Below are 57,671 nucleotides of genomic sequence, written 5' to 3'. Positions count from 1 at the left end.
TATTAGGTGTTTGTACAGAACAGTGGATTGAGGACATTCGCTTGCATGGTGAAAAAAAAATTAATAACAGATTCATAATGAGTGCTGAACACACTTATACCTTGAACATTTTAGATCTTTTTAAAGCAATGGCTGAAATATCATCTATGGCAGAAATTAGTCTTGGTGATGTAAATCTAAAAAAATTAGAAGGTATAAACAATATCGGCTTCTCTGAGTATCAACAGTTTTCTTTGAGGACTACACCTTCCTCTAGCGACAGAGAGGATGAAGAGACTTTAATTACCTCTTTTATTGAACATAGCCTTAAGGAGCAAGAATATCTTAAAGCTATGGGGGATGAAACAATAATCTTCGAGAATGCTTGTGAAATTTGTAAATATGATAAAAAAGCAATTGAAGAAGATATTGTACTAGATATAGCTAGACCCTATGGAGGGTTAGCTCAACAAGGTTTATTTCAATCTTTTGATTACAAATGTACTTCGTGTTTAAAGCTTAATACTCACGACGATGAATGCCAATTTGCAAATAACTTCAAGAAAGGAAAATAAATTGTGGATGATTTAATAAAAAGCTTGGGGTTATCAAACGGTATTAATTTTCAGGAATTACCAAATTGTAGAATTTGTAATTTAGATAAAGATAAGATTCTTATAATATGTTCAATAAACAAATTAAAAGATATTGACACAGTTATTAACCGTTTGCCAGGACTCCGAAAAAAATTAATGGAACAAATTAATAATAAAAGTAATAGAGATCTTGTACATAATGAAAAAATTCCAATGTCTAAGTTTCTTTGGGATTTGTATGTTATTGGCATACATAAGGTTGAATCAGAAGATAAAGTATTTAAATCTGCGAGTATTTCAGAATATGAAAGAGATAGATTTATTGCTAGGAAAATTATTATCCAATATGAACATCTTGATGAATTGAAAGATAAGTTTAATCACTTAATTTTTCCTGAAAGAATATTAAATACATTTACTACGATGGAAAACGAGGATGATGAAGAATCTCTTGACTACGAGTCTATTAAGGATTTAATAAAGGAAATTGATACTGTGATAAAGGAGGATTAGTATGTATCTTTCATGTGTTAAAATTAAAAATTTTAGAGGTTACGGAGAAAATACAGAAAGAGAAGATAGATGTTATGTCTATGATGGTTTAGATGCTCCATTGGTAATCTTTAAAGGGTACAATGGTTTTGGAAAGACTTCTTTTTATGAAGCCATTGAATGGTGTCTTACAGATAGTGTGTATAGGTTAAAAAAAATCTATAAAGATAAAACATATCAGGTAAATGAGCTCAAAAAAAGCCATTATTTAAAGTTTTATCATCCCATAGAAGGGAACTCTTCAGATAGAGAAATATATGTTGAATTAATTTTTAGCGATGGCTTGAAAATTATCAGAAGAAGCAGGAGTAATGTCTTACAAACTACAGATAAAGATACCTTATATAAATCTACTGTTACAATGGGACGCGATGAATTAAGTGAGGTTAATAATAAAAAGATATTGCAAGAATTTATATCTACAGCAAAAAACATAGGAGTTTTTTTTCATACCCATATGTTAGGTCAGGAAAGTATTTCTGACTTCTTAAGGCATAATTCTCCTTCCCAAAGAAGAGAAATTTTTATGCAATTATTACAAGAAGAGGAGTTAAATTCGCTATATCTTGATGTTCAAAAATATATCAATGGAAAAACCATTTCTAAAAAAAGTAATCAATTAAAAACTAAAATTGATGACTATATAGATACTCAAAATAATATTGAAAAATTCATCAGCAACCTTGGATTTAATAGCATTGAAGAGTATATAAACTCTCTACATCAACATTACATAATATTAAAAGAATTAATCGAAGGAAAAGATGAGTATAAGGAAGAATTAGAAATTGATTCACTTTTTTTTAATGACAAAATTAATATTCAAAATTGTGTAGCATTTATGCGAGAGGTTATTTTTTCACAAGCAAAGTTAACTACACTTAAGGAAAGTTTTGTTGTGCAAAAAGCTGACTTTAATCGTCTAAAGGGAAAATTAGAGACTTTTAAGTTATTAAATGCAGCTAAATTTAAAATAAAACAATATAATCATGCCAAGAAGCTTTTAGATAACAATGTCAATGATCTTCAAAAAAAAATGGAGGAAATAAAAGAGTCAAAACTACTATCTGAAAAAATCTTAAAAGAACACGAAGACATATTAATAAAACTACAAACCAAAAAAGATACCTTTTTATCTTTAAAGCACTATATAAAGGATTTAGACTTAGAAATAAAAGAAGAGTTTTGGATACAAATTCAAAAGGAAAAAGGCATTTTGGACGAATTTGTTTTAGAATACAAACATTTTTCACAAGAAAATGGACAAAACATTGAAATTAATACTAAATGGTTTGAAATTACTAGAAAAAAATATGATGAGCTCCAATTTAAAATCAAAAAGAATAAAGAAGATCTAGAAAAGATAAGAAAAATTAAGGAAGAAGTTTCATCCCTTAATAGGGAGTATCAAAAAGCACTATCACAGGTTAAGAAACTGATAAAAGAGAAACCTGATATCAAGAGTTGTCCAGTATGCCTAAATGATGATTTTTCAGATGGTAAGTATTTGGAGAAAAACATAAATAATTGGGAGTCTGATTCGAGTGTCTCCGATAAAATTGTTGCTATAATAGATACTACCTCTTCTTCAGGAAACGACGAAATTAAAGAATTAACAAATAAAGAAAATGAATGCATGGATGAAATTAAATCATTACAAGAGTCTTTAAAGCAAGAAGTAATACTTCAAATAACTAATCGGGTTGATAAAATTAGAAATAAATTCGTTGTATTGTTTCAATCTGTGAAAGATAAAATCAATGAGAAGATTGATGTATATGATAATCTAGTGGAAAATCAACAGAATGAATATGATAATGCCTTGAAAAAATATAACAAATTATTAGATTCAATTAATGCTTTGTTTGAATCTGAAGAAGAATTTAAGAAGTCAAAACTAGATGTTTTAAAACAATTTATTATAAGTAAAGAAGAATGGTTTAAAAAACACAGTTCAAAAATTGATTTGTTTAATGACTCAGTTGATTTATTAGATATAGAAAATGAAATAACAATCCTTAAGGAAGAAAAAGTTAATGAATATACTGAAGATGGTATAGCAGAAAAAATTAAAGAAGTTAATGAGAAGAATGATTTTTTGGAAGTTCTTCTATCGGAATTTAATAAAATAATTAAGTTTAGAATTCCTGTAGAATATGAATCCACTTTAGAAGAATATGATAATTTAGAAAATAAGATTAGTAAGCTTAATGAAAAGAAGAAAACAGTAGATGGGTATAGCGATAAAATAAACAATATACATGGTAAATTACTTGGCAAACAAAGACGTATAGTAAAAGAACGTTTAGAGAAGCACCCAATAATAAGTTGGGTGTATGAAACCATTAACCCTCATCCATTCCACAAAAAGTTACATATTACTAATACCGAACGCGGTACAAACTTTACTGGAGAAACACAATTGGACGATAAAATAGAACTTTATTTAGATCAAATGTTTAGTGCTGCACAGTTAAATATTCTGGCCTTGAGTATATTTTTGGGATTAGGACTTACACAGCGCTATAGTAACTTGCAACAATTGTTCTTAGATGATCCAATTCAAAGTATGGATGATGTGAATATTCTTGCTTTAATTGATGTTATTAGAGCTATAATGGATTCTCGTTATAGTGATAATCATATGATAATATCAACTCATAATGAAGATTTCGCACAATTAATAGCTATTAAAATGAGAAATAGAGGAATTGTACAATATAATATTACTGGTTACACTGAGGAAGGTCCTAAAATCAAAAAGATATTAAACTAAAGTGGCTATACACAGTGATAAGCTTTACTGAAGAAAAGAATTTAAGAAGCAAGTATGAGGAACGAAATTGGAAGCAAAAAATAGCTTTGATTGGTTTATCGTTGGAGAATAGTTAATATTGAAATGAATTAACTGTGAATACCATTAATAATACCGCCATTGTTCATTATTCACCAATACTTTAGTCAGCTACTCCCCTACTCCGCAAGGTAAGCGGTGGCTCATAAGGGGTTTAAGGAAAGTAATCCATCAATTTCTGCACGGCCATGCAGGAGGGGTTGCTTTTTTGTTTTGTATTAATTATGGATACATGCTTTAGATAAACGGGTTACTGGCTATGAAAAATCCCCTCCCCTTATTGCATTACCTCTTTGGGGAATATAGTTGATTGTTGCGTCTGCTGTATCATTTTCAAGGCTAGATCTTTATAAAAAATATTACTTCTTAGGGATTAGAACAAAATAAATAGGTTTATACCTTGGTCCATACAATTTATTAAAATCAAATAACCTTGCTTCCTTTTTTGCAATATCCATTACTTTTAAAGCTTCATCCCATTGCATACTTGGACAACCTTCTATAATATCTAATAATAAATCTTCACTAATAATTTGACTTAAAGAACTACCCATCTTCTCAATAATTTCGGAATTGGTTTTATCGATTAAAAAATATGTGTCACCCAATTCTTCACCATTAATATTAAATAAAACCATGCAGGCACTTTCTTCTAGTTCATCCAAACTAGAAATTAAAGGAGCTCCAGCAATACAAGGGATATTATGTTCGCTCAATACTTTTGATGTGATACTTAACGAATAATTTATCTTTATCTCAATATCTCTGGAAAATGGATTTTTAACTTTAGGTCTTCTTGGAAAAAACGCGAAAAGTTTGATTGATATAGAGTTGAAACTACTTTTCCCCGAGTTATTACCTTCATATTGTTTCCATGGATAGATAGGTACTACCTTATACTCATGTGAGAGCAGGGCCCTTAGCTTGGGTACTAATAAGTACTCTAACGTACGTTCGGATGCAAAACTTGTTCTAGGCAAAAATAGTATTTCCTCCTTCCTTAAAACTCTACATTACTTATTACTTTAATTAAACAGATCCAATAGAACATAATTCTATATCATTTAATTAATTCCTTCTATTTAAAGTTTGAAAATTAGTATCGCTAGAGGAGGGTATTATTTGATGGACATGTCAGTAAAGTGGTCGGTTTATAGGAGGATACGTCTCTATAATTGTTATGCCTGTTGAAATTGTATTTTGTGCAATCGAATAGAGTGCAATTAAATTGAATCGGAAATAGCGGTGTGATATGGTTTAGGCGTGAAGCATTATCGTATTCTTAAAGGAGTGAGGATTCTTGACTATTACGTTTACGGACGCTGCAATTGAACAGTTAAGTACAGAGGATTATGTAGCTTTTCAGCTGAATCCTAGTTTAGGTGGATGTAGTATTGGTGCGGATTGGATTACATTTAAAGCTTTGTCTTCGAAAGAAGCACAGACAGGTGAGAAGTTAATAGAGACTAATTATAAGCCTGTGGTTTTAGGGGTTAAGCACGAATCCTTTTTCAAAGAAGATATGATCATTGACTATTCTAGTAAAAGAAATGCTTATATGTTAAAAAGTAAAAGTGAAATTCTCAGTTCTCGTTTGCCATTAGAAAAATAATATAGATTTACGTGTGAAAATGCAGGAATTGAAAGACGCCGTAAAAAAACACCATCTCAAACGCTTAGAAGCGCATGAGATGGTGCTTTTTTGATTTATTAAGCGTTAGACGCCATCTTATCCTTACTCATCTTAAGATCAAAACGATCCGCGTTCATAATCTTCACCCATGCCGACACAAAGTCGCGCACGAATTTCTCTTTATTGTCCTCTTGTGCATACACTTCTGCATAAGCACGGAGGATGGAGTTTGAACCGAAGACGAGGTCAACGCGTGAAGCAGTGCGTACGAGTTCTCCTGTTTTGCGGTCGCGTCCTTCATATTCATTGAAGTTAGCTGGCTTCCATTCAATGCCCATGTCGAGTAGGTTTACAAAGAAGTCATTCGTAAGTGTACCGACACGGTCAGTGAAGACCCCATGCTTTGTACCCTTATGGTTTGTCCCGAGTACGCGCATACCGCCAATGAGTACAGTCATTTCAGGTGCAGTCAGACCAAGTAGCTGAGATTTGTCGACGAGTAGCTCTTCTGGGCTTAACGTGTACTCCTTCTTCTGATAGTTACGGAATCCGTCGGCCATTGGCTCTAACACGTCAAAGCTTTCCACATCTGTTTGTTCTTCCGTGGCATCGCCGCGTCCTGGTGCGAATGGAACAGTAACGTCAACACCAGCATCTTTTGCCGCTTTTTCGACAGCTGCACTACCTCCAAGAACAATCAAGTCAGCAAGGCTCACTTTTTTATCAAGTTTGCTTTGGATTTTCTCGTATACGGATAGTACTTTTAATAATTGTTCTGGTTCATTTACATCCCAGCTCTTTTGGGGTTCTAAGCGAATGCGCGCACCATTTGCACCACCGCGATAATCAGAGCCGCGGTACGTGCTTGCAGAAGCCCAGGCTGTTGTCACAAGTTCGCTGACGCTTAATCCGGAGTCGAGGATTTTAGCTTTCAGGTTTTCAATTTCAGCAGCAGTCAATTCATAATCCACATTCGGGATTGGATCTTGCCAGATCAAATCTTCCTGTGGTACTTCAGGACCAAGGTATCTTTCTTTCGGTCCCATGTCACGGTGAAGTAACTTGAACCATGCGCGTGCAAATGTATCAGCGAAATATTCAATATCCTCGTGGAAACGACGTGAAATCTTTTCATAAATTTCATCTTCACGAAGCGCCATATCTGCTGTTGTCATCATAGTGTTCACTTTGATGGAAGGATCTTCAGCATCAGGTGCAAGGTGCTCAGGTTTAGGATTCACAGGCTTCCATTGATGAGCTCCTGCAGGGCTTTTCGTTAATTCCCACTCATAGCCGAATAGTAAGTCATAGTATCCGTTGTCCCACTTCGTTGGATTAGCAGTCCATGCACCTTCTACACCACTTGTAATTGTGTCACGGCCTTTCCCACTTCCGTAAGAGTTCTTCCAACCGAGTCCTTGTTCTTCTATATCAGCGGCTTCCGGTGAAGCTCCAACATGAGCTTCAGCGTCTCCTGCTCCGTGCCCTTTACCAAACGTATGACCTCCGGCGATAAGGGCAACTGTTTCTTCATCATTCATTCCCATTCGAGCAAACGTTTCACGAATGTCGCGTGCACTTCCTAGTGGATCTGGTTCGCCATTTGGTCCTTCTGGATTCACATAAATAAGACCCATTTGAACGGCTGCTAGCGGGCTTTCAAGCTCGCGGTCGCCTGAATAGCGGTTGTCACCGAGCCACTCTTTCTCTGTACCCCAATAAACATCTTCTTCTGGATGCCACACGTCTTCGCGTCCTCCGGCAAAACCAAATGTGTTCAAGCCCATTGATTCAAGGGCAACGTTACCAGTGATGACGAGGAGGTCAGCCCAAGAAATTTTATTTCCGTACTTTTGCTTAATTGGCCAAAGGAGACGGCGTGCTTTATCAAGGCTCGCGTTATCTGGCCAGCTGTTTAGTGGTGCAAAACGCTGTGATCCAGTAGCGCCACCGCCACGTCCATCACCAGTACGATATGTACCAGCTGCGTGCCATGACATACGGATGAAGAGAGGGCCGTAATGGCCGTAATCAGCTGGCCACCAGTCCTGGCTGTCGGTCATTAAGTCACGAAGATCCTGCTTCAGTGCATAATAGTCCAGCTTTTTGAATTCTTCAGCATAGTCAAAGTCTTCTCCCATTGGGTTGCTTTTTCGATCGTGCTGTTGAAGAAGGTGCAAGTTTAATTGATTTGGCCACCAGTCTTTATTCGTTGTTCCGACTTTTGTCGTTGTAATCGCGCTATCTTCCTTCGTTTGGCCATGAGAGACGGGGCATTTCCCGGCTTGGCTGTTGTGCATTTCGTTATTATCCATATTTCAATCTCCTTTCGAATGTAAGAAAATTAATTGTAACTCCTATTAGATTATAATTATAATAAATTAATAATCATTTTGGAAGAGTTATGAACTAATTTTCACAAAATAATTTCAAAACACGACTAAATAGAGCGGTTACAACTAATTTGGAAATGAAGAAGGGCACTTGTGAACGGTGCTGCGTTCATAGTAAGTAGAGGAGAAAACCATCCGATTAACTAGGCAGCAGAAGAAGCTCTTTTCTACCAGTTTCAATCTCCTACTTACTATATACTTTCGATTTATTAACCGGTTTACCTCTTTCAAAATACAGTTACGAACATTTCGTTTAATAGAAAAAGAGAGGCAATGTTAAACCGCCTCTCTTTCTGGAAATCTATTTTGTTACGAGCTGATCTTTTAATAGAAACTTTTCAACTACTTTTGCGACACCGTCATTCTCGTTCGTATCCGCGATATAATCAGAAATCTTTTTAATATCATCTGGAGCATTCCCCATCGCAACACCAAGTCCTGCAAATTCGATCATTTCTTGGTCATTGTAACTGTCTCCAACAGCAATCACTTCTTCTCGTTTAATACCAAGCTTGCTAATCAGCTTCTCGATGCTTGTCCCTTTTGTAATCCCTTTATCAGTAAACTCGAGAAAATAAGGCTTAGATCGCATCACGCTAAATTCTTCTCCTAACTCCTCTTGAAGTTTCGTTTCCACTTTCTTAAGGTGTTCTGGTTCGCCAACCATCAGAACTTTAACAACTGGTTCCGTTACACGATCGATAAACGAATCGACGACAGTAATTGGTAGACCTGTTAGTTCAGACTCAATTGTAGTGTAGGGATTTTCTTCTGTGGTAATAATTTCATCTCCTACGTACGTGTGAATGTACACATTTTCTCTCAGGCTGATTTCATGGAGTCGTTGAACAGCTTCGACAGATAATGTTTTACTGAAGAAATCCTTTTTGGAATGACAGTTAATAATCTTTCCACCGTTAAAGGAAAGAATATAACTCTCGTAGTCTGCAAGGAGGAGCTCGTCAGCATATGAAACCATTCCGAACGTTGGTCTTCCAGAGGCAAGCACCACTTTTTTTCCTTCTTGCTGCGCTTGCATAAGCGCTTTTTTATTTCGAGTAGAAATCATTTGATCAGCACTAAGCAATGTATCGTCTAAATCTAATACAATCATTTTATAAGTCATAGGTGATTTTCCTCTCTTAGCTAGTTTCCTTACTATTCTACTAGAATTCAGGTGAAAAGGGGGAAGTGTTGATAAAATGGAAAAAAGTAATGAATTTGGTCTTCAGTTTCTCGTTAAACGTAAAAATTATTGTGGGGTGGAAAGCCTTTACAATGCAAATCAATTGATTAACTTTGGTTAGAGGAGTATCTTTGAACTCATCATTCCAATTTAAAAGCAATAAATTATATTTTGAAATGTTTAAACAAATCAAAGGAGTATACACAATGGAAAACTATCAAGAACTTACACTAAAACAAAAATCATTTTTCCGAAGTGGGAAAACAAAAGATGTAGCCTTTCGAATCGATGCGTTAACAAAATTGAAAGAGATCATGTCATCTCATGAACAAGACATTATTGCTGCTCTTAAAGCAGATTTAAATAAACCTGAAACAGAAACAAAGCGCGCGGAGATTGGTCTTGTTCTAGGGGAGATTAATTTCATGATTGAGAATTTATCTGCGTGGTCAACACCACATAAAGTGGAAACACCTACTACTCATGCTGGGGCTACAAGCTTCATTGTTCCTGAACCATACGGCTCAGCACTCGTTATTGCACCATGGAACTATCCGGTACAACTTGCCGTTGCACCGCTAGCTGGAGCGATTGCGGCTGGGAACTGTGCTGTCTTAAAACCTTCAGAATTAACACCTCATACTTCTAATCTTTTAGCTAAGATGATTAACGAGAATTTCCCTGAAGAATTTTTGCGCGTTGTTGAAGGAGAAGTGGAAACAAGCACTGCTCTTCTCAAAGAGAATTTTGATTATATTTTCTTTACTGGTAGTACCGGCGTTGGAAAAATTGTGGCAGGAGCGGCTGCTAAGCATTTAACACCCGTAACACTTGAGTTAGGTGGGAAAAGTCCAGCAATTGTACATGAAGATGCAGACATTGATGAAGCAGCGACACGCATTGCACGCGGTAAATTTGCGAATGCAGGTCAAACGTGCGTCGCTCCGGATTATCTTCTTGTTCATCGAAAAGTAAAAGATGAGTTAATTCGAAAGATAAAAGAAGTCATCACGAACACTTATGGTGAGAATGTTTCAGAAAACCATGACTTTCCACACGTGGTGAGTGAACGTCATTTTGATCGTTTGAATGAATTCTTGAGTAATGGAGAAGCAGTCGCTGGAGGTAACGCTGATAAATCACGCTTATTCATTGAACCAACAATATTAGATCATATTTCATGGGATGATCCTGTGATGCAAGATGAGATCTTTGGACCTATTTTACCTGTTCTTGTTTATGACGAAATTGCAGAAGCGATTGATGCAGTCGTTGAACGTCCAAAGCCACTGGCACTCTATCTTTTCTCTGATAATGAACAGGTACAAGATGACGTATTAAATACCATTTCATTTGGTGGCGGAGCAATCAACGATACGATCAATCACATGACTTCTCACTACCTTCCATTTGGGGGTGTAGGGAATAGCGGTATGGGAGCTTATCACGGGAAAGCTAGTTTTGATACGTTCTCACACTTCAAGAGCATTTTGAAACGCTCAAATAAATAAGAAACATTAACATATTCTCATGCTTTATGACGCTTCATAAAGGGTATATGAAGAAAGTAGACAGCATCGAAACTGAAGTTTTGTTTAATAGGAGAATATACGTAGAAAGGGTGTCTAGAATGAAAGTACTTATAGTTGGAGCAAATGGTCAGATTGGGAAGCATTTAACTTCCTTTATTAAAGAGCATAACGATCTAGAAGCGAAAGTAATGATTCGTAAGGAAGAGCAGGCTTCTTACTTTAAGGATTTAGGCGCAGAAACTGCTGTGGTTGATTTGGAGGAAGATGTTAACGCGATCGCAAAAGCTGCTGAAGGCGTGGATGCGATTGTCTTTACAGCAGGTTCCGGTCCAAATACCGGTGCTGATAAAACAATGCTAGTTGATTTAGATGGTGCTGTAAAAACAATTGAAGCAGCGAAAGTAGCTGGCGTAAAACGGTTTGTTATGATTAGTTCTTATGACACAACGCGTGAAGCGATTCAGTCTGCTCCATCTTCATTCTCACCTTATGTAGCAGCGAAGCACTATGCAGATGAATGGCTGCGAGCAACGGATTTAGATTATACGATTATCCATCCAGGTGCCTTAACGAATGATCAGGGAATCGGTAAGGTCAACGCTGCTACTAGAGTAGAAAGAAATGAAATACCTCGAGAAGATGTGGCGAGTGTGATCGTAGCGACGCTCGAAAATGATGCAACGATTGGCAAGGAATTTCAAGTCGTGACAGGAACGGAGCCAATCAAAGAAAGCATCGATTCACTTTAACTGAAACTCGATTTTTTATAAGAGAGATTCTATAAAACAAAGCCCCTTGTTCTCATACAAGGGGCTTTGTTTTAACTTTTCATTACAACTCGTTTTTCACACCAACGCTCTTCAGCGCTTCATTCACTTCATCTAAATCATAAAAAGAAAAGGATTGAGTTTAATTTGCAGATGGAATAAATGTATCAGAAATATGAGTCGTCACCGGACCATATACATCTTGTTTGTTTTCAGGGTATGTAATGATGAACCGATTGAAAACATTATCGCCGTAAAAAAATTTCTCATAAATAATCAATCCATTTTTTACGTAGGATAAGACGAACCAATGATCAGCCAATCGGTCATAAGCGATAGGGACTTCAATATTATTAATCGCTTGCTGATAAATCGATTCGATTGATTCGTCCATACTGTTATGTGATCCAAAAACGGTGATCTCCAACTCCTCATTATAAAAATTCAATCCATCACCATTAGCTGGAGGGGATCCTACGGTTAAATCAGTTGGATATTGAATAGAAAAGCCGAATCTCTCATTTGTGTAGGTATCATAGGTCCGAACTTCTTCAACTTCCACAGATTCTTCTTTTGGTTTAATAGGTTTTTCTTTAGACGAATTTGTATTGGGGGGAGTCTTAGCATTTTCTAGCTCATCTAAAGCATCATCTATTCTTCCGGTGAGGTTAGCTAATTCATTCTCATAATATGAAAGAGCTTCTTCTGATTCTACTTTAGCATTTAATATCTGAAGCTGCTCAAGAGCGCTGGTATATTCTTTGGCAGAAATGAGTTGATTGATCGTATCGATTTCTTCCTCTGTATCTGCCAGTTCTTCTTGCTCATCAAGAATCGTCTTTTTCCATTTTTCAGCTTCTGATTGAACAGTCACTAAACCTTCATCTAGATTTGTAACGGCCTCAAATGCATCTAATGCAGATATGTATTCTTCTTGTTCATAATAGTTAACGGCATCTTCCATTTGACTTGCTTGTTCGAAATAGATACGTGCTTCTTTATCATTTGTTTGTTCCGAGGAAGCGACTTCAAAATAAATAGCTGCTTGGTGGTAATCTTGCTCTCCTAAGCTATCAATTCCTTTGTCCATTGCATTCTGGTAGTCGCTGTTTGCACAAGAAGCGAGGCTCATAATACAAAGGGCGCCAGATAAAAAGGTGAACCGACTTTTCATAAAAGAACTCCTTTAAAATGGTAGTTACTAACAACTGTATTTTATCAGAAATAAATCGTTATGGAGGTTCTTTTTCCAATTATTTCTTAAGGGAATGTGAAAAGACAATACAAAACAACCACCAGGGAATTTCCCCGATGGTTTTGAAGAAGGATTAGCAATCCTTTCCATTAACGAAAGCAGCGCCAACGATGATAAGAAGAATGAACAATACAACGATTAGCGCAAAGCCATTCCCGTAACGAGCGCCACCAACTTGGTTTCCGCAACCGCCGTATCCAGCGCCACCAACTTGGTTTCCACATCCGTAACCGTAACTCATGAAATCATCTCCTTTCATAGTTTCTTCTTTAGTGTATGAAGGAGGAGAGGATAGTGCTTAGGTGTTGGACTAGTTAAAAAAAAGTTAGGTGCACTGCTGGCATCATCTTTAACTTTAAGAAAAATTCTGCTCGTGAAAACTGGTTTTTTCGTTCTATTTAAATGAAGCGTACCCTTCATCAGCCATGACGACACTCCCGTTAATCGCACTAGCTTCTTCTAATGAAAGAAGGTAAACCGCGTCGGCTAGCTGTTCGGGATCTGTGAGTTTATTGCCGATAACTTTTGCTTTCATACCATCGATTAAGCCCTTATCACGATATCCTTGGACGATTGGCGTATCGACAACGCCAGGTGCGACACCAACGACACGGATGCCGTATGGTGCTAAATCAAGTGCAGCTGATTTCGTCATCATATTCACCGCCCCTTTTGTAGCATGGTAAGCGAAAGTGGCTGGCGAAGCGAGAACGCCAAAAACAGAAGTTGTATTGATGATGACGCCTTTCACATTTAAAGTCTTCATCTTTTTAGCGGCAGCCATAATTCCATATGCGACGCCGTGCTGGTTAATGTCGATCACTTTATGATAATCTTCTAAATCAAATTCAGGAAGAGGTGTAGGACGTCCAATTCCCGCGTTATTAAACATCACGTCGATCGTCCCGAATTGTTCAACAGTTTTTTCGATAAGCGCTTCCACATCTTCATAGCGCGAAACATCTGTCTTCACAAAGAGTGCAACTCCACCTGCTGCTTCAATTAATTCAACGGTTTCAGTACCTTTCTTTTCATCAAAATCAGCAACTACGACTTGATCACCTTTCCGTGCGAACTTTAAGCATGTTTGTCTCCCAATTCCACTTGCTCCACCTGTAACTACTACTACTCTATTTGCAGTCATATCTAAGGGCCCCTTTATAAAAGTATTTCACGGCTTTAGTTTATCATCGTTCATATTTAATAAATATTTAAATATAGTTATACTTAATTAAGCATTGCTTAAGGAAGTGTGTAGAATGAATATCGAACAAATGGCGTATATCGTTACAGTGGCAAACACGGGATCCCTATCGAAGGCTGCGGAAGAACTCCACATTAGCTTATCGGCTATCAGCCAATCAATAAGTAAGTTAGAGAACGAATTAGGTTTGAAAATATTTGTGCGTAATCGAGCAGGCGCGGCTCTAACTTCCCAAGGTGAGCAAATTGTATCGAAGGCGAGAGAAGTTATAACAAAGATGGAAGAAGTAAGAGAAGAAGTAAACCGTCAACTAGACATGTTGAGTGGTGAATTAAAGATCGCTACGATTCCAGGACCGATTCATTTGTTAGTTGACGTTGTTTCACGTTTTAAAAGAGCGTATCCTACTGTGAAACTAGAGATTTATGAGAAAGGACCGATAAAAATAATGGAGGACCTGTATCAAAAGAAGTTGGATTTAGGTCTTATTTTAATATCGGATCGGCTTATTCAAAAACATAACATGCTTTTTTTTGAGAAAGTAAGGGAAGGAAAAATGGTCGTAGGGGTAAGAAAGGAATCACCTCTAGCTAGCAAAAAGACGATTAAGCCAGAGGATCTTATTCATGAGACGCTCGTTCTTTACGATGATGCTTATATCGAGCAATTTGTGGCAGAAACGTTATCGCAATTTGGTTCGCCTGATATTTTGTTTACTACGAACAATACAGATGCAATAAAAAATGCTGTTAAGAGAGGGATTGCAGTAACCCTTGGAATTGACTATTCGTTTGGGAACAGGCAATTAAGAGAGCGTGACATTGTTATGGTAGAGATTGAGGAAGGGGCGCATGAAAATGTGTTCCTTGCTCTTGTGAGTCATCGGGAAGGACAAGCGAATCGCGTTAGGCGAGAGTTCGTAGCGAGTATAAAAAAGTATTTTTAAAAAGGCTGGTTCATTATTTGAACCAGCCTTTTTCTTTAAAACGTGAGATCGCTTCGATTCGGTTTGTGACTTCTAATTTATCGAGAATGACCGAAATGTAATTACGAACAGTACCTGGAGTAATATAAAGTTCGCTTGAGATATCTTTCGTGTTTTTACCATCAGCCATCAGCTGGATTACCTGTTTTTCGCGTTCGGTTAGTGGGTTTTCATTTCCAAAAGCGAGATCGACTAGCTCTGGAGCAAAAATTCGCTGACCTTCCATGATTTTACGAATCGAGCTAGCTAATTCATCACTTGGACTATCTTTTAACAAATACCCACTAACCCCAGCTTTACGTGCTCTCTCAAAATAACCGGCGCGTGCAAAAGTGGTAAGAATAATGATTTTGCACGATACACTACTTAATTCTTCCGCAGCATCGAGTCCGCTTTTTAGTGGCATTTCAATGTCCATAATACATATATCGGGATTTAGTTCTTTCACTAAAGAGATCGCTTCTTCACCATTTGTGGCCTGGCCGACGACTTCCATTCCTTCTTCTAGATCGAGTAGAGAGCCAAGCGCTCCTAGGAGCATACGTTGGTCTTCTGCAAGTACGATGCGTATCACACCGATCCCTCCTGTTCAGTTTGTTGAATCACATTTGGTACTCGAATGTTTAAGGTAGTTCCGTGTGAGGAGTGAATTTCAAGAGTTCCGTTTACGAACTCTAATCGTTCTCTCATCCCCTGAAGTCCGTGCCCTTGAAATGACGTTGTTCCTTCAGGGATGCCATTACCGTTATCCTCAACTTGGATCAGGACTTCGGTTGGGGATTGTTCTACGAGAACCCTGCACCATGAAGCTTGGCTATGTTTGACGATATTTGTTACGGCTTCTTTCAGACACATGCTTAAAACATTTTCAGCAAGCAATGGCGTGTTTTCGAGCTGTGGACTCCCTTCAAGACGAAACTCCATTTCCGCCGCTTGTAGGATTTGTTGAACCCGAATCAATTCATCCTCTAACCTGGCTCCCCGCATATTTGAAACCATCTCGCGAACTTCTTTCAATGCGGTTCTTGCAGTCTGTCTTATGTCATGGATTTCATTAATGGCTGCATCAGGTTTTACTGGGATTAATTTTCGAGCTAAATCGCTTTTTAAACCGATCATTGAAAGCTTTTGACCGAGTGTATCATGTAAATCACGTGCGATTCGTTCTCTTTCTTCAATCACCATTAATTGTGAAATCTTTTCATTGGCGCTTTGTAATTGCTGTTCGAGGCGGTGCTGCTTATTACGGTACCGAATTGTGAATGGGAGGAGAGCAACGCCTAGCACACAGATGAAGATAAACGGAAGCTGTGGAAGCAAGGTATCATCATGTGTAAAGAAAATAATGACTGTCCCGGCAATCGTTGTTGTTAAATGAACAATATAGAGTGAGAGAAAACCAGCTTTATTTTCAATGCTACCAATGAAGAACGCTAAAAATAGAGCGAAGTATACGTACCCAAATAAAATTGTCATTACGATACTAATAGCCATTTCAATACTGACCCATAAATAGACCATTTTACTATTAGAGATGAAAGAGAGTCGATAGGATAAGAAAAATAAAAGGATGACAAAAATGCCGATTGTAATTTCAATAACCGATGATGATCTGAAAATAAAAAAGAAGGGGAGCAAACAAAAAATAATCCAAACATAAGAACTGATCCCGGTGTTCTTAGGGATGATATGATACCAGCTTTGCATGGGGATCTCCTTTCGAAACGCTATGGTTACAGGATATACCATCTGTATGTGCATGTCACTTATCTACCATTAGTATAATCTCTTTAAAGATATTGAAAAACCCATCCAAGCTGAATGGGTTTTTCAGTAGTGTTATTTTTCCTGGAAGCTTGGTCTTTTAGCATTCATCATCGCAAGTTTGCCAGGGTTTTTAAGAAGGGGTTTTACCTCTTTAAAGGTAACAAATGTTTTGTTCTTTGTATCATAGAGACGGAATCGAATTGATTCAAGACTTGATAACAACGTAATTGTCGTCGCCTTATGCAATGGTGGCGTAGATTCATGCGCTTTCTCAAGATGATAGTTAGGAACTCTTGGGCTTAAGTGATGTACATGGTGATACCCGATGCTCCCGGATACCCATTGAAGGATTTTTGGAAGCTTGTAATAAGAACTACCATCAACCGCAGCTTTTACAAAATCCCATTCTGTTTCATCTTCATAATAAGAGTCCTCAAATTGGTGTTGTACATAAAACAACCAAATTCCAAGTGACCCTGCAACATAAAGAATTGGTAGCTGAATAATGAGAAACGCTTCCCATCCAATCGCGAGAATCAAAAGAGAATAAATCGCTACAATGGATGCATTTGTAATATAGGTGCTCATACGTTCTTTACGTTTCGCATCTTTACGATTGAAACGATTAGCGATAAGGAACAAGTAAATTGGGCCAAGACCAAACATCACAATCGGGTTACGGTAGAGACGGTAAGCAAGTCTACCCCAAAAGGAAGCTTGGGCATACTCTTCAACCGTCATCACCCAGATGTCACCTGTTCCGCGCTTATCTAAGTTACCGCTCGTTGCATGGTGGATGTTATGCTCACGTTTCCATTTTTCAAAAGGAAAGAGTGTGATGACGCCAGAGATTGTCCCAACAATCCGGTTTGCTTTTTGACTTTTGAAGAAGGAACCGTGCGTACAGTCGTGAAAAATGATAAAGATTCGAACAACAAATCCTCCTGCAATCATTGCAAGTGGAACGGCTAGCCAGGCAGAAACGCTTAAGCTCTGGTAAGCGAGAAACCATAGCAATAAGAATGGAAGAAGGGTGTTCAAAAGCTGTCGTACCCCTACGACCGTGTCGGGTTTTGCGAAAGTTGATACACTTTTTTTCAATTCTTTTTGTTTTTGTTTTTGTTCATTCATATGGTTACCCCTTTGTTAGGCAGAGTTGAAATAACGTTAAGCCTAATGATAGAGGATCGAGTGTCATGGTGTAAGACACAAACGTCAGGACATAACCATGATAAATGTCATGGGTTTGTTGGGGATATTAGGAAAAATCGTTCTAAAAACTTGTGTCCACTTGTTGTTTTGCTCTTCGGCCTTGAACGATAGATTGATGGACTTTCACGGCAATCACTAAAATGATTGCTCCAAAAGCATAACCAGCTACAACATCTGTTGCATAGTGTTCTCCTGTAGCGATACGACTTATGCCAATGATTATAAGTAATAACGTACCTAAGATTAAGCTAATGGTTTTTAATAATGGATGAGGAGAGTGATGATAAATCAAATAGATAATCAAGCCATACATAATGAATCCGATCATTACATGCCCACTTGGAAAGCTATAGCCTTCCTCAACCCCATTCATTGCTGGTCGTTCCCTCTGTGTCCAATTCTTAATCAGCTTGTTCAAAACATTTCCAACCAATACAAAGACGAATACTGCAATGATGCCCGCATAATCTCTTGTTCGGAGCCACAAGATCACCATCGTTAGTAGGGAAATACTTATAATCGCTGGTTTAGATGCTGTGATAGAGAGTAGCTCAAGTCCATGTACCCAATCAGTTAAAAGAGTGCTTCTAAGAAACTCATAAATGGTTTGATCAAATGTGAATGAGACATTTTGTAGGATGCTTCCTGTTAGAAAGATGATAATTGCAAAACTTGCACTCAATAAAGCAAAGAGCAGGGTATTTAGTTTTTTCAATCATTCTACCTCGTTTCTCAAAAAATTCCTTTCTAATTATAATCGTGATAGCTTCAAAAGAAAAGGATACGAATAACACAAAAAAAGCCCCCAAAATCTCATTATAGAGATTTGGGGACTTAAAGAAATGCTACTCTAAATTCGCATGTTTCCCATACATTTTATTCGTATCTAAACCTTTCTTTTCCATGAATCGCAAAATAATTGCATCATAGAAAAGCAAAAGGGTTTGTTCGAATAACGATCCCATTGGTTGAATGGTTTCGTACTCACCAGACTGATCTTTGGGAGAGCCTGGTAATGTTACGATAATATCTGCTAATTCACCAATTGTAGAGTTAGGATTAATTGTAACACCCGCAATTTTTCCACCAATGTTCGCAGCTTTCTTCGCAATAGAGACGAGCTGCTTCGTTTCACCAGAACCTGATCCAATGATGATGAGATCACCTTCTTCAAAGGTAGGTGTGACTGTTTCGCCAACAACGTAAGCGTCAATGCCCATATGCATCATACGCATGGCAAAGGACTTTGCCATAAAGCCAGATCGGCCCCCGCCAGCAACGAATACTTTGTTGGCTCCTAGTATTTCATTGGCGAGCTGTTCAGCCTCTTCGTCAGCAATGAGATCTACTGAACGATTTAGCTCATCAATAATTTCAGCTAAATAGTGAGTAGTCTGCATAGTCGTATTATCCTTTAATGAGCTTTTGCATTTTTGATGCAACGGCTTTTTTATCGTCTTCACCAGTAATACCGCCACCTACGATGACAAGGTCTGGTTGTACTTTTACAACTTCTTCAAGAGAATCAAGCTTAATGCCACCAGCGATTGCTGTTTTCGCGTTCTTTACGACGCCTTTAATTGTTTCAAGGTCTTCGAAAGAATTCTGGCCTTTTGCTTGAAGATCGTATCCAGTGTGGACACAAATATAGTCAACGCCAAGTGCGTCTACTTCTTTCGCACGAGTTGCGAGATCTTTCACTGCCATCATATCGACAAGGATTTCCTTACCTTGTTTCTTCGCTTCTTCAACAGCACCTTTGATTGATTCATCTTCAGCAGCACCAAGAATTGTGATGATATCTGCGTTAGATTCAGATGCTTTCATAACTTCATAACCTGCAGCATCCATAATTTTAAGGTCTGCAAGAACTTCAAGGTTAGGGAATGCTGCTTTCATATCTTTGACAGCACGAAGACCTTCATTGATGACGATCGGCGTACCGATTTCAACGATATCAATATGCTCCTGAACTTCTTTCACTAGTTCAATACCTTCTTCTGTGTTTACCAAATCTAATGCTAGCTGTAATTTCATAATGCTTTCACTCCCAGTCCATATTTTTTCTTTCTCTCTCTTGTCCGACACCAATATAATCGATCTGTTGGTGTAGTAGCAAGTATACTGCTTACTACCTATTAATGTAAGTACGCACATTAAACTTACATAGTGTCAAAAAGTATACTATGAGTTATACTGGGCTTAAACGGAGGTGATGCGTATGTCACGTACCCAGGATAAAACATTTTACTGTGAAAAAGAATTAACGCTTGCGGTTATCGGAGGCAAATGGAAAATGCTTATCTTATGGCATTTAGGCAAGCAGGGAACGAAGCGATTTGGTGAGCTAAAGTCACTAATGCCGGGAATTACACAGCGAATGCTAGTGAACCAGCTACGAGAATTAGAAGACGACCAAATCGTACATCGAGAAGTATACCCTGTTGTCCCTCCGAAAGTAGAGTATTCCCTTACCGAGCAAGGTGAAACATTAATGCCTATACTCGACTCCATGTATGAGTGGGGGAAGAATTACAATCAGAACGTCCTTGGCAAACCGATTGAGACGAAAGAGTCTGTATAGAAATAAACGAAAAGCCGGGGCGCTCCCCGGCTTTTCGCTTATTTTAATATTCGACTAAAAGTGAAAGTTCTTCCTTAATTGTTTCCCATGCAAATGAATTCGTATCGGTCAGCACAAAGTGTTCTGCTGAGGGGAGTTCGATAAGTTTAACAAAATCGCCTTCGCCTTCAGCTTCGCGCTGGTAGTAATCACTAATCCCGATCGGAACATTAATGTCTAGCGCACCATGAACGAGAATTTGTTGAACACCAAGTGGAAGAAGTTCCACAGGAGAAGCATTTTTATAGCGCTCTGGATATTCTTTAGGCGAACCGCCTAATAGTTCTGCAGTAGGATTATTTGGTTCAAGAGAGAGGACTTGATCTCTGTACTCATGCACACCATGCATCATCTCAAGGTCGTTCACACCAGCAAGGCTAACCACTCCGTGAATAAGAAGAGGTGTGTCTGTAATGAATAACTCACTATTCTTATCTATACGGTGACGCGCAGCAATCCATGTAGCAAGATGGCCCCCAGCTGAATGTCCAATCGTAACCACTTTATTTAGATCGAGCGGATAGGATTCTGCAAGTGTCCTTATGTAGTCAGTTGCTTCTGCGGCATCTGTAAGTGTTCCTGGATAACCTCCGCCTTCTTGTCCTGTCCGACGGTATTCAATGTTCCACGTGGCAAACCCACTCGCTGTTAAATCTTCCGCCACTTCTCTCATGATCTCAAGTGTGAACGGTTTTCGCCAAAAGCCGCCGTGAATAACGATTGCTACCGGAAAAGGTCCATCTCCTTCTGGAAGTCGTAGTTCGCCAAATTGATTTTCGTTCTCTCCGTAGAAAAATTTCTTCATGTTACTTACCACCTCTCAGATTGGATTAGAGTCCTCTTCATTATCGCATATCTCCCGAAACTTTTATTAGGTAAGGAATTGAAAAAACCAATCGTTAATCGATTGGCTTTACTTCATAAAAAGGATAATGATACCTATTGTCCGAACTTTATTCCTTTTGCAACGCTATAGAAATTATTTACAATCATAAATGATCCTGTATTGCCCCCACCGGATCCGCTAACTGTATTACTTACGGATATTGGAGAAATCGTGTGTGCACACTGGACTACCGTTCCGCTGTTGTTTGTAATGATTACTGGCCCTCTAATAAAACAACCCATCTATTTCACTCCTAAAAAAGCCGTCTTCTGATAGTAGTATATGGACAAACTGAGTGAATGGTGTGGACATGTATTGAGAATCAGCGTCTATATTGAATGAATCATAAAAATAGGAGCCAGCTGCCTGACTCCTAAGAAACTCGTTAACTGATGAAAAGGGCTTGAACAAAGGTGATTCCCCCTGTGATGAGTAAAAAGACGAAGCTATATTTGAGAGTGAAACGGAAGAGATCTCCTTCACGTCCTACAAGGCCAACCGCACCTGTGGCCACAGCGATAGACTGAGGAGATAGCATTTTTGCCATCACGCCACCCGCGGTATTCGCAGCAACTAGCACCATCGGAAGAACAGCAATTTGTTGAGCAGTAATTTGTTGTAAGTTCCCGAATAAAGCATTGTTAGACGTAACAGAACCTGTTAAGAATACGCCAATCCATCCTAGAAGTGGAGAAAGGAATGGGAAGATACCTCCGCTTGCAGCAAGAGCTAGACCCAATGTAGAGCTCATGCCACTATAATTTGCAATGAAGGCAAATCCTAGCACCATCATAATTGTAAGTACGGGCTTTTGAAGTTCTTTTACTGTTTCAACAAAAGCTTCTAGCGCTGCTTTAGGACTCATTCTAAGAATGAAGATGGATAGGATCGCAGCGATGAAGATAGCCGTTCCTGTTGCTGAAAGAAGATCAAGTTTCAACATCGCCCCATATGGTGTTGGTTCACTGACAATTGGTGCTGTTTTAATAACGAGATTATGGAGTCCAGGTACAGGAATTTGAAGGATCGTTGCTTCAAGCAATCCGCCTTCTACAAATAAATTTTTGAAAGGTTTTAAACTCCAGATTGTGACCATTGCTGTTAAAGCAATGAATGGAGACCATGCTTTTAAAATTCGGCCAGCTGTTAGCTGAGCTTCAGGGTCAAGAGAAACAGCAAGCTGTGCTTCAACTTCAGGATCAATCGTAAGGTTTTGCTTGGTTTTTGGATGCCATATTTTCACGAATACAGCTACGGCTACTAAACTAACGATAGAAGACGTAATGTTAGGCAGTTCAGGTCCAATAAATGTGACTGTCGCCCATTGAGTAATAGCATATGTGCTACCGGCAACGAGAGCTGCTGGCCATACTTCTTTCAAGCCTTTCATACCATCCATAATGACGACGAGTAGGAATGGAATTGTGAAAGAGATAAAGGGAAGAGACGTGCCGAGAAATTGCCCAATTTCCATTGGAGCGAGTCCACTTACTTGACCAGCAACAATGACAGGGATGCCCATTGCGCCAAAAGCGCCGCTAGCTGTATTGGCGATTAAACATAGTCCAGCCGCTTTAAGTGGTTCGAATCCAAGTCCGACAAGAAGAGCGGCTGTAATCGCAATCGGTGCGCCAAAACCAGCTGCGCCTTCAAGAAACGCATTAAATGAAAAGGCGACGAGCAACATTTGGATTCGTTTGTCATCTGTAATGGATACAATGGAACTCCTGATAATATCGAATTGCCCACTTTTTACAGAAAGTTTATAAAGGTAGACAGCTCCAATTACGATGTAAGATATTGGCCATAAGCCAAATGCAAAACCGTAACCAGTTGTCGCAGCAACCATCGTAATCGGCATATCATAGAAGAGAATCGCAATCACGATAGCGAGCATCACTGTAACCGTAGCAGCGATATGCCCTTTCATTCGAAAAGCGGTAAGAGCAAGAAAGAAAAAGATAATCGGAATAAGAGCAATAAAAGCGGATAGCCAGATGTTCGTAAATGGATCATATACTTGTGTCCATGTTTCCATGGGGATCACCTCTTAAGCGTTATAGTAGGGTTTCATTTCACTGTCTCAAAACAGGGTTTCATTGCTTCTTGTAACGTCCTTGCAGAATGATGCAATTGCTCCATCTCTGTTTCTGTGAGGTCAAGCTCCACAACTTCTCGAATACCGTTTCTGTCGATAATGGCAGGGGCGCCAATATAGATGTCATCAAGACCATATTCACCTTGCATCAATGTAGAGATCGTTAGAATAGAGCTTTCGTTTCTTAGAATTGCTTTGGTCAGACGAACAAGTCCCATTGCAATACCGTAATAAGTTGCGCCTTTCCGATTAATGATGTGGTAAGCCGCGTCGCGGACGTTCGTAAAAATCTCGTCAAGTACTGGCAGCTCCTCTTCTGATAGCATTTGCGTTACTGGGCGACTACTAATGGTTGCGTGACTCCAAACGGGAAGCTCCGTATCGCCATGCTCGCCGAGGATATAAGCATGTACATTTCGAGAATCGACCTGGAAATGCTCGCCGATTAAGTAACGAAGTCTTGCGGTATCGAGAATCGTACCAGAACCAATAACACGTTCCATCGGCAGACCAGAGAATTTCCATGTCGCGTAAGAGAGGATATCTACTGGATTCGTGGCAACGATGAATAGTCCGTCAAAACCACTCTCCATAACGGCAGTAACAATTCCCTTGAAGATGTTTACATTCTTTTCAACAAGATCAAGTCTCGTTTCCCCAGGCTTCTGATTTGCCCCAGCTGTGATGACGACAATGTCAGCATCTCGACAGTCTTCATAATCCCCTGCCCAAATTCTCATAGCCGATCCAAACGGCAACCCGTGATTTAAATCTCTTGCTTCTCCTTCAGCTTTTTCTTTATTTAAGTCGATTAGAACCATTTCGTTAACAACTTCTTGATTCAATAAAGCGAAAGCATAGCTTGTCCCAACAAATCCAGTTCCAATGACGGCGACTCTCGTTGTATAGCGTTCGTTTTTCATATCAATTCCACCAATCTATAGTTTGTGATGTCTTTCACATACATACTATAACGTGGATTTAATAGCTCATATGTGACAAAGATCACATGAAAAGGTTTACATATAAAATTAATTTTAAAAGGTAAAATAAACCTAATTAAATGAGAAATCTATGTAAAAAACGCTCAAAATTTGAGCGTTTCGTTTTTTTACCAGAAAAAGAAAGGCGACCAGCTATAAGCAGCGATGGAAGCAAGGCCGACGGCAATGAGAGCCGCCCCGAAAAAAAAGTAGTTACCAAAGCCGGGACCGTCGTTTCCGCCGCCCTCCATCGGGCGCAGGTACACATTGTCACGATCACAGTGGTCGATGTATCCATAGTGCGTTGTGCCATCGTGGCAGCGAATGGCTACACATCTGCCAACATTTTTATTGAATTCCTCGTGATAAGACATGTTATTCCTCATTTCTCGTTTAGTGTAAGAGTAACGTAACTCTCCGAACTTGCTAGATACATTATTACTCTATGAAATAAACATAGAGGAGGTTTGGACAGGAATGGAATTGAAGCAAAATAACAACACTTTAATAAAAGAAATTAAGTAGCTATGATAAAGATACAATAGAGGAGGTGCGGGATGGACACGGTTAAGCCACTAGGGTCATTTTATAGAGTGGATGATGAGGGCTATTTGGTAAACGATACGTCGTGGGAGAAAATTGATCGAAACTATCGAAATGCGATCAATCGTGCTGTTGAAATTTTAACTCTAGCAATCCCTATAAGCAGCATTTACATAAGGGGATCAGTGCCAAAGGGGAATGGGATTGAGGGTATATCGGATCTTGATTTCATCGTTTTAACGGACCAAGATAATGAAAAAGCAGCTGAGCTCCTAAATGAAAAACTAACAGATGAATTTCCATGGGTGAGTGGTTGTGAGGTAAGCTTTTTTTCACCGCAAAAGCTAGGGAAATTAACGCGCTTTTCAATCATTCCATTTATGCTCAAAACGTCTAGTCTCTGTGTATACGGAAATGACTTAACAAATGATATTCCGAATTTTAAGCCAGACCGAGCCCTTGCCAATGATCATCTCATTCAGTTGCGAAAACATATTAATCAGGCGAAAAAAGAGCTGCTCGGCAATGAAGATGCGGAAGATATTGCGGAGTGCTGTACATGGATTATGAAAATAATTGTTCGTAGTGGACTAGCGCTTGTCATGGAACAAAAGCCAATGTATACAAGAGATCTCTATCCAGCGTATGCGGTATTTAGCGCTCATTACTCACAGAAAGAACAAGAAATGAAGCAGGCCATAACTTATGCGATTGTACCTTCTAAATCGGCAGATGAAATAACTTGTTTTTTGAATGGGTTTGGGGAATGGATGATTCAAGAATCAAATCAATGGTTAGATCAATACAATCCGAGTCGAGTACCTTATATGCCTATAACATAATAGGTAAATGAAAGAGGCCGGAGATCAAGTAAATGATCTTCGGCCTCTTTCATTTATAAATAGGTAATTAACGCGATTCCGCCTAAGAACAAACCACTTAGAATGAGTTTACCGAAAAGAGGAAGTTGTTCTTTTCCCTTTTCGTTGATTCGTTCTTCTTCTTCATCAAGAGTCGTTTTGTATTTTGAATGACAGCAGCCCATATCATCACACCTTTACTATTCGTCAAAGGGGGATTTTCTGTTCAACGTATCCTTTATGCAACGCTGTCCTTATCCCAACCTGAAATATCGATTTCGAGGGGAATGTTGGCAGCGCGTTGCTTACGAGCCGAGTAAAAGAAAGCTACAATAACGGCGATCGTAATGATGGTTGCACCGATGTAGGCGACATTCATTGGTAAGCGAAAGCCGATTGGTGCATTAAGAATGTAAGTGGTGGTTGCCATTGTGATGAAAATCGCTGGAATCATGGCAATCCAGTAGTTTTTCTTCGCAATAAACAAGTACATCGCGCCAACCCATAGAGCAATCATGGCAGTAGACTGATTAGCCCATGAGAAGTATCTCCATAGCAGGGTGAAATCAATTTTCGTAAGCCCAAATGCCACAACGAACAGCGGTAGTGCGATCCAGAGACGATTTGTTACTTTACGCTGTGAGTAATTAAAGTAGTCTGCAATAATCATGCGAGCACTTCTGAAGGCTGTATCGCCAGACGTGATTGGAAGGACGATAACGCCAAGAATGGCAAGCGTTCCACCGATCGCACCTAGCATAAGAGTAGAAGCTTCACTTACAATCGCAGCCGGTCCACCATTCGCAAGCAGTTCATTTAGCCCAACTGGTCCATTAAATAAACTCATAGCAGCAGCAGCCCAAATCATTGCAATGACACCTTCTGCAATCATCATTCCGTAGAAGATGTTACGACCTTGTTTTTCATTTTGCGTTGTGCGTGAAATGATTGGCGTTTGTGTGGCGTGAAACCCAGAAAGTGCGCCGCAAGAGATTGTTAAGAATAACAACGGAAAGACCGGTGCGTTGTCAGGGTGGAAATTACTTAGCGTGATTTCAGGAATTGGTGCGCCAGTGAATACAAGCCCAGCACCAACCCCGAGTGCGCTAATAAGAAGAAGTGCACCAAAAATCGGATAAAAGCGTCCAATGATTTTATCAATCGGTAACAATGTAGCTAGGATATAGTAAACAAAAATTGCTCCTAGAATAAGACCCATTGTTGCCCAGCCGTTCATTAAGTTGTTCAATAGTCCAGCTGGTGCTGTGACAAACACCGTTCCTGTTAGGAGGAGAAGTAGCACAGCGAATGCATTCACAACGTGCTTCATCACTTTTCCAAGAAACTTTCCTGCAAGTTCAGGTAAGTGAGCGCCCCTGTTACGAATGGAGATCATTCCTGTAAGGTAATCGTGAACAGCTCCTGCGAAAATACAGCCAAATACGATCCAGAGAAAAGCGACTGGTCCATAGAGTGCACCAAGGATCGGGCCGAAGATTGGACCAACTCCTGCAATGTTCAATAATTGAATCAAGGAGTTCTTCTTCGTGTTCATTGGAAGGTAATCGACGCCATCCTGATGGGTATAGGCCGGGGTTTGACGAGCTTCCTTAATGCCGAAAACCTTCTCTACAAATTTACCATAAGTAAAATAACCAATAATTAGAAGTGCAATTCCTGCTAGAAATGTATACATGAAATCATCCCTTTCCGTACGAATGTATGCGTTTACATAAATTATAAGAGATGAGAGGGAGGAATGGACTCATTCCGCTCTAACATGTCTGAAAGTTGGATTGAGATGTCAGTATGAAAGACTGAAATGCACTCGGAATTACAATTCAAGTTCCGTACGTAGCGCTTTTACATAATTACGACTGACCGAAAGCTTCTCCCCATATCCTTCTAATTCAAGCTGATAAGCACCATTAAACCAGGGAGTCAGGCGCGTCACGTAGTGAAGATTAACAAGGTATCCTTTATGAATTCTAAAAAATGAGAAGGAGGATAGTCGGATTTCAAGTTCTTTTAACGCCATCTTCACTTCGTACTCACCATTTTTCACAACGATCCGTGAGACTTTTTCATCGCGAAAAATAAAGAGAATATCATTTGGATCAAGGTAATGAATCTCACCTTCTAGTTCAACTGAGAGCTTGCCTTTTTTGGGAGGAAGTTCTTCTTTAGTCGAAACTTGCATCACCTTCTCTAGACGCTGTACCGTTTGATAAAGCAGCTCTTCATCATAAGGTTTCAAAAGATAGTCAACCGCTTCATATCGAAAAGCTTCTGCAGCAAATTCAGGATAAGCAGTCGCAAAAACGATGTGCGGTGGTTTTTTTAATTCATGCAGAGCTCTGGCAGCTTCCATACCATTCATACCAGGCATTTCAACATCAAGAAAAACCACATCAGGGTGAAGTTGGACAGCTTTCACAACCGCTGATTCCCCAGAATCAGCTTCACCGCAAACGTTCACTGTTTGGAATTGACCGAGAAGGTGAACAAGTTCCTGTCGACTGTATCGTTCATCGTCAACAATTAAAATATTTATGACGTTCATTTATTTGTCCTCCATGGTTGGGATCTTAAAGCAAATGGTCGTTCCTTCGTGTAAGATGCTATGAATTTGAAGAGTAGCTTCCGTTCCATATAACATGGATAGACGTCGATTCACGTTATAGAGTCCCAGTCCTGTGCCAAGCTGAGATGGAACGTGCATTTTTCCGAGCTGTCTTAGTCGCTCAGGAGGAATACCCTCTCCATTATCTGTGACACAGACGAGGACGCCGTTTGCATGGCGCTCAATACTAATTTTAACTAGACAGTCTGTATTTTTATTTTTTATGCCATGTTTAATCGCATTTTCAACAATAGGTTGCAGGGTAAGGGGAGGTAGATTCATCGTTAATGCACTTTCATCAATTTCGTAGATTACTGTGAGGCGATCCACGAAGCGCGCCTCTTCTATTTCAAGATAGGCTCTTACGTGTTTTAACTCTTGATGAAGCGACGTCATGTTTGCCGTCGTTCCAGATAAATTCTGTCTTAAGAAATGTGAAAGGGAGACGAGTAATTTACGTGCTTTATCTGGTTCAATTCGAATTAACGAAATGATCGTATTAAGTGAATTAAACAGAAAGTGCGGACTAATTTGTGCTTGTAATGCTTTGATTTCAGCTTCTTTCGCGAGCTGATAGGCTTTATCTGCTTCAGCGATTTCGAGCTGATTACTAAGAAGATTGCTGAGACCGAGCACAAGCTCAGTAATAATATGGGTAATCTCTTTTTCCGATCGGAAGTAAAATTTCAGCGTGCCGATTGTTTTTCCTCGCTGTTTAAGCGGGGCAATGATGGCAGCTCCGAGCGGGCAGTCTTTCTCGGCGCAGTGAATGGTCTGATCGTTTGCTACAACAATCTCACCGTTATGAATAACGTCCTTCGTAATGGTCGTTTGAATTTCGTGTCCAGATTGATGATGGTCGTTCGCAAGGCCAACGTGACTCAGGATGTGCGTGCGATCTGTTATTGCGACCGCACTACCTTCAATTTCACGATGAAGAATCTGACAGACTTCATTCGCCGAAGCTTCGGAAAGGCCTTTTCTGAGATAACCAAGTGTTTGATCCGCGATACGAAGGGTTTTCTGTGCCTGAAGAGCACCAGCTTTTTCTTCCTCGTTTACAACATTTTTTATAATAAGAAGGAAGAGAGCACAGCCAATCCCATTTGCGAGAATCATTGGGATTCCGATGACTTCTACTAAAGCCAGGGCATTTTGGAACGGTTTAGAAAGCATTAAGATAATGAGCATTTGAACGGCTTCTGCACCTGCACCGATCATGAAGGCTGATCGAAGTTTTACATGACGATTTCGTTTGTGTAGAGAGCCCGCGATAAGTCCAGCAATAATGGAGGCAAGTCCACAAGCTAATGCTGTGAATCCGCCGAGCATATAGCGATGAACCCCTGCGATAAGACCTGCACCAAATCCAACTCTCTTTCCACCAAGAAGTCCAGCAAGAACGACTCCGATTACTCTGGAATTTGCGATGGCTTCGTCAGAAGAAACTTCAAGTGGCCAGGAATTAAATTGGAGTGAATCTGTACTAAATGTTAATCCTGTATACGTTCCGATGATCCCAAAGAAACCAAAGAAGCCAATCGCAACATACTGCTGCTTACGAGCAAGCTGATCGCTGTAGATCATATCTCGGAAGAAGCGAAAGCGGGTTAGCACAAATGCAATTGTAACGATAATGCCAAGTCGCTCTAGCATCGTAAGCAAGAGTTCGATCATGAGGGGAAGCTCCTTTCGCTGTGTTGGTGCCTGTCACCACCCGGTTTAAGTCAAATTCTGTCGAATGGTAAAGCGGTTACTTTTTATTATACGGGTTTTAATAAAGAGATAAAATGGATGAACAAGAGAAGACGAATCTCTCAAACATAAAGTGCGATTTCATTTCTTAGGTTACGTTTGAATATCAAATTTCCTTAACCGGTACTGCAAGCTTTGTCTACTCAGACCTAACACCTGCGCTGTTCTCGAGATATTGTTTTTGTTTTCTTTAAGCACTTGTTGAATATATTTTTTTTCAACTTTCTCCATCTGTTCTTTCAACGGGATGACTTGATTTGAGTGATGAATGGTTAGTTGATCAGGCTCAATTAAATGCTTTTCTTTTTGTAATGAAGATTTATTTCGATACTGAATGGGCAAATGAGAATAGTGTATGATGTCTTCGCTCATCATTAAATTCATCGCTCCTTCAATAATATGCTCTAATTCTCTTACATTCCCCGGCCAATCGTAAGACTGAAATGATTCCGAGACGTCGGTGTCCACACCTTTTACGTCCATTTGAAAGAGATCGTTGTATTTTGAAATAAACGAATCCACTAACAAAGAGATATCCTCTTTCCTTTCTCTAAGTGGAGGGATAAATAGTGTCACAACTCCAAGTCGGTAATACAAATCTTTACGCATTCGTTCCTTCGCAATAGCTTCAATGGGGTCTTCGTTCATTGTAGCAATGATTCTCACATCAATGGCCTTATCTTCTGTATCACCAATGCGCCGAATTGTTTTTTCCTGTAGCACTCTCAACAGTTTCGCTTGTAAATTCATACTTAATGAATTGATTTCATCAAGCAATAACGTTCCGCCTTCTGCTTGTTCAAATAATCCTGGACGTTCCATAGCCCCTGTAAATGCACCGCGTTTTGTACCAAATAAAAGACTTTCAATTAAATTATCTGGGAGGGCAGCACAGTTTTGCGAAATAAACGGAGCGGAAGATCGGTGGCTACCATTGTGGATGCTTTGAGCAAATAATTCTTTCCCAGTTCCAGTTTCCCCAACGATCAAAACAGACGACGATGTCCTCGTGCTCCGCTTTGTATTCTCAATCACTTCTTGAATGGCATAACTACTTCCGATAATGCTATCAAATGTAAAGCGCGTATTCCCTTTTCGATTCATATTATCTCGGATTAACCGTTCTAATTTAGTTACATCGTTTGAAATTTCGACAGCGCCTTTAATCCTTCCATTTTCTAAAATAGGAAAAGAATGATTAATTGTCGTGATTTCTTTCCCTTTATTATTGAAATACGTTTGTTTCACATTTGACGTCTCGATCCCCTTTTGAAGCGCCTTAACGAGCGTGCTGCTTTCATTTGCAGAGAACATGAAAACATCTAATAAATATTTATCAAGCACATCCTGGTGATCCATTGCTTCAATTTGCATCATTTTCGGATTGTAAATGATCGTTTTGCCTTTCTCGTCGATCACATGAACACCCACGTCGATTTCATCGATGATTTTTTTATATACCTGGTTTATGGTTTCGAGAGATTTACAGTCGTTCTCAGTGTCATTATCCAAAATACATACCTCCTTTACTGCTATCGTTATTGTATGTGTAGAAGTACATGCGTTGCAATATTATTTTGCACATGCATGCAAAATAGATCAATTATACGCAAAGGGATTTTGCATATCTGAATTGAATATTCCTCGTCATCCTTATGCTTCACGCGTAAACAAAAGTTGGCATAAAACTTGCTAATTACTAAGGGGAGAGAAGAGCGAAGTTATTTTTGCTCCTCTAGGTGAGGCGAACTTTTAAAGGAGGATGAACATGAAGACACACACAACGACTGAGAATGTCATTGAAAAAACAATTCAACTTGGAGCGAATAACTATAACCCGCTTCCAATTGTTATTACGGAAGCGGAAGGGGTTTGGGTAAAAGACCCTGAAGGTAACCGATACATGGATATGCTGAGTGCTTATTCAGCAGTTAATCAAGGACATCGTCACCCGAAGATCATTCAAGCATTAAAAGACCAAGCAGATCGGATTACATTAACTTCTAGAGCTTTTCATAACGACCAATTGGCTCCGTTTTATGAGAAGGTCGCAAAGCTAACAAATAAAGCAAAAGTTCTTCCTATGAACACTGGGGCAGAAGCTGTTGAAACCGCCATTAAAACAGTGCGACGCTGGGCTTATGATGTAAAAGGCGTTTCTGAAAATCAGGCGGAAATTATAGCATGTGTAGGGAATTTCCATGGACGTACAATGACCGCTGTATCCCTCTCCTCTGAGGCTGAATACCAGAGAGGTTTCGGTCCAATGTTACCGGGAATTAAACTCATTCCTTACGGCGATATAGAAGCGCTAAGAAAAGCCATCACACCAAACACGGCTGCTTTTCTTTTTGAACCGATTCAAGGAGAAGCAGGGATCGTAATTCCGCCTGAAGGGTTCTTAAAAGAAGCTTATGACGTATGTAAAGAAAACAATGTTCTTTACGTAGCAGATGAAATACAGGCCGGCCTTGGTCGCTCTGGTAAAACGTTCGCCTGCGATTGGGAAGATGTTGAGCCGGATATTTATATACTTGGAAAGGCACTTGGCGGTGGCGTTTTCCCGATTTCGTGTATTGCAGCAAATGAAGAAATTCTTGGGGTATTTAATCCCGGGTCACATGGTTCTACATTTGGTGGGAATCCACTTGGGTGCGCAGTATCGGTTGCAGCCCTGGACGTATTGGAAAATGAGCAGTTAGCTCAGCGATCACTCGAGCTTGGCAACTATTTTCAAGAAAAATTAAAGGAAATCGATAATCCTCTTATAAAAGAAGTACGCGGTAAAGGGCTATTTATCGGAGTTGAATTAACAGAGCCAGCAAGACTTTACTGCGAAAAGTTAAAAGAAGAAGGGCTTTTATGTAAAGAAACGCATGATACGGTGATCCGATTTGCGCCACCGCTTATCATTTCAAAAGAAGATCTTGATTGGGCTATAGCTAAAATCGTAAATGTGTTGTCCAAGTAAGAACATTAAATAAGAAGAGGTGTCTACATGGAAGCGGCAGTTAGCCAACAAGTAAAGCAGGATGGAAAACAAGATACGGAATCACTGAATTTATTTCACTCCACTCAAATTGTCGTGAAGGAAGCGCTGGATCAATTAGGCTATTCAGATGAGATGTATGAACTTTTAAAAGAACCAATGAGAATGCTAACTGTCCGTATTCCTGTGCGAATGGATAATGATAAGGTTCGTATTTTTACCGGATATCGGTCTCAACATAATGATGCGGTGGGACCAACAAAAGGTGGGGTGCGATTTCATCCAGAGGTAAATGAAGATGAAGTGAAGGCTTTATCTTTATGGATGAGCTTAAAATGTGGAATCGCCAATTTACCTTACGGCGGAGGAAAGGGCGGGATCATTTGTGATCCGCGCGAGATGTCTTTTCGCGAATTGGAACGGTTAAGTCGTGGCTATGTTCGTGCAATCAGTCAGATTGTGGGACCGACAAAAGATATTCCTGCTCCAGATGTTTTCACAAATTCACAAATTATGGCATGGATGATGGATGAATACAGTCGGATTCGTGAATTCGATTCTCCTGGATTCATTACGGGTAAACCAGTGGTGCTTGGTGGCTCTCATGGAAGAGAAACGGCAACTGCTCGTGGTGTAACGATCTGCATTGAAGAGGCTGCTAGAAAAAAGGGAATCAAGTTACAGGGAGCACGCGTCGTTATTCAGGGATTTGGTAATGCCGGGAGTTTCCTAGCGAAATTCATGCATGATGCTGGAGCCAAAATCATCGGAATCTCTGATGCTTATGGTGCGATTTATGATTCTGAAGGGCTTGATATTGATGACTTGCTAGATCGGCGCGATAGTTTTGGAACGGTGACAACTTTATTTAATAACACGATTACGAATAAGGAGCTCCTTGAGTTAGACTGCGATATTCTTGTGCCAGCTGCGATTTCAAATCAAATTACAATCGAAAATGCTTCAGCCATTAAAGCTGCCATTGTAGTAGAAGCTGCTAATGGACCGACAACAATCGAGGCTACAAAAATCTTAACTAAGAGGGGTATTTTACTTGTTCCTGATGTATTGGCAAGTTCAGGTGGTGTGACAGTCTCGTATTTTGAATGGGTCCAAAATAATCAGGGGTACTATTGGACCGAGGAAGAAGTAGAAGCAAGGTTGCGAAAAGTGATCGTTGAGTCTTTTGCGAAAGTTTATGAAATCTCAAAAACTTACCACGTTGATACAAGGTTAGCAGCTTATATGGCAGGAATTCGAAAGATGGCAGAAGCTTCAAAGTTTCGAGGTTGGGTTTAGATCGGATTCTATATTACTGTAACGAAAGGGAGGATGATAGAATGAATGAGATCGTTCATACAATCAACAGTCCCTACTATGGTACAATTGAACAGGTCGTTACACAGCCATTAGATTATGTATATGAGTGGGAAACATTGTTTTTAGTTAAAACAGGGGACGGTAATCTTGAACATATTAATGTTGGAGTAAGTGGACATCTTCTTTCAATAGAAGTGAGTCAGGGAGAAGAGATTACACCTGTTACAGTGTTAGGAACGTTGAGGGATGATTTGTTAATTACCGGTAGTGATTGATAAAATATAAGCGCGCCACCCTTTTCTGTTTAGGCAGAAGAGGTACATAGGTAGACCATGAATTAAACTGGAGGTAAGCGAATGAGGAGAACCGATAAGCAGATGACTTTTGGTTTAGCAATTGTTCCGTTCATAGCTATGATTGTTGCGATGGTGTTTACCATTGTCGTATTTGAAGGAAGTGCCCATATCCCTCTTATTCTAGGCGCTATTGTATCCGCTTTCATTTCTTGGTTTGTTGGTTTCAGTTGGGGTGAAATCGAATCTAGTATTTACAAAGGAATTCGTCTTGCGTTACCAGCAGTGGTTATCATCATTCTTGTAGGGATTGTGATCGGCGCATGGATTGGCGGAGGAATTGTAGCAACGATGTTTTATTATGGTTTAAAGCTCATATCGCCAGCTTTTTTCTTAGTGTCTATTGCGGTTATTTGTGCCATTGTTTCAATTGCGACGGGAAGTTCGTGGTCCACAATGGGGACAATTGGTATTGCAGGGATGGGAATAGGGATGAGTATGGACATTCCTTCTGGGATGGTTGCTGGAGCGATTATTTCAGGAGCGTACTTTGGCGATAAAATGTCCCCTCTTTCAGATACGACGAATCTCGCTTCAGGAACAGTAGGGGCAAATTTGTTCGAGCATATTAAGCATATGACGTATACTACAGTTCCCGCTTTTATCATTGCTCTAGGTGTTTACTGGTATTTAGGAACAAAATTCGCCTCAAATAAGATTGATTTTGAGAAAATCGAAGCGATTATGAAAGTGTTACAAGAAGAGTTCGTTATTTCACCTTGGCTCCTTATAGCGCCAGCTCTAGTGATTGTATTAGTATCAAAAAAAGTACCCGTTATCCCTTCCTTAATTTCTGGTATTATTCTGGGTTTTCTTGCTGATGTTTTTGTGCAGGGCGGTGATGTAGGAACAGCAGTCAATACATTGCAAAGCGGGTTTTTCATTGAAACAGGGAATGCCACAATCGATGAACTTTTCAATCGAGGTGGCATAGACGATATGATGTATACCGTCTCTCTCGTTATTTGTGCGATGACGTTTGGTGGGATACTAGAAAACACAGGAATGCTTCATGCAATTGTAAATCAAATTATTAAAATAGCAAAAACAGCAAAAGGGTTATTAACGACGACAGTTATGTCTGCCTTTGCCACAAATGTGTTAACGGCAGAGCAATATATATCAGTAGTGCTACCAGGTCGGATGTATGTAAAGAGATATAGGGAGTTAAATCTCCATCCCAAAAATTTATCAAGGGCGATCGAGGATGGGGGCACATTAACTTCTGTGTTTGTCCCGTGGAATACGTGTGCTGTATTTATCTTTGGTACGTTAGGAGTTTCTGTGATTGACTATGCGCCATATGCGATTTTAAACTATCTTGTACCTATTCTTTCAATTGCCTTTGCGTGGAGCGGTTTAACAATTGCTTATATGACAAAAGAAGAGAGAATGAACTGGGTGGAGGATGAAGAGAAGGTAGGATAATAGGGAGCGGTATGAAATAAAAAGCAGAATTCCTGTTAAGGGGATTCTGCTTTTTGAATTGATCTAAGTTTTATCCGCAAAGCTCCGTAAGAATTTTTTGGATTGTATAGATGCTATCATCCTTCTTAAACTGCTTCGAGAAGGTAGGAGTCTGTGAACTGGAAATCCAGATTTTAAGCTCTGCATCAAGATCAAAGTGTCCTGCTGTTTCAATACTGAAGTGCGAAATGCTCTTGTATGGAACAGAATGATATTCTACTTTCTTACCTGTCATACCCTGTTTGTCAACGAATAAAAGCCGTTTGTCTGTGAACACGATTAAATCTCTGACAAGCTTAAACGCAGCATTCACCTCTTCTGTGTCAGCAAGAATGTTAGACAGTTCTTTCTTCACGTCTTCTTTCTTCATTGTTGAAGCATTTCCCATAAATCCACTTAAAATGCCCATTGTAACTCCTCCTTCACATTTTTTATCATGCATTCCCTTATATTCTAGCATAGGAAGTGCCTGTCACCACCCGAACTGGCTCGAATGTTGTCGAGCAATATATGGATAAAAGAGCGTGTTCTTGCATACGTATCGAATGATGCTCGTGCTACACTCAAGTTAACAATGCAATCAGGAAGAACAGCAGTGATTACTATTAGGAGGGGTAACAATGCCATTTATGAATCTTGAAGATGATCTTGAACTTTATTATGAAGATGTGGGAATGGGGAGTCCTGTTATTTTTATTCACGGTGTTTGGATGAGTAGTCGTTTTTTCAAAAAGCAGCTTCCATACTTTAGACAGAAGTATCGAGCAATTTCTTTGGATTTAAGGGGTCATGGCCAGTCTTCTCATGTTCAAACTGGTCATACTGTAGCAAACTATGCTCGTGATCTTAAGAAGTTCATCGATGAACTTCACTTAAAAGAAGTCACGCTAGTTGGTTGGTCAATGGGAGCCTTTGTCATTTGGGAATATTTGCACCAGTTCGGTGAAGACAATGTGAAAGGAACAGTTATTGTTGATGAACTCGCATCTGACTTCAAATGGCCTGATTTTGATATTGGTGCATTCGATCTCCCCGCACTGACAGGAATGATGAGAGACATTCAATCCGATCAGAAGGCATTGCTTCAAGGGTTTATACCTCTCATGTTTAAAGAGGACCGATCTCAATCTGAGCTTGAGTGGATGTTAGCGGAGACAACAAAAATGCCAGCTTCCATTGCGAGTGCTATTTTATTCGATCAATCGATCATTGACTGCCGTCCTTATTTAAATCAAATCACGAAACCAACGCTATTGTGTTTTGGAAAAGAAGAAAAGCTCATTCCAGTAGCAGCAGGGGAGCACTTAGAACGTGAAATTCCTAACGCAAAACTTGTTTTATTTGAAGATAGCTGCCATTGTCCATTTATAGAAGAAGCTGAGCGATTTAATCGGATTGTTGATGAATTTATTGGGAGTCTGAATTAGCTTTCTGAAAAGGCAAGTAAGCCTGTTTACTTGTCTTTTTTTCTTTCAAAAAACTTTCAATTTTCCTAAAAATAGGTGTTGCTTATCCAAAAAAGCTGGGCTATAATAACATCAACGAAAGCGCTTTCGATCTAGAGGAGACAAAGATGATTACAATCTATGATTTAGCAAGAAAAACTGGATTTTCAAGTACGACCGTTTCCAAAGCACTTAATAATTATCCAGATGTTAGCAAAAAGACGAGGCAGGCCATTCTTGATACGGCTACTGAAATGGGCTACTTACCAAATGCTCATGCACAATCTCTTTCAACGAAGAAATCATGGACAATAGGCGTCATGTTTTCGGAAGACAATCAAATCGGGATGAAGCATCCATTTTTCAGTGCTGTTATTGAAAGCTTTCGAAAACATGCTGAGAAGGAAGGGTATGATCTTATTCTTGCTTCTAGGAACCTCCGTAACAGAGGATCAAGTTATCTTGAGCACTTCATGTATCGAGGTGTGGATGGCATTGTAGTCATCTGCTCAGATCCAAATGATCCACAGGTGCAAGAAATGATAGATGCTAGCATTCCAATTGTTGTTATTGATATGAGTAATCGAAACTGCAGTGTCGTATTCTCTGATAACCTTTCTGGTGGTGCACTTGCAATTAACTACTTGTATTCGCTCGGCCATACAAAGATCGCCCATATATCAGGCGAACCTTCTATCTATGCTGGCCAAGTAAGAATTCAAGGTTACTCAGACGCAATGAAGAAGTTAAAGCTTCCGATTTTAGAGGGCTATCTTGTAAATGGTGGAATGTTTTCTATTGAAGAAGGCGCGAAAGCCATGGATAAGCTTCTTGATTTAAAAGAGCCTCCTACAGCTATCTTTGTAGCAGGGGACCATATGGCCATAGGTGCAATGGAAGTTGCTAAGAAAAGAGGATACAATATCCCGGATGATATCTCGATCATTGGTTATGATGATATCGAAATGGCAAGTTATGTAACACCGAAATTAACAACAATTAAACAGGATACTGATTCAATTGGCATTCGTGCAACCCAGCTTCTTATGAAGCAAATCATTCAAAAGAAAAAAATCATCACAGAAGAAATTATCCCAGTCGAGTTAATTGAAAGAGAATCTTGTAAACGACTAAAGAAAAAATAAATTTTTTTAGCCGCTTAAGAAACCGCTTTCAATGAAGGGGATTTATATTTTTGGTTAAATCGAAACCGGTTTCGATTTTATTTTATACCCATTTCGAAACCGGTTTCGCTAATCATACATTCTTTGAAAAAAGGAAGGGGCTTATCCATGAAAAAGGTTATTGGTCTTATGATGTCACTCGTCTTATTGTTTGGTATTTTAGCTGGTTGTTCAAACTCGGAGTCTTCAGGAGAAGCAAAAGGGGATAAAGATGTTGATTTAAAAGTTTGGTCTTTTACCGATGAGTTAAAGAAACCAATTACAAAATTCGAAGAAAAAAATGGTGTGAAAATCGAGCTAACAATTGTACCGATTGCTGACTACCCTACTAAGCTTAAGCCTGTTCTTGAAAGTGGCGTAGGCGCACCAGATGTGTTTACGGGAGAAATCGCGTTTTTGAAGCAGTGGGTAAATGCTGGTTACTGGGAAAACCTTTCTGAGAATCCTTATAACGTAAATGAACTTGCAGATAACTATGTGCCTTATGTTTTTGACTTAGGTAAGGACGAGAATGGTGATGTAAGAGCATTATCGTGGCAAACAACACCTGGTGGAATTTACTACAAGCGTAGCATTGCGAAAGAAGTGCTTGGCACTGATGATCCTGATGAAATTGGTGAAATGCTAACGTCAATGGATAAAGTATTTGAAGTGTCAGAAAAAATGAAGGAAAAAGGTTACCGTATGTTCCCAGATGAAGGTTCAATTCGCTGGTTCTCTCAAGGTGATGATCCTCAAGCATGGGTTAATGAAAAGGATGAATTAAAATTAACAGATCAAAAAATCGAATTTCTAGATTATGCGAAAAAACTTCGTGAAGAGAGCTATACAGCGCTTGCTCCAGAATGGTCACCTTCATGGTTTGAAGCAATGGATAAGCCAATTAAGGTAAAAGAAAATGGCGATGAAACTGAAACAGAAGTTTTCTCTTATGTTCTTCCTACATGGGGGCTACATAGTGTCTTGAAGACAAATGTAGAAGATTCTGTTGGAGACTGGGCAGTAACGAGTGGTCCTAGTCCGTATTTCTGGGGTGGAACTTGGTTAGGGGTCTACAACAAGTCTGAGAATAAAGAGCTTGCGTATGATTTTGTGAAAATGATGACACAAGATGATGAATTCCTAACAGATTGGGCGAAAGAAACAGGCGATGTTCTTTCTTACCTTCCAGTTACGAATGAAATCAAAGGCGATTTCAGTGATGAGTTCCTTGGTGGACAAAACAACTACCAGTTCTTCCTTGAGCAAGCAAAGAGCATTGAGCCAGGTATCGTCACAAAGTACGATCAGCAGCTTGATACATTTTATGGTAATGCGGTTCAGGAGTATGTAGACGGTAAGAAATCAAAAGACGAAGCGATTGCTGAATTTTATAAGAAAGCACAAAATGCTTACCCTGAATTAAAGGTACCAAAGAAGTAAGAAGTGTAAGCGGTGTAAGGATTCTTATACCGCTTATCTTATTTTGAAAGGAGCGACGAGATGAAGAATCTGAACCGCTATGGCTATGCCTTTATAGCTCCGTTTTGGATCATTTTTCTCATATTTAATATCTATCCAGTAGCACTAACCTTCTACTATAGTTTTACAAATTACAGCGGTAGTGGAACAGCAGAAGTAGTAGGCTTTGCGAACTACCAACGATTAATTGCTGACTCCTATTTTGTAGAGGCATTTTTTAATACATGGAAAATCTGGGGTGTGAACTTTGCTCTCCAAATTGTCATTGCCCTTATTCTAGCTATGATTTTCTCAGACGCGCGAGTGAAGATGAAGGGACTTTCATTCTTCCGCTCGATCTTCTATCTACCAAATTTAATTACCGTCAGTTCGGTAGCTCTATTATTTGGCATTCTACTAGATTGGCAGCACGGATCGTTAAATATGGTTTTAATGAATATCGGGGTTATCTCAGAGCCTATTAACTGGTTGAATCAGCCAACAACTGCTCAACTTTCAGTATCTCTTATTCTCACATGGATGTGGTTTGGCCATTCCTTCATCGTCGTTATGGCGGGAGTATCAGGAATTTCCACTGATTTCTATGAAGCTGCTTTAATTGACGGAGCGAATCGTTGGCAAACCTTCACCAAAATTACGCTTCCTTTGTTAAAGCCGATCCTTCTTTACATTATGATTACCTCGTTAATTGGTGGTCTCCAGCTCTTTGATTTACCTATGCTTTTAACAGATGGTATTGGTTCTCCGGATGGATCGTTAAATACGATGGTTCTCTACTTATACAACCAGGCATTTAAGTACAACAATTATGGTTACGCTGCTGCCGTTGCATACGGGCTGTTTATTATTACAGTGATTTTCTCAGCAATTGTCTTTAAATCAATGTATGGCAACGAGCGTAAACAAGCGAGGCGGGTGTAAATCATGATCGACCGATCAGAAATCGAAAACAATGTGACGCCTGAACAATTGGCAAAAAGAACGCTAATCCCTCAAGAAAAGAAGACGAAGAAGCGTCGCTCGAGTGTGAAGGGAATCATTTATACGCTACTCATTTTAACTGCGGTTATTTGTTTTATTCCATTCCTTATGATGCTTGTCAATGCAACGCGTTCAAATGATGCGATTCTTACTGGGTTTACATTAATTCCTGGTACAGCACTAATGGAGAACTATCGCACGATGATGGAATACGTAAACATCTGGAATGGTTTTAAAAATAGTTTAATAATTTCGGTACTTGTGACGCTTTTAACTGGTTACTTTTCAGCTCTAACTGCGTATGGCTTTGCTTTCTATACATTTAAAGGTAAAAATTTCTTGTTCGTTTTTATGCTTGTGATGATGATGGTACCAGGTCAGTTAGGTCTTATTGGGTTCTATGAGCTTTGTAAAAACCTTGGCATTCTGGATACATTCATCCCATTGATTGTTCCTGCAGTTGCTAGTCCATTTGTCGTTTTCTTCTTACGTCAGTACATTCAAACAACGCTTCATCCTAGTTTAATTGAAGCGGCTCGGATTGACGGAGCAAGCGAATTGCGGATCTTCCATACGGTTGCGATTCCGATCATGATGCCAGCAGTAGCAACGATGTCGATCTTTACTTTCATCGGCTCATGGAACAACTACATTATGCCGTTAGTGATTCTATTTTCACCAGAAAAGTACACGCTACCGGTTTTGATGGGATTCCTAAAAGGTTCACAGGTCGCACAGAATTTAGGTTCTATGTATCTAGGTATCGCAATTTCTGTTGTACCGATCATGATCGCCTTTCTATTTTTATCTAAATACATCGTTAATAGTATTTCAGCAGGAGCTGTTAAAGAGTAGGGGAGTGGAAGTATATGAATTTCAATAAAGACTTTACGTTTGGAACGGCAACATCTTCGTATCAAATTGAAGGAGCCCACAACGAGGGAGGAAGAACTCCTTCCATCTGGGACATGTTCTGTGATATCCCAGGTAAAGTGTATGAACAGCACAATGGTAATGTAGCTTGTGATCACTACCATCGCTATGAAGAAGACATCCAAATTATTAAAGAACTTGGGGTAGACAGTTACCGCTTCTCCATCGCTTGGCCACGAATATTCCCAGCGAAGGGGGATTATAATCCAGACGGAATGGCCTTCTACAAAACATTAGCAAAACGATTGCGTGAAGAAGGCATTAAGCCAGCTGTTACTCTCTACCACTGGGACCTTCCAATGTGGGCACATGAAGAAGGCGGATGGGTCAACCGAGATTCAGTCGAGTGGTTCTTGGATTATGCAAAAGTTTGCTTCCGTGAGCTTGATGGATTAGTAGATTCATGGATTACGCACAACGAACCTTGGTGTGCTGGCTTCCTTGGGTATCATATGGGCGTTCATGCTCCAGGACATACGAACTTAGATGAAGCTGTTCGTGCTGTTCACCATATGCTTTTATCTCATGGAGAAGCGGTGAATCTGTTGAAAAATGAATTTACTTCGACGACATCCATTGGGATTACGTTAAATTTATCGCCTGTTTATCCGAAAACGGATTCAGTTAACGATCGCCTTGCAGCAAATAACTCAGATGGTTACTCGAATCGCTGGTTCTTAGATCCAGTTTTTAAAGGAAGCTACCCGGTAGACATGATGAACTTGTTCTCTAAATATGTTCATAATTTTGATTTTATTCAAGATGGCGATTTGCAGACAATCTCTACACAATGCGATTTCTTCGGTATTAACTTTTATAGCCGTGGTTTAGTCGAATTTAATGCGGCCAATGATTTTATGACCCAGGGGGCATATTCTGATTACGAAAAAACCGGAATGGGCTGGGATATCGCACCAAATGAATTTAAGGACCTCATTAGAAGATTAAGAAATGAATATACAGATCTTCCAATTTATATTACGGAAAATGGCGCAGCGTACGATGATAAGGTGGAAGACGGACGAGTTCACGATCAAAAGCGAATCGATTACGTAGAAAAGCATCTTCAAGCTGTTTCAGATTTAAATGAAGATGGCATGAACATTCAGGGTTACTATTTGTGGTCGTTGCTTGATAATTTCGAATGGAGCTTTGGGTATGATAAGCGTTTTGGCATAATCTACGTGAATTATGAAACGCAGGAACGAATCTGGAAAGACAGTGCATTGTGGTATGCGGATATTGTGAAGAATAGAGGATCCGTTCTGCCACTCAATGCATAAAAGGAAGGGGCATTCTGTGAAAACAAAAACAATGACTCATATTCAATCGGCTAGAGATAATGGAGATCTTCTTAACGTTAAAGAACCACTAGAAGTCTCATCTCTTCCAAATGAAGATGCTACTCAGATTAAGCTGAATCCAAATGAAACCTATCAAACATTACTAGGGTTTGGTGGTGCCTTTACAGAGGCATCTGCTCATACCCTTTCTCTTATTAGCGAAGAGAAAAGGAATGAAGTTATTCATCGCTATTTTCATCCAGAAGAAGGACTTGGTTATCGTTTCGGTCGTACTCATATAAATAGCTGTGATTTTTCGTTAGGTAACTATACGTATGTTGAAGAAAATGATACATCTTTATCAACCTTTTCAATTGAGCGGGAAAAGGAACTTGTCATTCCATTGATAAAAGATGCGACTAAGGTAGCTGGAGTAAGCTTATCTATCGTTTCTTCGCCATGGAGTCCTCCGCATTGGATGAAAAGCAATCATGAAATGAATCATGGTGGAAAGCTTCTTCCTGAGTTTCAATCAACTTGGGCGAACTATTACATGAAGTATGTTGACGCAATGGAAGCGGAAGGTATCCCGATTTGGGGATTAACGATCCAGAATGAACCTGAAGCAAAGCAAGTATGGGACTCTTGTCTTTATACAGCAGAAGAAGAACGAGATTTCATTAAAAACCACCTTGGACCCGAAATACGGAAGAACGGTAGAGACGATCTTAAAGTGATTATCTGGGACCACAATCGAGACGTTGTTTATGAACGGGCAAGTAAAGTTTTGTCTGACCCAGAAGCAGCTCAATATGTTTGGGGAACTGGACTTCATTGGTACGTTTCTGAGGAGTTCGAAAATCTTTCAAAAGTTCACAATGCTTTCCCTGATAAGCACCTTATCTTCACAGAAGGTTGCATTGAAGGAGGAGTGCAACTCGGTGCGTGGCATACTGGTGAGCGATACGCGCGGAACATAATTGGAGACTTGAACAACTACTTAGAAGCATGGATTGATTGGAATATTGTATTGAATGAAGAAGGCGGTCCGAATCACGTAGGAAATTATTGTGATGCACCGGTCATTGTTGATACGAAAACAGGTGAAGTTCATTACAATAGTTCTTTTTATTATATCGGTCACTTTAGTAAGTATGTAAAGCCTGGCGCCGTTCGGATATCATGTACTGCTTCTAACAATGCTATTCAACTAACGGCTTTTCAAAATCCGACTGGAGAAATAGTCGTTATTCTTATGAATGAAAATGATGAAGAACATGCTGTTAATCTGGAGCTCGAGGAACAGAATGTAGCTGTCCAGATGCCTGGTCATTCGATCTCTACAATTCTTATATAAAGACATCTTTTAAAATTTGAGGAGGACCATTTTTTATGCGAAGTGTTATACCCGTTCTACTTGCCGGTGTTCTTGCTTTAAGTCCTGCGATTCCAACCGCTGCCTCCAGTCACGATAAAGGAAAAGAAAAAAACGATAGTGAACAAGTTGTTGCGAAACCCTTTCATCCTGCTGTAATGAAAGGGAAAGTCCACGGAACAACAAAATTGAGAGCTTCTGTTCAAGATGATCTGCATCTTGCTGTGAAGATCTCAAATAAAGCAATCAAAGCTAAAGTAGGAGAAGCTGTGCCGAGTGATCGGACTGTTACGAATCCTTATGTCTCTGGAACAGATTTATCTGGTGTGGATGAAGAAATTAACAAGTTCGTGATGCTTTACGTCCTTGATGAAGATAATGAAATCGTGGACTATAAGCAAATTGAGTTAAAGAAAAGCGACATTCAAAAAGAAGAATGGAACCTCGTATGGGAAGATGAATTTAATGGTGAGTCAATTAACGAAGAAAAGTGGAACTTTGTCCAAGGTGGCGGTGGTTATGGGAACAACGAGTGGCAAAATTATACGAATCGAGAAAAAAACGCTCGTGTGGAAGATGGATCTTTAGTCATTGAGGCTCATAAGGAGCAATTCAGAGGAAATGACTATACATCTGCAAAGTTAACCACCCAGAATAAAGGCGATTGGACGTATGGACGATATGAAATTAAAGCGAAACTTCCAAAAGGACAGGGGATGTGGCCAGCGATCTGGATGATGCCGACAGATTATGAGCTTTATTCAGGTTGGCCAGCAACTGGTGAAATCGATATTATGGAGCTTCTCGGCCATGATCCTGATACCGTATATGGAACTCTACATTACGGAAAGCCGTGGAAGAATACAGGTGAATCCTATGATCTTCCTGTAGGCGATTTCTCAGATGAGTATCATACGTTTACATTAGACTGGGAGCCAGGCGAATTTCGCTGGTATGTAGATGGTATTCTTTATGCAAAGCAAAATGACTGGTTTACTAAAAATGAAAATGAAGCGGCACCTTATACGTATCCTGCACCTTTCGATCGCGATTTTTTCTTACAGCTTAACTTAGCTGTTGGAGGAAATTGGCCAGGTTACCCAGATGAGTCAACTCTATTTCCAAACCAGATGCTCGTTGATTATGTGAAAGTATATGAGCTTGATGGTGAGTACCGTGAAGCAGGCGAGCGGCCGATAACTGAAGAAAGTGTTCAAGATTTACGAGAACCGATAAATGGTGACTACGTTTATAACGGTCAATTTGATACAGACCTCGAATACTGGGATTTTCAACCCTTTGAACCATCCGATTTATTTGGTGGTGTAGGGGAAGTGACTGTAGTCGATGGAGAAGCAAATGTGACGATATCTGATCCAGGCGACCAGTCATATGCGGTTCAGTTTGTTCAACCCAATGTACCACTTGAGAATGGCGAACGTTATAAGCTTTCGTTTCATGCACGCTCAAGCGGTGATCGTGGAATGGTTGTGAATGTTTCTGGTCCTGAGCAGGGGTTTGCTAGATATCTGTCAGATAAAAGTGTAAACCTGTCTTCAAATTATCAAACTTACTCATACGAATTTGAGATGGAAAATGGGACAGATCCTCATTCCCGCATCGAGTTCAACATGGGGCAGAGTTCAGATTTACCAGTTTGGATTGATAATGTCAGTCTCGTTAAACTGCCAAAGGATCCGAATGCGTCGAAAAAAGTTCTTCCTACTGGTAACTATATTTACAACGGAACATTTGATCAAGGAAATGACCGAATGGTTTTCTGGGATCTTGAGAAGGAAGGAAAAGCGAAGGCAAGTGCTTCTGTAGGTGAAGCAATTCCATCTCGTGAAATGACAGTTGATGTTAAACAATCAAATGAACTTGAGGACGTACGTCTCAGTCAGGATAATTTGAATGTAGAAGAAGGTGTTTACGTTCTGACCTTCGATGCAAAAGCGGATGAAGCAAGATCAATTGGAGTACGATTGACAGATAAAGCTCGTTCACAGGAGTATGTTAGGGATGAGAACATTTCCATTACAGAAGAGATGAGCTCTTATCAAGTTATGATTGATATGAAAGAAACCGATTCTAAAACGGTATTTGAATTTTTACTAGGCGGAAGCAATCGCTCGAGCGTTACGATTGATAATGTAGAAATGAAACGCGTAGCACCACCCGTTACGATTGAAGGCGTAACGAAAGTAGAGGCAGAAGATTTTCAATCGATGTCCGGCGTTCAGATTGGAGAAGATGGCAAAAGTGTTGGCTGGATTGATGAAGGTGATTGGATGCAGTATGCAGTAGATGTGAAAGAAGAGGGCAATTATACTGTACGTTATCAAGTCGCTTCAGGTCGAGATGGAGCTAATGTCACATTGTTGAGTAAAGCGGGGAATGTGTACGATGGCACACGAGAAATGGGTGAAATTTTAGTTGGAGAAGCCGATCAACTAACTTCTATCGACGTTGCCCAAACAGGTGGATGGGGGACTTGGAAAACTGTTACAGACACAATCTATTTAGAAAAGGGTCTTCAAACGCTTCAGGTGAATGCGGCTAATCTGAACTTAGATTGGCTCATCTTTTCACCAGAGCAATCCGATACTGAAACCGTAATAAGAAATGGTGATTTTTCCGATGGATTAACAAATTGGGGCTCTTGGTGGGGAGATCAGTGGAGCGGTAAAGCTGAAGGAGAAATCACTCATGAAGATGGCCAGATGAAGATCATGGTTTCAAAAACGGGTGAGCAGTCATACAGTCCTCAAGTATTCCAGGAAAATCTTTTCTTAGAAGAAGGAACAACGTATACTGTATCATTTGATGCTAACGCCACAGTGACAAAAGATATTAACGTTGTTATCGGTGAACCATTAACATCAGATCCTTGGTTCATTCCGTTCATGGAAACAAAAAAGGTTTCGATTGGAGAAGAAGTAGAAACGCATTCGTTTATGTTCCAGATGGATCAAGCAACAAGTGCAAATGGAAAGATTGTCTTTGAAGTTGGAAAAATTGATGGTACTGCTACGCCATCAACGATCGTGTTAGATAACGTAGAGATAGTGCCTGTCACTACCCGATAAAGGGAAGAAATTGTCGAAAAAAGAGTTGGGTCAAGGTTTACTTGGTCTAACTCTTTTTCATTTACTTTCGTACACAGTAGATAACAATTTTTTGACGAATAAAGGAGTATTTTGAAATCTGTCGAATGTTTAAAATTGGAATATGATCTTATGGATTGGGGTGGCGAAATGATTGAATTGAAGAAAAAGGGCGATTCCATTAATCTTTCAAAAACAAGCATGCCTTTAGGCGAGATCCTCGTCAATCTTAATTGGACTGAAGGAAGCAATGAGCAGTCATCTGGATTTTTCTCTAGTTTGTTTAAGAATAAAACACAAAATCAACATACAGACCTCGATCTCGGTTGCCTCTTTGAATTGAAGAACGGAAAAAAGGGGTGCGTTCAAGCGCTAGGGAACGCATATGGGTCTTTTGATCAAATTCCTTATATGCAATTGGATGCGGATGATCGAACGGGTGCAGTTGCTGGTGGAGAAAACTTGCGAATTAATGGGAGTCGTATTTCAGAAATCAAGCGCGTTCTCATTTATGCATTTATCTATGAAGGAGCAGTAAATTGGTCGGAAGCTGATGGGGTTGTCACGTTAACATACGATGATGGAGAGGATATTACTGTGAAATTAGATGATCATCGCAACGGACAAAATATGTGTGCCATTGCCATGATCGAAAATATTAATGATAAGACATTTAAAGTAAGAAGACTTGTAGAGTACTTCAGTGGACATCAACAAATGGATCGGGCCTACAAATGGAAGATGAAATGGACCGCAGGATCTAAATAGCTTTCATACAAAAGAAGGAGTCAAACATGACAAGAATATGGTTTAATCGATGGTTTACAACAGTTGCCCATTACATAGAAATGATTCGACAGAACCATGACGGAAAGGTGTTCGAAGTATATGGTTCACACCCGAATGAAGATGCCTTGTATTTACAGTATTGCGATCAAGCGTTTGTAGAACCTGATCTAAGTGGGCATGCGTACGTTGAGTACTGCCTTCAGATTTGTATCGATAAGGAAATCGATTTGTTTATTCCGCGTAAAGAAAATGTCCTCATCTCAAGGAACCTTTCGAAATTCCACAGCATTGGTGTAAAAGTTCTCGTAAGTGATGCAGAACTGATGGCTCTTATGGACAATAAAGCTGCCATGTACCAATCCATTCTTACGAAGGAAAAAGAGCTAAAGAAATCAATTGTGCCTCTTCCGGACTATGTGGTTGTAAACAAAGTGGAAGATTTTAAAAAAGCGTATCATTATCTTCGAGAGAAGGGTCATACGGTTTGTTTCAAGCCTGTAATCGGGGAAGGTGCGAATGGTTTTCGTGTGATAAAAGAGGAGCAGGAAACGATTGAAGAGCTTCTGACAGAAGGAGTTTCGAGAAGGATTTCGTATGAACATGCATGCTCAATCTTAAGTCAGCAAGAGTCATTTCAAGATTTGATGGTACTAGAGTATTTAGATGGATATGAATATAGCATTGACTGCCTTGCGTACAATGGCGATCTACATCTTGCTATCCCTCGAAAGAAGGTAGAAGGACGAGTAAGGGAACTTGAGGAAAATGAGGAGTTACTTCAAATTGCGCGGGCGATTCATCAAGAGTATCAAATTGATTATATTTCAAATATTCAAGTGAAGTTCAGCAATGGCATTCCAAAGCTTCTTGAAATTAATCCAAGGATGGCCGGCGGACTAAACATTAGCTGTTTATCAGGCATTAACATTCCTTATGAAGCGATCAAGTTGTTACAAAATGGTGGAAATGAATTTCTAAAGTTAGATCCCGCAATGGGAATACGCGCCAGTCATATCGAAAAAGAAGTTGTTCTTTCTTAATATGAAGGAGGTAACCAGATGAGTATTACATTAATGAAAAAGAACGCAGGTATTGTGTTAAAGAAGAAAAATCTTGATCAAGTTGTCGCAAGAGTAGGACTTGTCCTAGATATCAGCGGATCAATGCGAAAACTATATAAAGAAGGTACTGTACAAAAAGTAGTTGAGCGTGTTCTGGCCGTTGCAAGTCAATTTGATGATGATGGTTCATTAGATGTGTGGGTCTATGATAATGAATTTAGTCGGTTAAAACCTGTAACAGAATTTGATTTCGAAGGATACGTAGATCATCAAATACTTTCGAACGACCTCGTTCATAAATTTGGTAGAAACGATGAACCTAAAGTAATGGAAGATGTTATTAATAAATACGTTAAAGAAGACCCATCTAAAGAGCCGGTGTTCATTGTGTTTATTAATGATGGTGGCTGTAAACGTGGAATTAAGAAAGCGATTGTTGAATCCTCAGACCAACCACTTTTTTGGCAGTTTATTGGAATAGGAGATTCTAATTTTGATGTGCTAGAGAAATTGGATACCATGACGGGGAGGTTCATAGATAACGCCAACTTCTTCCATATAGAAGATATCGACCGGACAAGTGATGAAGTATTGTACAATAATCTTCTAAATGAATTTCCAGATTGGTTGAAAGAAGCAAGAGAAAAGAAAGTGATACAGTAGCGTTAACAGAATCGACAAAATCTTTTCAATTTATTAGAGTTGACCAGGGGTTAAAGGATTCATTTTAGCTGAAAATATGTTAGTTTTAAATAGAAAGAATCTGTTTTTGCTGTTAAAACAATTTTTTTGTTGAAACTTGAAACTTTTCAAAGTTAGGCACGTATTACAGAATAGGCAGCTAACGATTAAATTTAATACGCATACTATCATAATCGATTTAAATCTACTAACAGGAGTGAAACGATTTGACAATTTCTTTGCAGAAAGGTCAACGAATTGACTTAACAAAAGGAAATGCCGGCTTATCAAAAATTATGGTTGGTCTTGGTTGGGATCCAGTTGAACAAAAGAAAGGTGGCCTTCTTGGTGGTCTTTTTGGAGGCGGAAGCGGTGGCGCTAACGTAGACTGTGATGCTTCAATCTTAATGCTTGAAGATGATAAGTTAACTTCTAAGAAAGATTTAATTTATTTTGGTAATTTAAAAAGCGCATGTGGAAGTATTAATCACACAGGTGACAATTTAACGGGTGCAGGAGACGGTGATGATGAACAAATTATGATCGATCTCGGACAAGTTCCACAACGCATTACGAAGCTCGTTTTTGTTGTTAATATTTATGATGCCGTAAAACGTAAACAGGATTTTGGTATGATTCAGAACGCGTTTATTCGCGTAGTCAATCAATCAAATCAAGAAGAGATGCTTAAATTTAATCTTACAGATAACTACTCTGGTAAGACAAGCCTATTCGTTGCAGAAATCTATCGCCACGGTAGTGAATGGAAATTTGCTGCTATTGGAAATGGAACGAACGATGCAGGGTTAAGCGATATTGCGAAAAAATACTAAACTACTATAATACTAAAGGGGCTGACTAGCATGGCTGTATCATTATCTAAAGGACAAAAAGTAGATTTAACAAAAACAAATCCTGGACTTTCAAAAGTTATCGTAGGACTTGGTTGGGACACGAACAAATACGATGGTGGAAATGACTTTGACCTGGACGCAAGCATCTTCCTATTAGATAGCACTGGTAAGTGTTCTTCTGATAAAGATTTTGTTTTCTATAATCAAACTGAAGGTGGCGGCGGTTCGGTTGTTCATACAGGTGATAACCGTACTGGTGAAGGTGCAGGAGATGACGAGCAAGTAAAAGTTCATCTTCAAGATGTGCCAGCTGAAATTGAGAAAATTTCATTCGTCATTACAATTCATGATGCTGAAGCACGTAACCAGAATTTCGGTCAAGTATCGAATGCATTCGTACGCATTTTAAATGAAGATTCAAATGAAGAGCTCATCCGTTACGACCTAGGAGAAGATTTCTCAATTGAAACGGCGATTATTGTAGGTGAACTATACCGTCATAACGGCGAATGGAAATTCTCTGCAGTTGGATCAGGTTATCAAGGTGGACTTGCTAGAATTGCAACTGATTTTGGTTTACAAGTCGGATAAATTCTTCTTTTTGGCAAGAGGGACACTCCCTCTTGCCATTCCAATATAAACGCGAATTGGGGGATCACATTGGGAATTCAACTATCTAAAGGGCAGAGAATTGATTTAACAAAAACGAATCCAGGACTCGTTAAAGGACTTATTGGGCTTGGTTGGGATACGAATAAATATCAAGGTGGTTCGGACTTTGATTTGGATGCATCAGCTTTTCTAGTTGATGCCAATAATCGTTGTCAAAATGACCTGGATTTCATTTTCTATAACAATTTGGAACATCCGAGTAAATCCGTGATTCATACAGGTGATAACCGTACGGGTGAAGGTGATGGCGACGATGAACAGCTGATCGTTGATTTTTCCAAAATCCCAGCTCATGTTGATAAAATCGGGATTACCGTAACGATTCATGATGGTGAGTCGCGGCATCAGAACTTTGGACAAGTATCCAACGCATTTGTTCGGCTTGCGGATGAATCCACTGGAGAAGAGCTCTTGCGCTTTGACCTTGGAGAAGACTTCTCAATTGAAACGGCAGTTGTCGTTTGTGAGTTGTATCGCCACGGTAGCGAATGGAAATTCAATGCAATTGGGAGTGGGTTCTCAGGTGGACTTGCTTCGCTTTGCAGAAATTATGGCCTTGAGGTTTAAGGCTTAGCTAGTTGACATTAGGAGGAAACATCAAGTGGAAATTTTACAAGAAATTCTTAACACATATGCCTCTTTCTTTGATTGGGAAATGTGGGGGGAAGTTTTAACTGACCCTGTTGCATGGGGGCTTATTGGTACATTGGTTCTTCTGGAAGGGTTGTTATCAGCCGATAATGCACTCGTTCTTGCCGTTATGGTGAAACACCTTCCGCCAGAGCAACGTAGAAAAGCGTTAACGTATGGTTTAATCGGTGCTTATTTCTTCCGATTCTTATTTATTGGTATCGGAATGTTTCTTATTAAATTCTGGTGGATCAAAGTATTTGGTGCTGCATACCTTGCTTGGATTGTCATTCAACACTTTAGAAATAAGGGTGGAGAAGAAAGCACAGAGGGTATGAAAAAAGATACCTGGCTTGTGCGTACATTCGGGTTGTTCTGGGCTACTGTCATTTCAGTAGAACTTATGGATATCGCTTTCTCTGCTGATAGCATCTTAGCTGCACTAGCTATTTCAGAACAGGTATGGGTATTGTTACTTGGAGGAATGATCGGTATTCTTCTTATGAGAACAGTAGCTGGCGTTTTCCTTAAATTAATCGAAAGAGTACCTGAAATGGAAAATACAGCGTTTGTATTGATTGCAATTATTGCCTTGAAGATGTTCTTAAGTGTTTTCCATATTGAAGTTCCTCACGTAGCATTCTTTGGTATCATCGTGCTTGCGTTCCTTGGAACATTTGTTGTTCATTATATTAATAATCGAAATCGTCCTTACGCAGAAGAAACAGCTTCAGCAAAAGAGAACGAATAGCAGAAAAAGGAGGAGACGCTGGTGCTCTCCTTCTTTTTTATACGGTTAAATCGTTTTTTATAAATAAGAAGTGATTACAGGGGGTGAAGAAGCTGGAATATTTTCAATACCTATCAGAAATACAGAAAGAGCATATCTTCTTTAAGAAGCCAGCTCCAATGAGTAAACATGTAGGACGAGAACAGCTTGCTTATGCGGTTGGCGCTGCTTTATATATGCCTGCAATACGAAAAGATATTGCAACGATCGTGATCCAAGAAAAGTATAAAGAAGTGGTGACAATTGTTCTTGATCTTGAAGATGCGATTGGTGACAACCGTGTCGATGAGGCGATCGATCAAACGGTGGAACATCTATCAGCCATTGAAGAAGCGATGGTTTGCGGGAAATTAAATTGGGAGAGCTTACCCCTCTTATTTATTCGCGTTCGCTCTGCCAATCAACTAAAAGAAGTGGCAAGAAAATTAGAAACTTCCATACATTATCTAACAGGATTTGTGTTTCCTAAGTTCTCCACAAGTAATGGTAGAGATTACTTACATACTTTAAGAGATGTGGAAATGACCGCAGGAACACGATTATACGGGATGCCAATATTAGAGTCTCCAGAGCTTTTCTATAAGGAAACTCGCTATACGGAGTTCCATTCACTTTCATTATTGTTCCAAGAATATGAATCTTCCATACTAAATGTACGTATCGGGGCCACAGATCTTTGTGGACTTTATGGAATACGTAGAAGTGCACAGTCAACGATTTATGATATTTCAGTAATGCGAGATTTTATAGCAGATGTGGTCAACTATTTTGGGAGAAGCTTTGTCGTTTCTGGTCCTGTTTGGGAGTATTTCAATCATCGACAGGAATTAAGAGAGCATGGAGAGCAGAACGTCTCTGATTATAATACTGGACTATTAAATGAGACCTTGCTTGATCTAACGAATGGTTTAATCGGAAAGACGGTTATTCATCCCTCACACCTAAACGTTGTTCAAAGCGTAAATGTTGTGTCAAAAGAAGAATATCTCGATGCTGTTAGTATTCTAGAGAATGCAAATGGCGATATCGGCGTTCTAAAAAGTAATTCTCAAAACAAAATGAATGAGATTAAGCCACATTATAAGTGGGCAGTAAAAGTTATGGCGAAATCAACGATCTATGGGGTGTATCATGACAAGTATAATTTCTTCAAAATGCTTACCGAAACAGTACCATATTCCGATCCTGTCGGATATGAACGTTAATCTTGAGATTACTCAAAATGCGTTAAATATTCCAATTGCTGAGTTTTTCAACATGGCAGCACGCATCAATAAAAAACGAGGCTTTTTATTTGTTAGTAAAATACTTGGCAAGCATCTTCCAGTCAATCCGTATACACCACTGCTTGCTTCAGGCCTTCTTGCTTCTACATATTATGAACGAGTCACAGGGCACTCGGTTCATGATCTTTCAGAAATTCGTGATGGTTTTTTAAGTGATCAAAACGAAGACATTCAAAAGGCTTACGAGCTGTTGCAAAAGAATTCACTTGCTCTTCTAGAAGCCCCGATTGTCATTGGGTTTGCTGAAACGGCGACTGCACTTGGTCATGGAGTATTTGATTGCTTCCAACAAGGCTATTATATCCACACAACCCGTGAGAATATAGGTGATCTTGTACCAGAGTTCAATTTTAAAGAAGAACACTCACATGCAGTAGATCAACGCTGTTATGCTAATCGATCGATTCTTGAGAAATCCAATCCAATCCTATTGGTGGATGATGAAATTACGACGGGCAAAACATGTCTTAACATTATTCGCGAGCTTCACGCTAAATATCCTCGCGAGCATTATGCGGTCCTTTCTTTATTAGATTGGCGATCCGAAGATAACATGAAACAATATCAGACATTGGAAAAAGAGCTCGGTATAACAATACGTGTTGAATCTCTTCTTAAAGGAACGATTGCGTTTGAAGGGAAGCCTCTAGAACGCCCGATCAATGAGTTTCATGCTAATGAAGATCCGAGTAAGGAAACGGTTATCAATCGAATAAACCTGGCATCTGTATTTCTTTCTTCACCCCAGAACGGCTACCTTTCTTATAGTGGGAGGTTTGGCCTTAACGAAGCGGATAAAGCGGTGATAGAAGAATCATGTCAGAAGGCTTCAGAGCTATTAAACAAAGAACACCATGGTGGAAAGACATTATGTCTTGGAACGGGCGAGTTTATGTACATTCCAATGAAGATTGCCTCTTACTTGGATGGAGATATCTCCTATCATTCTACTACGAGAAGTCCAATCCAACCGGTTAAGCTAAAGGATTATGCCATAACAGAAGGGTTCACTTTTCAAAATCCAGAAGATCATACTATTCAACACTATGTCTATAACATTCCAAAAGGCGAATATGACGAGGTATTTATTTTCTTTGAAAAATGGGTGTCAGACGACAATGCTATGGAAATCGCATCATTATTAAAAGAACGAGAAATCAAAACGGTTCATATCGTTTCATGTTCGTGAAGAAAGGAATGAAAGAATTGACTGCACAGATTACAAGAATGGGAAGCTATCCTGAGAAAGATGTCACTTTTCTTTTAAAAGATTTATCAGAAATAACGATGGAAAAAAGCACCGATGAAAGAGAGCAAGCGATTCAACAAGGCACTCACTATTCAGAAATGCTACCAATTGAATATAAGCCTACTGAAGAATACATGAAACTGTTCTACGCTTCACTTGAGGAAACAAAACATAAAGTCGCCGTAGCTGTAGGTGTGGTGGCCGAACAAATTGTAGCGGAAAGAGGCTTTCAAACCGTGTTGGCTTCTTTAGCTCGAGCAGGAACGCCAATCGGGGTTCTGATCAAACGCTACCTTGCTTATAAGTATGATCAAAATTTTGCTCATTACAGCATTTCGATCATTCGCGATAGAGGGATTGATGAGGAAGCGCTTCGATATATATTAAATGAACATCCTGGTTACTCAATTTCATTTATTGATGGTTGGACGGGTAAAGGAGCGATTACAAACGAATTAACGAAGTCAGTTTCTGAATTTAATAAAATGACAGGAGCGAATCTATCAAGTGAATTAGCTGTATTAGCTGATCCGGGTGATTGCTCGTCTCTCTTTGGAACGCGAGAAGATTTTCTTATTCCAAGTGCTTGTCTAAATTCAACTGTTTCAGGACTTGTTAGTCGTACCGTGTTAAATAAACGTTGGATTCATAAAGGGGATTTCCATGGAGCGAAGTACTACTCAGAGCTGTCTTCAGAAGATGTTTCAAATTTGTATGTCGATACGATTTGCAGTCAGTTTCCTTTCATACAGAACGAAGTAAAAAGCGGATTCGAAGCGATTGCTAAGGAGAAGCGGAAGCCTGAATGGAAAGGGTTAGAATCAATTGAGAATATCCAGCGCGATTTTGGTATAACGAATAATCACCTTATTAAACCAGGTGTTGGTGAAACAACGAGAGTTTTGCTACGACGGGTGCCCTGGAAGATCCTCGTTCACCCAAACGCTGAAATGAATCTTGAACATATTCTCATTTTGGCAAGGGATCGGGGCGTGCCAATAGAAGAGTACTCTAATATGTCTTATTCATGCTGTGGGCTCATTAAGCCACTGGAGAAAGAATAATGAGGGCTTTCGCGAGCGATTTAGATCGCACTTTAATTTATTCTCATCGCATGATTGTTCCTACTACTACAACAGACGTTCATTTGATTGAAACGCTTGATGGAAAAGATATTTCTTATATTTCGAGTTATTCGCGTAAAGCTTTGCAGCAACTGAATAATGACATCTACTTTATTCCTGTTACAACGAGAACGATTGAACAGTACCAACGAATTACACTTTTTCAAACTGCCATTCAACCAGAGTATGCAGTGACAAGCAATGGCGGCTATATTTTAAAGAATGGGAAAGTAGTAAAGGAGTGGTCAGATCAGTTAAAAGCCTCTCTCGAAACGTGTTTATCTCTTCCTGTTTTTATCCGTCAACTAGAGGAACGAATGACAGGGAACTGGGTGGAGCGAATTCGCCAGG

General features: G+C 39.5%; 53 protein-coding genes and 2 pseudogenes (2 of these 55 cut by a window edge). 32 read left to right on the top strand and 23 right to left on the bottom strand.

Annotated features, from left to right (window positions below; genetic code table 11):
• The 3 genes in view from LCL91_RS15800 to LCL91_RS15790 are tightly spaced (at most 3 nt apart) and all read left to right on the top strand, a layout consistent with a single transcriptional unit that may run on beyond the window.
• Window positions 1-554 carry the 3' end of a hypothetical protein gene (locus LCL91_RS15800; protein ID WP_224883726.1) on the top strand. It extends 961 nt beyond the left edge of the window, so only the last 554 of its 1,515 coding nucleotides appear in the window; the start codon falls outside the window, past its left edge; it ends in the stop codon at window positions 552-554.
• A 3-nt stretch (window positions 555-557) separates the two neighbouring features.
• On the top strand, window positions 558-1,088 hold the full coding sequence (locus LCL91_RS15795; RefSeq protein WP_224883725.1) for an ABC-three component system middle component 1: 531 nt from the start codon (window positions 558-560) through the stop codon (window positions 1,086-1,088).
• Between the two features lies 1 nt (window position 1,089).
• Window positions 1,090-3,903: an AAA family ATPase gene (locus tag LCL91_RS15790; protein WP_224883724.1), complete on the top strand. Its 2,814-nt coding sequence runs from the start codon at window positions 1,090-1,092 to the stop codon at window positions 3,901-3,903.
• Between the two features lie 437 nt (window positions 3,904-4,340).
• Here LCL91_RS15790 and LCL91_RS15785 read toward each other — a convergent pair whose 3' ends face one another.
• A complete protein-coding gene (locus LCL91_RS15785; protein ID WP_224883723.1) occupies window positions 4,341-4,961 on the bottom strand; it encodes a hypothetical protein in 621 nt (206 codons plus the stop codon).
• A gap of 320 nt (window positions 4,962-5,281) precedes the next feature.
• Between LCL91_RS15785 and LCL91_RS15780 the strand changes: the two genes are divergently transcribed.
• On the top strand, window positions 5,282-5,593 hold the full coding sequence (locus LCL91_RS15780; RefSeq protein WP_224883722.1) for an iron-sulfur cluster biosynthesis family protein: 312 nt from the start codon (window positions 5,282-5,284) through the stop codon (window positions 5,591-5,593).
• Between the two features lie 98 nt (window positions 5,594-5,691).
• On the opposite strand, the gene katG is transcribed toward LCL91_RS15780, so the two are convergent.
• The gene (gene katG, locus LCL91_RS15775; RefSeq protein ID WP_224883721.1) at window positions 5,692-7,929 is read right to left on the bottom strand and encodes a catalase/peroxidase HPI; all 2,238 of its coding nucleotides are present in this window, start codon (window positions 7,927-7,929) and stop codon (window positions 5,692-5,694) included.
• 379 nt (window positions 7,930-8,308) lie between these two features.
• Window positions 8,309-9,133: a Cof-type HAD-IIB family hydrolase gene (locus LCL91_RS15770; protein ID WP_224883720.1), complete on the bottom strand. Its 825-nt coding sequence runs from the start codon at window positions 9,131-9,133 to the stop codon at window positions 8,309-8,311.
• Window positions 9,134-9,399: 266 nt separating this feature from the next.
• Here LCL91_RS15770 and LCL91_RS15765 point away from each other — a divergent pair, with 266 nt between their 5' ends.
• Window positions 9,400-10,704 (top strand): aldehyde dehydrogenase, encoded by a 1,305-nt coding sequence (locus LCL91_RS15765; protein WP_224883718.1) that lies wholly within the window; start codon window positions 9,400-9,402, stop codon window positions 10,702-10,704.
• 119 nt (window positions 10,705-10,823) lie between these two features.
• Window positions 10,824-11,474 (top strand): SDR family oxidoreductase, encoded by a 651-nt coding sequence (locus LCL91_RS15760; RefSeq protein WP_224883716.1) that lies wholly within the window; start codon window positions 10,824-10,826, stop codon window positions 11,472-11,474.
• Window positions 11,475-11,634: 160 nt separating this feature from the next.
• On the opposite strand, the gene LCL91_RS15755 is transcribed toward LCL91_RS15760, so the two are convergent.
• The 3 genes and pseudogenes from LCL91_RS15755 to LCL91_RS15745 all read right to left on the bottom strand — a co-directional run bounded on the left by LCL91_RS15755 (window position 11,635) and on the right by LCL91_RS15745 (window position 13,891).
• Window positions 11,635-12,666, bottom strand: a complete 1,032-nt coding sequence (locus tag LCL91_RS15755) for a hypothetical protein (protein WP_224883714.1) — start codon at window positions 12,664-12,666, stop codon at window positions 11,635-11,637.
• Window positions 12,667-12,820: 154 nt separating this feature from the next.
• Window positions 12,821-12,907: pseudogene (locus LCL91_RS22345) on the bottom strand (YjcZ family sporulation protein); the annotation flags it as partial.
• Window positions 12,908-13,141: 234 nt separating this feature from the next.
• The gene (locus LCL91_RS15745) at window positions 13,142-13,891 is read right to left on the bottom strand and encodes an SDR family NAD(P)-dependent oxidoreductase (RefSeq protein ID WP_224883712.1); all 750 of its coding nucleotides are present in this window, start codon (window positions 13,889-13,891) and stop codon (window positions 13,142-13,144) included.
• Between the two features lie 115 nt (window positions 13,892-14,006).
• Between LCL91_RS15745 and LCL91_RS15740 the strand changes: the two genes are divergently transcribed.
• Window positions 14,007-14,897 carry a LysR family transcriptional regulator gene (locus LCL91_RS15740; RefSeq protein WP_224883710.1) on the top strand — a complete coding sequence of 297 codons (891 nt, stop codon included), beginning with the start codon at window positions 14,007-14,009 and terminating at the stop codon, window positions 14,895-14,897.
• A gap of 13 nt (window positions 14,898-14,910) precedes the next feature.
• Here the strand turns inward: LCL91_RS15740 and LCL91_RS15735 are convergent, their stop codons facing one another.
• The 6 genes from LCL91_RS15735 to hxlA form a co-directional block, all read right to left on the bottom strand.
• Window positions 14,911-15,510, bottom strand: a complete 600-nt coding sequence (locus LCL91_RS15735; protein ID WP_224883708.1) for a response regulator — start codon at window positions 15,508-15,510, stop codon at window positions 14,911-14,913.
• The gene (locus tag LCL91_RS15730; RefSeq protein WP_224883706.1) at window positions 15,507-16,643 is read right to left on the bottom strand and encodes a sensor histidine kinase; all 1,137 of its coding nucleotides are present in this window, start codon (window positions 16,641-16,643) and stop codon (window positions 15,507-15,509) included. The genes LCL91_RS15735 and LCL91_RS15730 overlap by 4 nt, the downstream gene beginning before the upstream one ends.
• 132 nt (window positions 16,644-16,775) lie before the next feature.
• Window positions 16,776-17,834, bottom strand: a complete 1,059-nt coding sequence (locus LCL91_RS15725) for a fatty acid desaturase (protein ID WP_224883704.1) — start codon at window positions 17,832-17,834, stop codon at window positions 16,776-16,778.
• 142 nt (window positions 17,835-17,976) lie between these two features.
• On the bottom strand, window positions 17,977-18,630 hold the full coding sequence (locus tag LCL91_RS15720) for a phosphatase PAP2 family protein (protein ID WP_224883703.1): 654 nt from the start codon (window positions 18,628-18,630) through the stop codon (window positions 17,977-17,979).
• 130 nt (window positions 18,631-18,760) lie between these two features.
• Window positions 18,761-19,315: a 6-phospho-3-hexuloisomerase gene (hxlB, locus tag LCL91_RS15715; RefSeq protein ID WP_224883702.1), complete on the bottom strand. Its 555-nt coding sequence runs from the start codon at window positions 19,313-19,315 to the stop codon at window positions 18,761-18,763.
• Window positions 19,316-19,322: 7 nt separating this feature from the next.
• A complete protein-coding gene (gene hxlA, locus LCL91_RS15710; protein ID WP_160920595.1) occupies window positions 19,323-19,952 on the bottom strand; it encodes a 3-hexulose-6-phosphate synthase in 630 nt (209 codons plus the stop codon).
• 184 nt (window positions 19,953-20,136) lie between these two features.
• On the opposite strand from hxlA, the gene LCL91_RS15705 reads away from it, so the two are divergent.
• A complete protein-coding gene (locus tag LCL91_RS15705; RefSeq protein ID WP_098446173.1) occupies window positions 20,137-20,499 on the top strand; it encodes a winged helix-turn-helix transcriptional regulator in 363 nt (120 codons plus the stop codon).
• A gap of 43 nt (window positions 20,500-20,542) precedes the next feature.
• Here LCL91_RS15705 and LCL91_RS15700 read toward each other — a convergent pair whose 3' ends face one another.
• The 5 genes from LCL91_RS15700 to LCL91_RS15680 form a co-directional block, all read right to left on the bottom strand.
• Entirely contained in the window at window positions 20,543-21,343 is an 801-nt protein-coding gene (locus LCL91_RS15700; RefSeq protein ID WP_224883701.1) for an alpha/beta hydrolase family protein, read from the bottom strand.
• A 134-nt stretch (window positions 21,344-21,477) separates the two neighbouring features.
• Window positions 21,478-21,666, bottom strand: coding sequence for a spore germination protein (locus tag LCL91_RS15695; protein WP_224883700.1), 189 nt, complete (start codon window positions 21,664-21,666; stop codon window positions 21,478-21,480).
• 143 nt (window positions 21,667-21,809) lie between these two features.
• A complete protein-coding gene (locus LCL91_RS15690) occupies window positions 21,810-23,462 on the bottom strand; it encodes a lactate permease LctP family transporter (protein ID WP_224883699.1) in 1,653 nt (550 codons plus the stop codon).
• Window positions 23,463-23,494: 32 nt separating this feature from the next.
• On the bottom strand, window positions 23,495-24,445 hold the full coding sequence (locus LCL91_RS15685) for an L-lactate dehydrogenase (protein WP_224883698.1): 951 nt from the start codon (window positions 24,443-24,445) through the stop codon (window positions 23,495-23,497).
• 188 nt (window positions 24,446-24,633) lie between these two features.
• Window positions 24,634-24,879 (bottom strand): hypothetical protein, encoded by a 246-nt coding sequence (locus LCL91_RS15680; RefSeq protein ID WP_224883697.1) that lies wholly within the window; start codon window positions 24,877-24,879, stop codon window positions 24,634-24,636.
• Window positions 24,880-25,062: 183 nt separating this feature from the next.
• Here LCL91_RS15680 and LCL91_RS15675 point away from each other — a divergent pair, with 183 nt between their 5' ends.
• A complete protein-coding gene (locus LCL91_RS15675) occupies window positions 25,063-25,890 on the top strand; it encodes a nucleotidyltransferase (RefSeq protein ID WP_224883695.1) in 828 nt (275 codons plus the stop codon).
• A 53-nt stretch (window positions 25,891-25,943) separates the two neighbouring features.
• On the opposite strand, the gene LCL91_RS15670 is transcribed toward LCL91_RS15675, so the two are convergent.
• The 5 genes from LCL91_RS15670 to LCL91_RS15650 form a co-directional block, all read right to left on the bottom strand.
• A complete protein-coding gene (locus tag LCL91_RS15670; protein WP_224883694.1) occupies window positions 25,944-26,093 on the bottom strand; it encodes a hypothetical protein in 150 nt (49 codons plus the stop codon).
• Between the two features lie 53 nt (window positions 26,094-26,146).
• On the bottom strand, window positions 26,147-27,604 hold the full coding sequence (locus tag LCL91_RS15665) for a carbon starvation CstA family protein (protein WP_160920603.1): 1,458 nt from the start codon (window positions 27,602-27,604) through the stop codon (window positions 26,147-26,149).
• A gap of 138 nt (window positions 27,605-27,742) precedes the next feature.
• Window positions 27,743-28,471, bottom strand: a complete 729-nt coding sequence (locus LCL91_RS15660) for a LytR/AlgR family response regulator transcription factor (protein ID WP_224883693.1) — start codon at window positions 28,469-28,471, stop codon at window positions 27,743-27,745.
• On the bottom strand, window positions 28,472-30,208 hold the full coding sequence (locus tag LCL91_RS15655) for a sensor histidine kinase (protein ID WP_224883692.1): 1,737 nt from the start codon (window positions 30,206-30,208) through the stop codon (window positions 28,472-28,474).
• 171 nt (window positions 30,209-30,379) lie between these two features.
• On the bottom strand, window positions 30,380-31,756 hold the full coding sequence (locus LCL91_RS15650) for a sigma 54-interacting transcriptional regulator (RefSeq protein WP_224883803.1): 1,377 nt from the start codon (window positions 31,754-31,756) through the stop codon (window positions 30,380-30,382).
• 298 nt (window positions 31,757-32,054) lie between these two features.
• On the opposite strand from LCL91_RS15650, the gene LCL91_RS15645 reads away from it, so the two are divergent.
• From LCL91_RS15645 to nhaC, 4 genes are all read left to right on the top strand, one after another.
• Window positions 32,055-33,257, top strand: a complete 1,203-nt coding sequence (locus LCL91_RS15645; RefSeq protein WP_224883691.1) for an ornithine--oxo-acid transaminase — start codon at window positions 32,055-32,057, stop codon at window positions 33,255-33,257.
• A 27-nt stretch (window positions 33,258-33,284) separates the two neighbouring features.
• Window positions 33,285-34,574 carry a Glu/Leu/Phe/Val family dehydrogenase gene (locus tag LCL91_RS15640; protein ID WP_224883690.1) on the top strand — a complete coding sequence of 430 codons (1,290 nt, stop codon included), beginning with the start codon at window positions 33,285-33,287 and terminating at the stop codon, window positions 34,572-34,574.
• A 41-nt stretch (window positions 34,575-34,615) separates the two neighbouring features.
• Window positions 34,616-34,870 carry a hypothetical protein gene (locus LCL91_RS15635; RefSeq protein ID WP_224883689.1) on the top strand — a complete coding sequence of 85 codons (255 nt, stop codon included), beginning with the start codon at window positions 34,616-34,618 and terminating at the stop codon, window positions 34,868-34,870.
• An 81-nt stretch (window positions 34,871-34,951) separates the two neighbouring features.
• A complete protein-coding gene (gene nhaC, locus LCL91_RS15630; protein ID WP_224883687.1) occupies window positions 34,952-36,376 on the top strand; it encodes a Na+/H+ antiporter NhaC in 1,425 nt (474 codons plus the stop codon).
• Window positions 36,377-36,446: 70 nt separating this feature from the next.
• Here nhaC and LCL91_RS15625 read toward each other — a convergent pair whose 3' ends face one another.
• On the bottom strand, window positions 36,447-36,824 hold the full coding sequence (locus tag LCL91_RS15625) for a PH domain-containing protein (protein ID WP_224883685.1): 378 nt from the start codon (window positions 36,822-36,824) through the stop codon (window positions 36,447-36,449).
• A 211-nt stretch (window positions 36,825-37,035) separates the two neighbouring features.
• Between LCL91_RS15625 and LCL91_RS15620 the strand changes: the two genes are divergently transcribed.
• The 19 genes and pseudogenes from LCL91_RS15620 to LCL91_RS15530 form a co-directional block, all read left to right on the top strand.
• Window positions 37,036-37,842: an alpha/beta fold hydrolase gene (locus LCL91_RS15620; RefSeq protein WP_224883682.1), complete on the top strand. Its 807-nt coding sequence runs from the start codon at window positions 37,036-37,038 to the stop codon at window positions 37,840-37,842.
• A gap of 146 nt (window positions 37,843-37,988) precedes the next feature.
• The gene (locus LCL91_RS15615; RefSeq protein WP_224883680.1) at window positions 37,989-39,005 is read left to right on the top strand and encodes a LacI family DNA-binding transcriptional regulator; all 1,017 of its coding nucleotides are present in this window, start codon (window positions 37,989-37,991) and stop codon (window positions 39,003-39,005) included.
• Between the two features lie 147 nt (window positions 39,006-39,152).
• Window positions 39,153-40,466 (top strand): ABC transporter substrate-binding protein, encoded by a 1,314-nt coding sequence (locus LCL91_RS15610; RefSeq protein ID WP_224883678.1) that lies wholly within the window; start codon window positions 39,153-39,155, stop codon window positions 40,464-40,466.
• 60 nt (window positions 40,467-40,526) lie between these two features.
• On the top strand, window positions 40,527-41,426 hold the full coding sequence (locus LCL91_RS15605; RefSeq protein ID WP_098446197.1) for a carbohydrate ABC transporter permease: 900 nt from the start codon (window positions 40,527-40,529) through the stop codon (window positions 41,424-41,426).
• A gap of 3 nt (window positions 41,427-41,429) precedes the next feature.
• A complete protein-coding gene (locus LCL91_RS15600) occupies window positions 41,430-42,341 on the top strand; it encodes a carbohydrate ABC transporter permease (protein WP_224883676.1) in 912 nt (303 codons plus the stop codon).
• A gap of 14 nt (window positions 42,342-42,355) precedes the next feature.
• Window positions 42,356-43,702 (top strand): GH1 family beta-glucosidase, encoded by a 1,347-nt coding sequence (locus tag LCL91_RS15595; RefSeq protein ID WP_224883674.1) that lies wholly within the window; start codon window positions 42,356-42,358, stop codon window positions 43,700-43,702.
• A 31-nt stretch (window positions 43,703-43,733) separates the two neighbouring features.
• The gene (locus tag LCL91_RS15590) at window positions 43,734-45,059 is read left to right on the top strand and encodes a glycoside hydrolase family 30 protein (RefSeq protein ID WP_255640066.1); all 1,326 of its coding nucleotides are present in this window, start codon (window positions 43,734-43,736) and stop codon (window positions 45,057-45,059) included.
• Window positions 45,060-45,094: 35 nt separating this feature from the next.
• Window positions 45,095-48,166 carry a carbohydrate binding domain-containing protein gene (locus LCL91_RS15585; protein WP_224883670.1) on the top strand — a complete coding sequence of 1,024 codons (3,072 nt, stop codon included), beginning with the start codon at window positions 45,095-45,097 and terminating at the stop codon, window positions 48,164-48,166.
• Between the two features lie 171 nt (window positions 48,167-48,337).
• Window positions 48,338-48,952 (top strand): annotated as a pseudogene (locus LCL91_RS15580) (TerD family protein); the annotation flags it as partial.
• A 26-nt stretch (window positions 48,953-48,978) separates the two neighbouring features.
• Window positions 48,979-50,013 (top strand): ATP-grasp domain-containing protein, encoded by a 1,035-nt coding sequence (locus LCL91_RS15575; protein WP_224883668.1) that lies wholly within the window; start codon window positions 48,979-48,981, stop codon window positions 50,011-50,013.
• An 18-nt stretch (window positions 50,014-50,031) separates the two neighbouring features.
• Window positions 50,032-50,697, top strand: coding sequence for a vWA domain-containing protein (locus LCL91_RS15570; RefSeq protein WP_224883666.1), 666 nt, complete (start codon window positions 50,032-50,034; stop codon window positions 50,695-50,697).
• 245 nt (window positions 50,698-50,942) lie between these two features.
• Window positions 50,943-51,548, top strand: coding sequence for a TerD family protein (locus LCL91_RS15565; protein ID WP_159780993.1), 606 nt, complete (start codon window positions 50,943-50,945; stop codon window positions 51,546-51,548).
• A gap of 30 nt (window positions 51,549-51,578) precedes the next feature.
• Window positions 51,579-52,160, top strand: coding sequence for a TerD family protein (locus LCL91_RS15560; RefSeq protein ID WP_224883663.1), 582 nt, complete (start codon window positions 51,579-51,581; stop codon window positions 52,158-52,160).
• A gap of 69 nt (window positions 52,161-52,229) precedes the next feature.
• On the top strand, window positions 52,230-52,808 hold the full coding sequence (locus LCL91_RS15555) for a TerD family protein (protein ID WP_224883661.1): 579 nt from the start codon (window positions 52,230-52,232) through the stop codon (window positions 52,806-52,808).
• Between the two features lie 88 nt (window positions 52,809-52,896).
• Window positions 52,897-53,622 (top strand): TerC family protein, encoded by a 726-nt coding sequence (locus tag LCL91_RS15550; protein ID WP_255640065.1) that lies wholly within the window; start codon window positions 52,897-52,899, stop codon window positions 53,620-53,622.
• Between the two features lie 158 nt (window positions 53,623-53,780).
• Window positions 53,781-54,866 carry an HpcH/HpaI aldolase/citrate lyase family protein gene (locus tag LCL91_RS15545; protein ID WP_369522965.1) on the top strand — a complete coding sequence of 362 codons (1,086 nt, stop codon included), beginning with the start codon at window positions 53,781-53,783 and terminating at the stop codon, window positions 54,864-54,866.
• Entirely contained in the window at window positions 54,793-56,136 is a 1,344-nt protein-coding gene (locus LCL91_RS15540) for a phosphoribosyltransferase family protein (protein WP_369522964.1), read from the top strand. The genes LCL91_RS15545 and LCL91_RS15540 overlap by 74 nt, the downstream gene beginning before the upstream one ends.
• Before the next feature lie 38 nt (window positions 56,137-56,174).
• Window positions 56,175-57,260 carry a cysteine protease StiP family protein gene (locus tag LCL91_RS15535; protein ID WP_425589693.1) on the top strand — a complete coding sequence of 362 codons (1,086 nt, stop codon included), beginning with the start codon at window positions 56,175-56,177 and terminating at the stop codon, window positions 57,258-57,260.
• Window positions 57,260-57,671: the 5' portion of an HAD family hydrolase gene (locus LCL91_RS15530; protein ID WP_224883655.1), read on the top strand. Its footprint extends 401 nt past the window's final position; the window shows 412 of its 813 coding nt (coding positions 1-412); its start codon is at window positions 57,260-57,262; its stop codon lies off the right edge, out of view. Before LCL91_RS15535 ends, LCL91_RS15530 begins: the two co-directional genes overlap by 1 nt.

This window comes from Guptibacillus hwajinpoensis, from assembly GCF_020171785.1.
In the GTDB taxonomy this organism is placed as follows: Bacteria; Bacillota; Bacilli; order Bacillales; family Guptibacillaceae; genus Guptibacillus; species Guptibacillus sedimenti.
Note: the sequence above shows the minus strand (reverse complement) of the source record. Positions and strands in the feature narration are given on the sequence as shown.

What these genes read in the sequence shown, in the direction of transcription:
- LCL91_RS15790 (WP_224883724.1), top strand. Translation starts at nt 1,090, where the DNA reads ATGTATCTTTCATGTGTTAAAATTAAAAATTTTAGAGGTTACGGAGAA.
- katG (WP_224883721.1), bottom strand. Translation starts at nt 7,929, where the DNA reads ATGGATAATAACGAAATGCACAACAGCCAAGCCGGGAAATGCCCCGTC.
- LCL91_RS15770 (WP_224883720.1), bottom strand. Translation starts at nt 9,133, where the DNA reads ATGACTTATAAAATGATTGTATTAGATTTAGACGATACATTGCTTAGT.
- LCL91_RS15765 (WP_224883718.1), top strand. Translation starts at nt 9,400, where the DNA reads ATGGAAAACTATCAAGAACTTACACTAAAACAAAAATCATTTTTCCGA.
- LCL91_RS15760 (WP_224883716.1), top strand. Translation starts at nt 10,824, where the DNA reads ATGAAAGTACTTATAGTTGGAGCAAATGGTCAGATTGGGAAGCATTTA.
- LCL91_RS15755 (WP_224883714.1), bottom strand. Translation starts at nt 12,666, where the DNA reads ATGAAAAGTCGGTTCACCTTTTTATCTGGCGCCCTTTGTATTATGAGC.
- LCL91_RS15745 (WP_224883712.1), bottom strand. Translation starts at nt 13,891, where the DNA reads ATGACTGCAAATAGAGTAGTAGTAGTTACAGGTGGAGCAAGTGGAATT.
- LCL91_RS15740 (WP_224883710.1), top strand. Translation starts at nt 14,007, where the DNA reads ATGAATATCGAACAAATGGCGTATATCGTTACAGTGGCAAACACGGGA.
- LCL91_RS15730 (WP_224883706.1), bottom strand. Translation starts at nt 16,643, where the DNA reads ATGCAAAGCTGGTATCATATCATCCCTAAGAACACCGGGATCAGTTCT.
- LCL91_RS15725 (WP_224883704.1), bottom strand. Translation starts at nt 17,834, where the DNA reads ATGAATGAACAAAAACAAAAACAAAAAGAATTGAAAAAAAGTGTATCA.
- hxlB (WP_224883702.1), bottom strand. Translation starts at nt 19,315, where the DNA reads ATGCAGACTACTCACTATTTAGCTGAAATTATTGATGAGCTAAATCGT.
- hxlA (WP_160920595.1), bottom strand. Translation starts at nt 19,952, where the DNA reads ATGAAATTACAGCTAGCATTAGATTTGGTAAACACAGAAGAAGGTATT.
- LCL91_RS15705 (WP_098446173.1), top strand. Translation starts at nt 20,137, where the DNA reads ATGTCACGTACCCAGGATAAAACATTTTACTGTGAAAAAGAATTAACG.
- LCL91_RS15700 (WP_224883701.1), bottom strand. Translation starts at nt 21,343, where the DNA reads ATGAAGAAATTTTTCTACGGAGAGAACGAAAATCAATTTGGCGAACTA.
- LCL91_RS15695 (WP_224883700.1), bottom strand. Translation starts at nt 21,666, where the DNA reads ATGGGTTGTTTTATTAGAGGGCCAGTAATCATTACAAACAACAGCGGA.
- LCL91_RS15690 (WP_224883699.1), bottom strand. Translation starts at nt 23,462, where the DNA reads ATGGAAACATGGACACAAGTATATGATCCATTTACGAACATCTGGCTA.
- LCL91_RS15685 (WP_224883698.1), bottom strand. Translation starts at nt 24,445, where the DNA reads ATGAAAAACGAACGCTATACAACGAGAGTCGCCGTCATTGGAACTGGA.
- LCL91_RS15680 (WP_224883697.1), bottom strand. Translation starts at nt 24,879, where the DNA reads ATGTCTTATCACGAGGAATTCAATAAAAATGTTGGCAGATGTGTAGCC.
- LCL91_RS15675 (WP_224883695.1), top strand. Translation starts at nt 25,063, where the DNA reads ATGGACACGGTTAAGCCACTAGGGTCATTTTATAGAGTGGATGATGAG.
- LCL91_RS15670 (WP_224883694.1), bottom strand. Translation starts at nt 26,093, where the DNA reads ATGGGCTGCTGTCATTCAAAATACAAAACGACTCTTGATGAAGAAGAA.
- LCL91_RS15665 (WP_160920603.1), bottom strand. Translation starts at nt 27,604, where the DNA reads ATGTATACATTTCTAGCAGGAATTGCACTTCTAATTATTGGTTATTTT.
- LCL91_RS15660 (WP_224883693.1), bottom strand. Translation starts at nt 28,471, where the DNA reads ATGAACGTCATAAATATTTTAATTGTTGACGATGAACGATACAGTCGA.
- LCL91_RS15655 (WP_224883692.1), bottom strand. Translation starts at nt 30,208, where the DNA reads ATGATCGAACTCTTGCTTACGATGCTAGAGCGACTTGGCATTATCGTT.
- LCL91_RS15645 (WP_224883691.1), top strand. Translation starts at nt 32,055, where the DNA reads ATGAAGACACACACAACGACTGAGAATGTCATTGAAAAAACAATTCAA.
- LCL91_RS15640 (WP_224883690.1), top strand. Translation starts at nt 33,285, where the DNA reads ATGGAAGCGGCAGTTAGCCAACAAGTAAAGCAGGATGGAAAACAAGAT.
- LCL91_RS15635 (WP_224883689.1), top strand. Translation starts at nt 34,616, where the DNA reads ATGAATGAGATCGTTCATACAATCAACAGTCCCTACTATGGTACAATT.
- nhaC (WP_224883687.1), top strand. Translation starts at nt 34,952, where the DNA reads ATGAGGAGAACCGATAAGCAGATGACTTTTGGTTTAGCAATTGTTCCG.
- LCL91_RS15625 (WP_224883685.1), bottom strand. Translation starts at nt 36,824, where the DNA reads ATGGGCATTTTAAGTGGATTTATGGGAAATGCTTCAACAATGAAGAAA.
- LCL91_RS15620 (WP_224883682.1), top strand. Translation starts at nt 37,036, where the DNA reads ATGCCATTTATGAATCTTGAAGATGATCTTGAACTTTATTATGAAGAT.
- LCL91_RS15615 (WP_224883680.1), top strand. Translation starts at nt 37,989, where the DNA reads ATGATTACAATCTATGATTTAGCAAGAAAAACTGGATTTTCAAGTACG.
- LCL91_RS15610 (WP_224883678.1), top strand. Translation starts at nt 39,153, where the DNA reads ATGAAAAAGGTTATTGGTCTTATGATGTCACTCGTCTTATTGTTTGGT.
- LCL91_RS15605 (WP_098446197.1), top strand. Translation starts at nt 40,527, where the DNA reads ATGAAGAATCTGAACCGCTATGGCTATGCCTTTATAGCTCCGTTTTGG.
- LCL91_RS15600 (WP_224883676.1), top strand. Translation starts at nt 41,430, where the DNA reads ATGATCGACCGATCAGAAATCGAAAACAATGTGACGCCTGAACAATTG.
- LCL91_RS15595 (WP_224883674.1), top strand. Translation starts at nt 42,356, where the DNA reads ATGAATTTCAATAAAGACTTTACGTTTGGAACGGCAACATCTTCGTAT.
- LCL91_RS15590 (WP_255640066.1), top strand. Translation starts at nt 43,734, where the DNA reads ATGACTCATATTCAATCGGCTAGAGATAATGGAGATCTTCTTAACGTT.
- LCL91_RS15585 (WP_224883670.1), top strand. Translation starts at nt 45,095, where the DNA reads ATGCGAAGTGTTATACCCGTTCTACTTGCCGGTGTTCTTGCTTTAAGT.
- LCL91_RS15575 (WP_224883668.1), top strand. Translation starts at nt 48,979, where the DNA reads ATGACAAGAATATGGTTTAATCGATGGTTTACAACAGTTGCCCATTAC.
- LCL91_RS15570 (WP_224883666.1), top strand. Translation starts at nt 50,032, where the DNA reads ATGAGTATTACATTAATGAAAAAGAACGCAGGTATTGTGTTAAAGAAG.
- LCL91_RS15560 (WP_224883663.1), top strand. Translation starts at nt 51,579, where the DNA reads ATGGCTGTATCATTATCTAAAGGACAAAAAGTAGATTTAACAAAAACA.
- LCL91_RS15550 (WP_255640065.1), top strand. Translation starts at nt 52,897, where the DNA reads ATGTGGGGGGAAGTTTTAACTGACCCTGTTGCATGGGGGCTTATTGGT.
- LCL91_RS15545 (WP_369522965.1), top strand. Translation starts at nt 53,781, where the DNA reads ATGAGTAAACATGTAGGACGAGAACAGCTTGCTTATGCGGTTGGCGCT.
- LCL91_RS15540 (WP_369522964.1), top strand. Translation starts at nt 54,793, where the DNA reads ATGACAAGTATAATTTCTTCAAAATGCTTACCGAAACAGTACCATATT.
- LCL91_RS15535 (WP_425589693.1), top strand. Translation starts at nt 56,175, where the DNA reads ATGGGAAGCTATCCTGAGAAAGATGTCACTTTTCTTTTAAAAGATTTA.